Source organism: Bradyrhizobium sp. SZCCHNR1053 (assembly GCF_032381235.1).
Taxonomy (GTDB): Bacteria; Pseudomonadota; Alphaproteobacteria; order Rhizobiales; family Xanthobacteraceae; genus Bradyrhizobium.
Genome location: NZ_JAUHJM010000004.1, coordinates 57,672 through 115,342, shown reverse-complemented (window position 1 = coordinate 115,342; position 57,671 = coordinate 57,672). Strand labels below are relative to the sequence as shown.

At 65.6% G+C, this 57,671-nt stretch carries 51 protein-coding genes (2 of these 51 cut by a window edge); 17 read left to right on the top strand and 34 right to left on the bottom strand.

Annotated features, from left to right (window positions below; translation table 11 throughout):
• From QX051_RS12625 to QX051_RS12615, 3 genes are all read right to left on the bottom strand, one after another.
• Positions 1-559: the 5' portion of a LacI family DNA-binding transcriptional regulator gene (locus QX051_RS12625; RefSeq protein WP_315776341.1), read on the bottom strand. 470 nt of this gene lie to the left of the window's left edge; 559 of the gene's 1,029 nt are visible here — the first part of the coding sequence; its start codon is at positions 557-559; the stop codon falls past the left edge of the window.
• Between the two features lie 1,062 nt (positions 560-1,621).
• Positions 1,622-2,794 (bottom strand): 4-hydroxybenzoate 3-monooxygenase, encoded by a 1,173-nt coding sequence (gene pobA, locus QX051_RS12620; RefSeq protein WP_315741202.1) that lies wholly within the window; start codon positions 2,792-2,794, stop codon positions 1,622-1,624.
• A gap of 178 nt (positions 2,795-2,972) precedes the next feature.
• Positions 2,973-3,887: a helix-turn-helix domain-containing protein gene (locus tag QX051_RS12615; RefSeq protein ID WP_315773074.1), complete on the bottom strand. Its 915-nt coding sequence runs from the start codon at positions 3,885-3,887 to the stop codon at positions 2,973-2,975.
• A gap of 133 nt (positions 3,888-4,020) precedes the next feature.
• Between QX051_RS12615 and QX051_RS12610 the strand changes: the two genes are divergently transcribed.
• Entirely contained in the window at positions 4,021-5,184 is a 1,164-nt protein-coding gene (locus QX051_RS12610; protein WP_315776340.1) for a cytochrome P450, read from the top strand.
• A gap of 106 nt (positions 5,185-5,290) precedes the next feature.
• Here QX051_RS12610 and QX051_RS12605 read toward each other — a convergent pair whose 3' ends face one another.
• Complete coding sequence (locus tag QX051_RS12605; protein WP_315776339.1) at positions 5,291-6,409, bottom strand: NADH:flavin oxidoreductase; 1,119 nt, start codon at positions 6,407-6,409, stop codon at positions 5,291-5,293.
• 181 nt (positions 6,410-6,590) lie between these two features.
• On the opposite strand from QX051_RS12605, the gene QX051_RS12600 reads away from it, so the two are divergent.
• The gene (locus tag QX051_RS12600; RefSeq protein ID WP_315741221.1) at positions 6,591-6,914 is read left to right on the top strand and encodes a helix-turn-helix domain-containing protein; all 324 of its coding nucleotides are present in this window, start codon (positions 6,591-6,593) and stop codon (positions 6,912-6,914) included.
• Positions 6,915-6,934: 20 nt separating this feature from the next.
• On the opposite strand, the gene QX051_RS12595 is transcribed toward QX051_RS12600, so the two are convergent.
• Positions 6,935-8,419, bottom strand: coding sequence for an AMP nucleosidase (locus QX051_RS12595; RefSeq protein ID WP_315776338.1), 1,485 nt, complete (start codon positions 8,417-8,419; stop codon positions 6,935-6,937).
• A gap of 253 nt (positions 8,420-8,672) precedes the next feature.
• Between QX051_RS12595 and QX051_RS12590 the strand changes: the two genes are divergently transcribed.
• Genes QX051_RS12590 through QX051_RS12580 form a run of 3 tightly spaced genes read left to right on the top strand, consistent with a single transcriptional unit; the run spans position 8,673 to position 11,570 of the window.
• The gene (locus QX051_RS12590; protein WP_315776337.1) at positions 8,673-9,515 is read left to right on the top strand and encodes a shikimate dehydrogenase; all 843 of its coding nucleotides are present in this window, start codon (positions 8,673-8,675) and stop codon (positions 9,513-9,515) included.
• Between the two features lie 24 nt (positions 9,516-9,539).
• Complete coding sequence (locus QX051_RS12585; RefSeq protein WP_315776336.1) at positions 9,540-10,391, top strand: amidohydrolase family protein; 852 nt, start codon at positions 9,540-9,542, stop codon at positions 10,389-10,391.
• Positions 10,392-10,415: 24 nt separating this feature from the next.
• Positions 10,416-11,570 (top strand): ABC transporter substrate-binding protein, encoded by a 1,155-nt coding sequence (locus QX051_RS12580; RefSeq protein ID WP_315776335.1) that lies wholly within the window; start codon positions 10,416-10,418, stop codon positions 11,568-11,570.
• Between the two features lie 63 nt (positions 11,571-11,633).
• Here the strand turns inward: QX051_RS12580 and QX051_RS12575 are convergent, their stop codons facing one another.
• The 10 genes from QX051_RS12575 to QX051_RS12530 all read right to left on the bottom strand — a co-directional run bounded on the left by QX051_RS12575 (position 11,634) and on the right by QX051_RS12530 (position 20,899).
• Complete coding sequence (locus tag QX051_RS12575; RefSeq protein WP_315776334.1) at positions 11,634-12,605, bottom strand: Gfo/Idh/MocA family oxidoreductase; 972 nt, start codon at positions 12,603-12,605, stop codon at positions 11,634-11,636.
• Between the two features lies 1 nt (position 12,606).
• Positions 12,607-13,470: a class III extradiol dioxygenase subunit beta gene (locus QX051_RS12570; protein ID WP_315776333.1), complete on the bottom strand. Its 864-nt coding sequence runs from the start codon at positions 13,468-13,470 to the stop codon at positions 12,607-12,609.
• Positions 13,471-13,860, bottom strand: a complete 390-nt coding sequence (gene ligA, locus QX051_RS12565; protein WP_315773072.1) for a protocatechuate 4,5-dioxygenase subunit alpha — start codon at positions 13,858-13,860, stop codon at positions 13,471-13,473. It lies immediately after the preceding gene.
• Between the two features lie 12 nt (positions 13,861-13,872).
• The gene (locus tag QX051_RS12560; RefSeq protein WP_315776332.1) at positions 13,873-14,787 is read right to left on the bottom strand and encodes an amidohydrolase family protein; all 915 of its coding nucleotides are present in this window, start codon (positions 14,785-14,787) and stop codon (positions 13,873-13,875) included.
• Positions 14,788-14,795: 8 nt separating this feature from the next.
• Positions 14,796-15,734 (bottom strand): NAD(P)-dependent oxidoreductase, encoded by a 939-nt coding sequence (locus tag QX051_RS12555; RefSeq protein WP_315776331.1) that lies wholly within the window; start codon positions 15,732-15,734, stop codon positions 14,796-14,798.
• Positions 15,735-15,740: 6 nt separating this feature from the next.
• Entirely contained in the window at positions 15,741-16,436 is a 696-nt protein-coding gene (ligK, locus tag QX051_RS12550; protein WP_011925385.1) for a 4-carboxy-4-hydroxy-2-oxoadipate aldolase/oxaloacetate decarboxylase, read from the bottom strand.
• An 18-nt stretch (positions 16,437-16,454) separates the two neighbouring features.
• Positions 16,455-17,480 (bottom strand): amidohydrolase family protein, encoded by a 1,026-nt coding sequence (locus tag QX051_RS12545; protein WP_315776330.1) that lies wholly within the window; start codon positions 17,478-17,480, stop codon positions 16,455-16,457.
• A 42-nt stretch (positions 17,481-17,522) separates the two neighbouring features.
• Positions 17,523-18,899, bottom strand: a complete 1,377-nt coding sequence (locus QX051_RS12540; RefSeq protein ID WP_315776329.1) for an MFS transporter — start codon at positions 18,897-18,899, stop codon at positions 17,523-17,525.
• Positions 18,900-19,339: 440 nt separating this feature from the next.
• On the bottom strand, positions 19,340-20,239 hold the full coding sequence (locus QX051_RS12535; RefSeq protein ID WP_315776328.1) for a LysR substrate-binding domain-containing protein: 900 nt from the start codon (positions 20,237-20,239) through the stop codon (positions 19,340-19,342).
• A gap of 246 nt (positions 20,240-20,485) precedes the next feature.
• Positions 20,486-20,899 carry a TspO/MBR family protein gene (locus tag QX051_RS12530; RefSeq protein ID WP_315776539.1) on the bottom strand — a complete coding sequence of 138 codons (414 nt, stop codon included), beginning with the start codon at positions 20,897-20,899 and terminating at the stop codon, positions 20,486-20,488.
• Between the two features lie 262 nt (positions 20,900-21,161).
• Between QX051_RS12530 and QX051_RS12525 the strand changes: the two genes are divergently transcribed.
• Both QX051_RS12525 and QX051_RS12520 read left to right on the top strand, forming a co-directional pair.
• Positions 21,162-22,121 (top strand): MoxR family ATPase, encoded by a 960-nt coding sequence (locus QX051_RS12525; protein WP_315773062.1) that lies wholly within the window; start codon positions 21,162-21,164, stop codon positions 22,119-22,121.
• Between the two features lie 5 nt (positions 22,122-22,126).
• Positions 22,127-23,494: a vWA domain-containing protein gene (locus tag QX051_RS12520; protein ID WP_315773061.1), complete on the top strand. Its 1,368-nt coding sequence runs from the start codon at positions 22,127-22,129 to the stop codon at positions 23,492-23,494.
• A gap of 423 nt (positions 23,495-23,917) precedes the next feature.
• Here QX051_RS12520 and QX051_RS12515 read toward each other — a convergent pair whose 3' ends face one another.
• The 4 genes from QX051_RS12515 to QX051_RS12500 all read right to left on the bottom strand — a co-directional run bounded on the left by QX051_RS12515 (position 23,918) and on the right by QX051_RS12500 (position 27,815).
• Positions 23,918-24,193, bottom strand: a complete 276-nt coding sequence (locus QX051_RS12515; protein WP_315741183.1) for a hypothetical protein — start codon at positions 24,191-24,193, stop codon at positions 23,918-23,920.
• Between the two features lie 808 nt (positions 24,194-25,001).
• Positions 25,002-25,448, bottom strand: a complete 447-nt coding sequence (locus tag QX051_RS12510; protein ID WP_315741182.1) for a RidA family protein — start codon at positions 25,446-25,448, stop codon at positions 25,002-25,004.
• A gap of 21 nt (positions 25,449-25,469) precedes the next feature.
• Positions 25,470-27,155, bottom strand: a complete 1,686-nt coding sequence (locus QX051_RS12505; RefSeq protein WP_315776327.1) for a benzoate-CoA ligase family protein — start codon at positions 27,153-27,155, stop codon at positions 25,470-25,472.
• A 165-nt stretch (positions 27,156-27,320) separates the two neighbouring features.
• Positions 27,321-27,815 (bottom strand): MarR family transcriptional regulator, encoded by a 495-nt coding sequence (locus tag QX051_RS12500; protein ID WP_315741180.1) that lies wholly within the window; start codon positions 27,813-27,815, stop codon positions 27,321-27,323.
• Positions 27,816-28,120: 305 nt separating this feature from the next.
• On the opposite strand from QX051_RS12500, the gene QX051_RS12495 reads away from it, so the two are divergent.
• Together QX051_RS12495 and QX051_RS12490 are read left to right on the top strand one after the other, a co-directional pair.
• Positions 28,121-29,305: an ABC transporter substrate-binding protein gene (locus QX051_RS12495; protein ID WP_315776326.1), complete on the top strand. Its 1,185-nt coding sequence runs from the start codon at positions 28,121-28,123 to the stop codon at positions 29,303-29,305.
• Positions 29,306-29,326: 21 nt separating this feature from the next.
• Positions 29,327-29,785, top strand: coding sequence for a cupin domain-containing protein (locus tag QX051_RS12490; RefSeq protein WP_172111799.1), 459 nt, complete (start codon positions 29,327-29,329; stop codon positions 29,783-29,785).
• Between the two features lie 114 nt (positions 29,786-29,899).
• On the opposite strand, the gene QX051_RS12485 is transcribed toward QX051_RS12490, so the two are convergent.
• From QX051_RS12485 to QX051_RS12470, 4 genes are all read right to left on the bottom strand, one after another.
• A complete protein-coding gene (locus QX051_RS12485; protein ID WP_315757985.1) occupies positions 29,900-31,147 on the bottom strand; it encodes a flavin-dependent oxidoreductase in 1,248 nt (415 codons plus the stop codon).
• A gap of 54 nt (positions 31,148-31,201) precedes the next feature.
• Complete coding sequence (locus tag QX051_RS12480; protein WP_315776325.1) at positions 31,202-33,550, bottom strand: bifunctional salicylyl-CoA 5-hydroxylase/oxidoreductase; 2,349 nt, start codon at positions 33,548-33,550, stop codon at positions 31,202-31,204.
• Between the two features lie 87 nt (positions 33,551-33,637).
• Positions 33,638-34,474, bottom strand: coding sequence for an enoyl-CoA hydratase family protein (locus tag QX051_RS12475; protein WP_315776324.1), 837 nt, complete (start codon positions 34,472-34,474; stop codon positions 33,638-33,640).
• 42 nt (positions 34,475-34,516) lie between these two features.
• Complete coding sequence (locus QX051_RS12470) at positions 34,517-35,278, bottom strand: SDR family oxidoreductase (RefSeq protein WP_315776323.1); 762 nt, start codon at positions 35,276-35,278, stop codon at positions 34,517-34,519.
• Positions 35,279-35,446: 168 nt separating this feature from the next.
• Between QX051_RS12470 and QX051_RS12465 the strand changes: the two genes are divergently transcribed.
• The 5 genes from QX051_RS12465 to QX051_RS12445 are packed head-to-tail and all read left to right on the top strand — an operon-like array spanning position 35,447 to position 41,174.
• The gene (locus tag QX051_RS12465) at positions 35,447-36,274 is read left to right on the top strand and encodes an alpha/beta hydrolase (RefSeq protein ID WP_315776322.1); all 828 of its coding nucleotides are present in this window, start codon (positions 35,447-35,449) and stop codon (positions 36,272-36,274) included.
• Positions 36,274-37,560, top strand: a complete 1,287-nt coding sequence (locus QX051_RS12460) for an acyl-CoA dehydrogenase family protein (RefSeq protein WP_315776321.1) — start codon at positions 36,274-36,276, stop codon at positions 37,558-37,560. Before QX051_RS12465 ends, QX051_RS12460 begins: the two co-directional genes overlap by 1 nt.
• 2 nt (positions 37,561-37,562) lie before the next feature.
• Positions 37,563-39,077: a long-chain fatty acid--CoA ligase gene (locus tag QX051_RS12455; protein ID WP_315776320.1), complete on the top strand. Its 1,515-nt coding sequence runs from the start codon at positions 37,563-37,565 to the stop codon at positions 39,075-39,077.
• Between the two features lie 19 nt (positions 39,078-39,096).
• Positions 39,097-40,191 carry an NAD/NADP octopine/nopaline dehydrogenase family protein gene (locus tag QX051_RS12450; protein ID WP_315776319.1) on the top strand — a complete coding sequence of 365 codons (1,095 nt, stop codon included), beginning with the start codon at positions 39,097-39,099 and terminating at the stop codon, positions 40,189-40,191.
• Entirely contained in the window at positions 40,188-41,174 is a 987-nt protein-coding gene (locus QX051_RS12445; protein WP_315776318.1) for a 3-hydroxybutyryl-CoA dehydrogenase, read from the top strand. Before QX051_RS12450 ends, QX051_RS12445 begins: the two co-directional genes overlap by 4 nt.
• A 1,059-nt stretch (positions 41,175-42,233) precedes the next feature.
• On the opposite strand, the gene QX051_RS12440 is transcribed toward QX051_RS12445, so the two are convergent.
• The 6 genes from QX051_RS12440 to QX051_RS12415 form a co-directional block, all read right to left on the bottom strand.
• Entirely contained in the window at positions 42,234-43,280 is a 1,047-nt protein-coding gene (locus QX051_RS12440; protein ID WP_315776317.1) for a peptidase M29, read from the bottom strand.
• 31 nt (positions 43,281-43,311) lie between these two features.
• Positions 43,312-44,073: an ABC transporter permease gene (locus tag QX051_RS12435; RefSeq protein ID WP_315741106.1), complete on the bottom strand. Its 762-nt coding sequence runs from the start codon at positions 44,071-44,073 to the stop codon at positions 43,312-43,314.
• Positions 44,070-44,846, bottom strand: a complete 777-nt coding sequence (locus QX051_RS12430) for an ABC transporter permease (protein ID WP_315741105.1) — start codon at positions 44,844-44,846, stop codon at positions 44,070-44,072. The genes QX051_RS12435 and QX051_RS12430 overlap by 4 nt, the downstream gene beginning before the upstream one ends.
• Positions 44,843-45,688 (bottom strand): ABC transporter ATP-binding protein, encoded by an 846-nt coding sequence (locus tag QX051_RS12425; RefSeq protein WP_315741104.1) that lies wholly within the window; start codon positions 45,686-45,688, stop codon positions 44,843-44,845. Before QX051_RS12425 ends, QX051_RS12430 begins: the two co-directional genes overlap by 4 nt.
• A gap of 288 nt (positions 45,689-45,976) precedes the next feature.
• Entirely contained in the window at positions 45,977-47,683 is a 1,707-nt protein-coding gene (gene ilvD / locus QX051_RS12420; RefSeq protein WP_315776316.1) for a dihydroxy-acid dehydratase, read from the bottom strand.
• A gap of 24 nt (positions 47,684-47,707) precedes the next feature.
• The gene (locus QX051_RS12415) at positions 47,708-48,685 is read right to left on the bottom strand and encodes an ABC transporter substrate-binding protein (protein WP_315741102.1); all 978 of its coding nucleotides are present in this window, start codon (positions 48,683-48,685) and stop codon (positions 47,708-47,710) included.
• 291 nt (positions 48,686-48,976) lie between these two features.
• Between QX051_RS12415 and QX051_RS12410 the strand changes: the two genes are divergently transcribed.
• The gene (locus QX051_RS12410; protein WP_315741101.1) at positions 48,977-49,327 is read left to right on the top strand and encodes a RidA family protein; all 351 of its coding nucleotides are present in this window, start codon (positions 48,977-48,979) and stop codon (positions 49,325-49,327) included.
• A gap of 20 nt (positions 49,328-49,347) precedes the next feature.
• On the opposite strand, the gene QX051_RS12405 is transcribed toward QX051_RS12410, so the two are convergent.
• From QX051_RS12405 to QX051_RS12385, 5 genes are all read right to left on the bottom strand, one after another.
• On the bottom strand, positions 49,348-49,584 hold the full coding sequence (locus tag QX051_RS12405) for a hypothetical protein (protein ID WP_315741100.1): 237 nt from the start codon (positions 49,582-49,584) through the stop codon (positions 49,348-49,350).
• Positions 49,585-49,670: 86 nt separating this feature from the next.
• Entirely contained in the window at positions 49,671-51,047 is a 1,377-nt protein-coding gene (locus tag QX051_RS12400) for a sigma-54 dependent transcriptional regulator (RefSeq protein ID WP_315741099.1), read from the bottom strand.
• Between the two features lie 12 nt (positions 51,048-51,059).
• Positions 51,060-52,862, bottom strand: a complete 1,803-nt coding sequence (locus QX051_RS12395) for an ATP-binding protein (RefSeq protein ID WP_315776315.1) — start codon at positions 52,860-52,862, stop codon at positions 51,060-51,062.
• A gap of 155 nt (positions 52,863-53,017) precedes the next feature.
• Complete coding sequence (locus tag QX051_RS12390; RefSeq protein ID WP_315776314.1) at positions 53,018-54,340, bottom strand: NAD(P)/FAD-dependent oxidoreductase; 1,323 nt, start codon at positions 54,338-54,340, stop codon at positions 53,018-53,020.
• 301 nt (positions 54,341-54,641) lie between these two features.
• A complete protein-coding gene (locus QX051_RS12385; protein WP_315741096.1) occupies positions 54,642-55,970 on the bottom strand; it encodes a dicarboxylate/amino acid:cation symporter in 1,329 nt (442 codons plus the stop codon).
• A 660-nt stretch (positions 55,971-56,630) separates the two neighbouring features.
• Here QX051_RS12385 and QX051_RS12380 point away from each other — a divergent pair.
• Together QX051_RS12380 and QX051_RS12375 are read left to right on the top strand one after the other, a co-directional pair.
• Positions 56,631-57,278: a hypothetical protein gene (locus tag QX051_RS12380; RefSeq protein WP_315776313.1), complete on the top strand. Its 648-nt coding sequence runs from the start codon at positions 56,631-56,633 to the stop codon at positions 57,276-57,278.
• Positions 57,279-57,328: 50 nt separating this feature from the next.
• Positions 57,329-57,671: the 5' end (the start) of a hypothetical protein gene (locus tag QX051_RS12375; protein ID WP_315776312.1), read on the top strand. Its footprint extends 398 nt past the window's final position; 343 of the gene's 741 nt are visible here — the first part of the coding sequence; it begins with the start codon at positions 57,329-57,331; its stop codon lies beyond the right edge, outside the window.

The following is a 57,671-nucleotide window of genomic DNA, read 5'->3' as shown; positions in this document are numbered from 1 at the left end:
TGCCGCCGGCGAAGCGTCCGACCAGCGCACCCGCGGTGCGGCCAGCGGCGATGTTGTCGATGCCGACATAATGATGCCGCCGCGACGACGGCACGTCGGAGACCAGAGTCACGACCTTGGCGCCGGACTCGACGAGATCATTGATCGCGGCGCGCACGCTCGGATGGTCGAGCGCCACCACCGCCGCACCGTCTACGCGACCGACCAGATCTTCGAGCTTGCCGGCCAGCACAGCCGGATCGAACACGTCCGTCGTGACGACATCGACCGAGAGCCGGCGCGCGGCCATCCAGCTCGCCAGCTCGCCGAGATGCGCCTGAATCTGCTGCATGAAGGGATTGGCACCGGACGGCATCACGAAGGCAAAACGCCGCGAGCGGGCACGGGCGAGTTCGGAGGCCGCCGCATGCGGCTGGAACGCACTGCGCGCCATCGCATCCTTGACGCGTCGCACCGTGTCCGGGCGCACGCCCGGCCGGTTGTGCAGCACGCGGTCGACGGTGGCGAGGCTCACGCCCGCCTGCCGCGCAATATCCCGCAATGTCAGCGGCGCGTTCATGATCCTCCCCTTTGGGTTGAGGACCATAGCGCGGTTTTTGAGGTGCGCAACTCATTTTTCAGGGCGCGCGGGGAGGCCGACAGACTTTAGCAGTTGGCGCTAATCCAACAGCGCGCCCCGATCATCTGTCCGCCGATCTCGAGCTGAGCGAAGTTGCACCAGCGAAACACGGCGTCATCCTCCAAGCGGCCGCGGAGCGGTGACGGGGCTGACGGTCGCGTGTTCGATCAACATGCTGCATCCTGCTCATGGGGCTCGCGGGCAGCCGACGTTCCTGCGCGCATTGAACGCGATCTGCCCGGCCTCCTTCGAAAATTTTCCGCTTTCCAGAAAATTTCTCTTTCGCTTTATCGGAAGATGTGCTTATCTCCCGCCATCCCGCCTCAACGAGAGGGGCGTTGCGCGCGATCGTCACGACACGCGAGGCGGGGATGCGGTGGCCGCGAGAGTTCGAGAGCAGGCTCGCGAGAGCATGCGGACGAGCGATCTCTTGCGGACGTGAAGTCGCAGCGTCCTGACACCCCGATGCTGGTGTTACGTTCGCGACGGCGCTCGAGGCGCCGCGCGGATCATGGTGGCCAGAAAGCCCGGCGCACCAGGGAGACTGCGTATAAGCGTGAGACTGCCGCGCAGGGAATGCCGGAGTGTTCGGCTGCACCTGTGGTACCTGCCGCCTGCATTTTTTTCGCAGGCGGGCCATGGGTGAGGCCTTCACCCGGCATTCCCTGCGCCCTCTCGATTTTGGGAGGGCCGAGTTGATCGCAGACCTCGGGCATCATGTGCCGCGAGACCGCGTTGCCACGTCCTGCCTGCGCTGTTTGAGACGTGAATCCGATCTATCCCAACCGTCGTCCCGGGCAAGCCGTGAGGCGCGAAGCGCGTCACGGCGCCGACCCGGGACCCACACTCCGCGGCAGTCATGATGGGCACAAAGCCAATCGCCAGCCTGCCTCAAACCGCTCCCTGGGGGTATGGGTCCCGGCGTTCGCCGGGACGACAGCGAGGCGACTGATGCGTGGTGCCATCAAGCAGCGCAGGCGAAACGCGTCGCGTTGACCTCGCTCAGAACGGCAGTCCGACATAGTTCTCCGCCAGCGACCGCTGCGCGGCCTCCGACGAGAACAGATAAGCGAGCTCGGTGTCCTGCAGTCTGTCGTCGTAGGACAACCGGTCGGGGAAACGATGCAAGAGCGTCGTCATCCACCAGGAGAAGCGCTGCGCCTTCCAGATCCGCGCCAGCGCCCGCTGCGAATAGCCGTCGATGCCGCGGTCGTCGCCCTTTTTGTAGTGATCGAGCAGCGCATGATAGAGATAGTAGATGTCGGACGCAGCCGAGTTCAGCCCGCGCGCACCGGTCGGCGGCACGATGTGGGCGGCGTCGCCGGCGAGGAACAGCCGGCCGTAGCGCATCGGCTCGGCGACGAAGCTGCGCAGCGGCGCGATGCTCTTCTCGATCGAGGGCCCCGTGATCAGCTTGGCCGCGATCTCCGCCGGCAGCCGGCGCTTCAGCTCCTCCCAGAACGCATCGTCGCTCCAGTCCTCGACCTTGTCGGTGAGCGGCACCTGGACATAGTAGCGGCTCAGCACCTGCGAGCGCAGCGAGCACAGCGCGAAGCCCCGCTCGTGCTTGGCATAGATCAATTCCGGCGACACGGGCTTGGTGCGCGACAGCACGCCGAGCCAGCCGAACGGATACACCCGCTCGTATTCCGTCAGCTTGTCGTGCGGGATCGATTTGCGGCTGACGCCGTGGAAGCCGTCGGCGCCGATGATGTAGTCGCAGTCGATGCGGACGACCTCCTCGTCCTGACGGTAGGTGACGTAAGGCTTGTCGGAGGCGATGTCGTGCGGCGTCACGTCGGTCGCGTTGTGCACGACCTTGCCGCCGAGCTTGTCGCGGGCCTCGTAGAGATCTCGCGTCAGCTCGGTCTGGCCGTAGACCATCACCGAGTTGCCGCCGGAATATTTGTGCAGGTCGACGCGGTCGAGCTTGCCGTCATGGGCGATGTAGAAGCCGTGATGAATCTCGCCCTCGCGGTCCATGCGCTCGCCGCACTGCGCCTCGCGCATCAGCTCGGCAAAGCCGTGCTCGAGCACGCCAGCGCGGATGCGCGACAGCACGTAGTCGCGGCTGGATTTCTCCAGGATGATCGTATCGATGCCCTGCAGGTGCAGGAGCTGCGACAGCATCAGGCCCGACGGGCCTCCGCCGATGATGCAGACTTGGACTTTCATGGGCGTGTTCTCCCGGATTCGCAGACGCAGGCTTGTTGGGTATGCTTTTCAATCGCTGATTTTAGCAAGGAATGTGCTGGGATCACTTGGATGGACGCGGCATTCTCTTGCACTTTTCCGACACCATGCCGCGATGCAAAACGAATGCGAAGGTGGTATCGGGCGGCGCCGATCACCCTTACGGCGGCGCCGCGCCGTCCCCCACCCCCATCGCACGGCGATAGTCGCGCGGGCTCGCCCCGGTGTGCCGCTTGAAGAAGCGGCAGAAATAGGCCGGGTCCTTGAAACCGAGCTCGAACGCCAGCTTCGACACCGGCGCTGCAATATAGGTGAGCCGCCGGCACGCCTCGCGCGCCAGCCGCGCATGCACGATGTCGAGCGCGGACTGGCCGGTCTCAGCCCGCGTCAACCGATTGAGCCGCTCCGGCGTCATGCCGAGCTCGTCGGCGTAGCGCGCCACCGACCAGTGATCGCGGTGATGCGCCTCGACCAGCACGATGAAGCGGGTGAACAGCGCGGCATGCCCGCTGCCGCGCCGCGCGCCTTGCGACTGCCGCGCGCTCTGCTGCGCCAGCCGCCACACGATCGAGCGACCGAGCCAATGCGGCACCGGTGAGGCCGCGGAATCGGCCGCGGCGAACTCGTCGGCGAGGTCGACGAACAGCGCGGCGATGCGCCGCGTCGCGACCGCCTGCGCATCGAGATGCAGGATCTGCGCGGTTGCGAACAGGTCGCGCAGCGCCTCGCCGGTCGCCGGCACATCGCCCTCCACCACCGCCCGCGGATTGAACGTCAGCACATAGCCGTCGGTGTCGCGCGAGAAGCGGAAGGCATGGACCACGCCGGGCGGAATGATCACGGCGACCGGGCCGGTACAGCGCTCGCGGCTTTCGTCCAAGGCGATCTCGGCTGGACCGGCAGCGACCCAGAGGATCTGGTGCAGGCCCTGGTGCGTATGCGCCTCGATCTCCCAGCGATAGAGCTTGCTGCGCACCTGGATCGGCTCGACATGCAGCATGTCCGGCTGCGCGGCCGACGCTTCGCCGTAGAGCGCGAACGCGGGGATCGACGGCTTGGTGCGAAAGCGGGGCATGAGCGAGAGCTAACCCTGAATGTCGGAAAAGTACAAGTCTTGGCCGGCTTTCGTGTCTCACGCCGCGGCCACGGCTCGGCTAGATCAGTGAAAAGAACAACAACGACCACACTCAATGGAGAGGAGGCCCAACATGTTCGCGTTCGACCCGTATTCGCCTGCGGTCGATGCCGACCCGTTCCCATTCTACAAGACGCTGCGCGACGAGCACCCATGCTTCTGGAGCCCGCAGGCCCAGGTGTGGATTCTGTCGCGCTATGCCGATGTGGCGGCGGCCGGAACGAACTGGCAGACCTATTCGTCGGCCAAGGGCAACCTGATGACCGAGCTGCCGAACCGTGCCGGCGCGACGCTCGGCACCACCGACCCGCCGCGCCACGACCGGCTGCGCGGCCTCGTCCAGCATGCCTTCATGAAGCGCAATCTGGAGAGCCTGTCAGGCCCGATCCGCGACATCGCGCGCGACTGCGCCGAGGCACTGCGCGGCCAGGACCGGTTCGACTTCATCGAGGCGTTCTCCTCGAAATTCACCGTGCGCGTGCTGTTCGCCGCGCTCGGCCTGCCGCTCGGCGACGAGCAGACTGTGCGCGACAAGGCGGTGCTGATGGTGCAGAGCGATCCGGTGAGCCGCGCCAAGGGACCGCAGCACATCGCAGCCTACAACTGGATGCAGGACTATGCGGCCGGCATCATCGCGGAGCGCCGCGCGCGGCCGCAGAACGACTTGATCTCGCATTTCAGCATGGCCGAGATCGACGGCGACAAGCTCGACGAGCGCGAGGTGCTGCTGACGACGACAACGCTGATCATGGCCGGCATCGAGTCGCTCGGCGGTTTCATGACGATGCTGGCTTACAATCTCGCCGATCACGCCGAGGCGCGCCGGGCCGTCGTCGCCAATCCCGACCTGATGGCGGACGCCGTGGAAGAGTCGCTGCGCTTCAACACCTCGGCGCAGCGCTTCCGCCGCTGCCTGCAGAAGGACGTCACCTTGCACGGCCAGACCATGCGCGAGGGCGATTTCGTCTGCCTCGCCTACGGCTCCGCCAACCGCGACGAGCGGCAGTTTCCCAATCCGGATGTTTATGACATCAGGCGCAAGCCACGCGGCCATCTCGGCTTCGGCGGCGGCGTGCACGCCTGTCTGGGGTCGGCGATCGCGCGCATGGCGATCAGGATCGCGTTCGACGAGCTGCACAAGGTCGTGCCGGACTATCGCCGCACCCAGGAGCAACTGCCCTGGATGCCGTCCTCGACCTTCCGCAGCCCGATGTATCTCGAGCTGACGGTGCATTAGTCAGTCGCAAGGACGTGATGGCAGGCTCGAGCTCGCGCCTCGCTGACGGTACGACCCCCTCGCCCCGCTTGCGCCGGGCGAGGGGCACCAACGGGTCGACAAGAGCTCAAACCAGCGCGCCGAGATCCGCCGCGCTGAAGCCCTTCAGGCCCGCCTTGTCGCCGGCCTTGATCTTGGCGACCCATTCGGCATCGCTGATCAGCGCGCGGCCGACCGCGATGAGGTCGAACTCCTCCTTGGCCATGCGCTCCAGCAACGCATCGAGATCGGCCGTCGTCGACGGCTTGCCGGCAAACGCCGAGAAGAATTCATCGGACAGGCCGACCGAGCCGACGCTGATGGTCGCAGCCCCCGTGATCTTCTTGGCCCAGCCGGCAAAGTTCAGGCCCTTCTCGCCGTCCACGTCCGGGAATTCCGGCTCCCAGAAACGGCGCTGCGAACAGTGCAGGATGTCGACGCCGGCAGCGACCAGCGGCTGCAGCCAGTCGGCCATCAACGCCGGCGTCTCGGCGAGCCGCGCCGCGTAGTCCTGCTGCTTCCACTGGCTGACGCGCAGGATGATCGGGAAATCGGGACCCACCGCCTTGCGGATCGCGGCGACGACCTCGCCAGCGAAGCGCGAGCGCTCCTTGATGGTGGCGCCACCATAGCGGTCCTCGCGCTTGTTGGTGCCGGACCAGAAGAATTCATCGATCAGATAGCCGTGCGCACCGTGGATCTCGACGGTATCGAAGCCGACCCGCTTGGCATCGGCCGCGGCTTGCGCGAATGCGGCGACGGTGTCGGCAATGTCGTTCTCGCTCATCGCGTTGCCGCGCGGCTTGCCCGGCGCAACCAGCCCGGACGGGCTCTCGACCGGCGCATCGGGCTCCCAGCGGCTCATGCCCTTGGTCGAGCCTGTGTGCCAGATCTGTGGCGCGATGCGGCCGCCGGCGGCGTGCACGGCCGTGGCGACGCTCTGCCAGCCGGCCAGCGCGGCATCGCCGTGGAAGAAGGGAATATTGGGCTCGTTGCGCGAGGCCGGGCGGTTGACGACCGTGCCCTCGGTGAGGATCAGCCCCACGCCACCTTCGGCGCGGCGGCGGTAATAAGCGGCGTTGGCCTCGCCGGGAATGCCGTTCGGCGCCGCATTGCGGGTCATCGGCGCCATGACGATGCGGTTCTTCAGCTCCAGCGTCTTCAGGCGGAAGGGGCGAAACAGCACGCTGGTATCGAGGTCGGACATTCAGGGGGCTCCATTGCGTTCGGAACCGCTCCAGTATACTTCGTAAACCTGAAGTCAATCAGGCACCCAAAGTCGCTCAGGTATATCCGAGGAAACCGCTGTCGTGACCGCCACGTCGACATCAGAGACCGCCCCGCTCCGCTGCAAGCCGCAGCACTTCTCGTCGGAATGCCCGAGCCGGGTGCTGATCGACCAGATCGCCGACAAATGGTCGATGATGGTGCTGGCGGTGCTCGACTCCGGACCGCTGCGCTTCAACGCGATCAAAAAGCAGCTCGAGGGCGTCACCCAGAAGGCGCTGACGCAATGCCTGCGCCGGCTGGAGCGGAACGGCCTCGTCGCCCGCGAGGTGATCGCGGACTCGCCGGTCGCGGTCCAATACGAGATCACGCCGCTCGGCCGTACCCTGCAGCCACCGTTCCGCGCGCTCTACGCCTGGACCATCGCCAAGATGCCGGAGGTCGAGCAGGCGCGTCAGGCGTTCGACGGGCGCCGGGGCCGCTGATCCCAGACGGCCACGGGCCGCTATTGAAATGCGACTTCGGCGAAGCTGCGCAGCTTGCGCGAATGCAGCCGCTCCGACTCCTGGTGCTTCAGGAGCTCCAGCGCCTTCAGCCCGATCTGGAGATGCTGGCCGACGCGCTGCCGGTAGAAGTCGCCCGCCATGCCGGCGAGCTTGATCTCGCCATGCAGCGGCTTGTCGGACACGCAGAGCAACGTGCCGTAAGGCACGCGGAAGCGATAGCCATTGGCCGCGATCGTTGCCGACTCCATGTCGAGCGCGATGGCGCGCGATTGCGACAGCCGCCGGATCACCGCCGGACCGCTGATCTCCCAGTTGCGATTGTCGACGCTGGCGACGGTGCCGGTGCGCATCAGCCGCTTCAGCTCGAAACCGGAAAAGCCGGTGACCGCCTCGACGGCCTCTTCCAGTGCGACCTGCACCTCCGCAAGCGCCGGGATCGGCACCCAGGGTGGCAGCTCCTGGTCCAGCACATGATCCTCTCGGACATAGCCGTGCGCCAGCACATAGTCGCCGAGCCGCTGCGTGTTGCGAAGACCCGCACAATGGCCGACCATCAGCCACGCATGCGGCCGCAGCACCGCGATGTGGTCGGTGACGTTGCGTGCGTTCGAGGGCCCGGTGCCGATGTTGATCAGGGTAATGCCCTGGTGCCCGGGCTCGACCAGGTGAAAGGCCGGCATCTGCGGCGTGCGCGCCGGCGCCGCGCCCGTGGTGCCGCCGCCAAGCCGCGCATTGCGCGTCATGACATTGCCCGGCTCGACGAACGTCTCGGCGGCGCCCTGCCCCGCCGCGAGCTGCTGACGGCCCCAATCCGCGAAGGCATCGATGTAGAACTGGTAGTTCGTGAAGATCACGAAGTTCTGGAAGTGGTCGGGATCGGTCCCGGTGTAGTGATAGAGACGGCGCAGCGAGTAGTCGACGCGCGCGGCGCGAAACAGCGACAGCGGCTCCGGCATGCCCGGCGTCAGCTCGAGAGTGCCGTCGGCGATCGCATCGTCCATGGTCGACAGATCCGGCACGTCGAACACGTCGCGCAAGGAGCGCGTCACCAGCGGGCTCTCGTGATGCGGCAGCGCCGTCTCGATGTTGATGTCGCGCCGATAGGCGAAATGGACCGGGATCGGCTCAGCCGACTCGCCGATCTCGACCGGTACGCCGTGGTTTTCGATCAGCAGGCGGATCTGCTGGGTCAGGTACGAGCGGAACAGGTCCGGCCGCGTGACGCTGGTCTCGTGCACGCCAGGACCCGCAACGAAGCCGTAGGCGAGACGCGAGTCGAGCCGGGCGTGACTTGCGGTGGTCAGCCGCACGAAGGGATAGGTGGCGCGGATCCGTGTCGCCGGCACGACGCCATTGGCATAGGCCTCGAAATGGCCGCGCAGGAAAGCGGTATTGCGCTCGTAGATCTCCTCGAGCCGGGCCACCGCGGCGGCGGCGTCGGTGAAGGTTTCTGTTGCCACGGGTGGCGGAGATTGGACAGTCAATGGCGATCCTTTGGGTCCGGCGGACGGTCGTCGAGGCAGACTTGCGCAATCATAGAAATCACCCCTGGCTTTGCCCAGGGGGCGGGTCACGCGATGACGCCCATGAACTGGACATTGAGCCACGATGCGCTGCATTGCGACAAGGATTTGTGGTCGAATGTTTCAATTGCCTGTGCGCGTCATTGCTCATAAGACGGTTTCACATTGGCCGGGACAGGCCGAGGTCTGAAGGGTGGGAGATCATAGCGCAACCATGTTGCACGCGAACGGATTCGGATTGGCCGGCGTCATCGGCATGCCCGTTGCTCACTCCCGCTCCCCCACGATCCACAATTTCTGGCTCAACGCGCACGGCCTGCGCGGCGCCTATGTGCCGCTCGCGGTTCAGCCGGAGCGGCTGAAGGATGCGCTCGCAGGACTGGTGGCGCTCGGATTCCGCGGCTGCAACGTGACCATGCCGCACAAGCAGACGGCGATGCCGCTGCTCGATCGGGTGAACGAAACCGCACGCCGCATCGGCGCCGTCAACACCATTGTCGTCGAATCCGACGGCACGCTGAGCGGCTTCAACAATGACGGCAACGGCTTTGTCCAGAGCCTGCGCGACGCCAGGCCGGACTGGCGCGCCGACGAAGGTCCTATTCTCTTGCTCGGCGCCGGCGGCGCTGCGCGCGCGGTGGTGGTGGCGCTGCTGGAGAACGGCGCCCGCGACATCCGCATCAGCAACCGCACCGCCGAGAAGGCACAGGCCATTGCGGCCGAGTTCGGGTCGGCGATCAGCACGGTGGCGTGGGAGGACCGCTCGGCGGCGGTGGCCGACGTCGCGCTGCTGATCAACAGCACCGATCGCGGCATGATCGGTAAGCCGGCGCTGGAGATCGATCTGGGGCGGCTCTCAGCCAAGACGCTCGTGGCAGACCTGATCTACACGCCGCTGGAGACGCCCTTCCTCGCGGACGCTCGCGTCCGCGGCTGCACGACGGTGAACGGCCTTGGCCTGCTGCTCAACCAGGCCCGCCTCGCCTTCCAGGCGTGGTTCGGAGTGCTGCCGGACGTGACGCCCGCGCTGATCAAGGCCATTCAAGCGACGTTCTGAACGTCGGTCAGAGAGGGCTCGACCATGGCACTTCCGGCAGGCCCCAGGATCGATTGCCACATCCACGCCATCGATCCCGCGCGCTTCCCCTACGCGCCGGATACGCCCTATCGTCCGACCGGCCAGGAAATTGCGCCCGCCGCGCATCTCATTCGCGTGCTCGACGTCTTCGACGTCCGGCACGCGCTGATCGTCGCGACCAATTCCGGCTATGGCTCCGACAGCCGCATCCTGCTCGACACACTCAGGCTCGGAGATGGCAGGTTCAAGGGCGTCGCGGTCGTCGAGAAGGACGTCGACATCGGGGAACTGGAGCAGTTGAAGGCCGCAGGCGTCATCGGCGTCGCCTTCAACGTGCCGTTTCATGGCACCGACTATTACCGTGACGCCGCGCCGCTGCTGGACAAGCTGACCGACCTCGATCTGTTTCTGCAGGTCCAGGTCGAGCAGGATCAACTGCTCGACTTGCTGCCGCTCATTGAAAGGTCAAAAGTCCGTCTCGTGTTCGATCACTGCGGCCGGCCTGCCGTCGAACACGGGCTGCAGCGCGCCGCCTTCCAGGCGCTGCTCGCACTCGGCCGCGAGCGTGATGCCTATGTGAAGCTATCCGGCTACTACAAGTTCGCGCGGCAGCCCTATCCCTACGCCGATACGTGGCCGTTCATCGCCGCGCTCGTCGATGCCTTCACGCTCGATCGTTGCGTCTGGGGCTCGGACTGGCCTTTCCTGCGTGCGCCTGAACGGCTCGACTACGGGCCGCTGCTGGCCGGCATCACCGCAATCTTTCCAGATCCCAACGACCAGCATCGGCTGCTATGGCGAACGCCATCGCGGCTGCTGGGCTTTGCAGAGATACCGATGAGTTCGTCACCATAAGCAAAAAACAAGGGGGAGGATATCGTGAGACATCTGGGACGACTGAGCGGCGTTGCGCTGGCCGCTTCGCTGTGGGGCTTCCATGCGCATGCCGAGAACACTGTCTACATTCCGGACGTCGTCGAGCTGTCGGGCCCAGGCGCGGTGTCGGGGACGAACTGGCGCGATGGCGTCGCGCTTGCGGTCGACGAAATCAATGCCGCTGGCGGCATTCTCGGCCGCAAGATCACGACCGAGCATCTCGACACCCAGAGCAATCCCGGCGTCTCCCGCGCCCAGGTTCAGAAGGTGCTCGACCGCGAGCCTTACGTCGTGCTCGGTCCGATCTACTCCGGCTCGGTCAAGGTCAACATGGCGCTGACCCAGCAGGCGGAGGTGCCGCAAATCGTCGGCGCCGAGGCCGCCGATATCACCACGCAAGGCAATCCCTGGATCTTCCGCACCGCCTTCGGCCAGCAGTTCAGCATGCCGAAGATCGCCAACTATCTGCACGACCAGCTGAAGGTGAAATCGGTCGCCGTGGTCTGGGTGAATAACGATTTCGGCAAAGGCGGCCGCGACAGCTTTGTCAAGGAGATGAAGACCCGCGGCATCGAGGTGGTGTCGGACATTTCGACCGAGCAGGGCCAGGTCGATTTCGGCTCGGACGTGATCAAGCTGAAGAACGTCAAGGCCGACGCGATCTTCGTCTACACCAACGAGGAAGAAAGCGCGCGTTTCCTGATCGAGGCCAAACGTCAGGGATTGTCGGTGCCGCTGTTCGGAGAGACGACGCTGCTCAGCCAGAAGGTCGTGGAGCTCGCAGGCCCCGCCGCCAACGGCGTGCGCGGCCATGTCGGCCTGAGCGCGGATGCGCCGGTCCCAGCCATCCAGGCCTTTGCGAAGAAGTTTAACGAGCGCTACCGCTACTGGCCCGACCATAACGGCATCAAGGGCTATACTGCCGTCTATCTCGTCAAATACGTCACCGAGATGATCGGCAAGTTCGACGGCCACGCTTTCGGCGCCACCATGAAGGGATTGACGCTGACGCCGGACAAGGCACCGGGCATGCTGATGGAGGCAAGCTGGGACCAGAACGGCGACATCGACCGTGAGAGCTTCCTGGCCGAGATCGTCGACGGCAAGCAGAAGATTGTCGCGACGCTGCCGAAGCTGAAGCCGTCCAAGGCGCCATAAGCGGCCGCGGGGCCGCGCCTGGGAAGTCCCCTCCCCGCGCCTACCACGCGAGGAGGGATAGTGTCAGCCCTTGGCGAGCTGCTCGTCGAGATCGTGCAGCACCTGGTAGCAGGGCAGCACCTGGGCCACGGAGGCGTTGGGCTCGCGGCCCTCGCGAATGGCGGCGAAGAACTCGCGGTCCTGCAGCTCGATGCCATTCATGGAGACGTCGACCTTGGAGACGTCGATCTTCTCTTCCTTGCCGTTCACCAGATCGTCGTAGCGGGCGATATAGGTGCCGGTGTCGCCGATGTAGCGGAAGAAAGTTCCGAGCGGGCCGTCATTATTGAACGACAGCGACAAGGTGCAGATCGCGCCATTGGCGGCCTTGAGCTGGATCGACATGTCCATGGCAATGCCGAGGTTGGGATGAATCGGTCCCTGCACAGCATTGGCCTTCACGATCGGCGAGCCCGCCTGATAGGCGAACAGGTCGACCGTGTGCGCGGCGTGGTGCCACAAGAGGTGATCGGTCCAGCTGCGCGGCTGGCCGAGCGCGTTCATGTTGGTGCGGCGGAAGAAGTAGGTCTGCACATCCATCTGCTGGATGTGGAATTCGCCGGCCTTGATCTTCTTGTGCACGAACTGGTGGCTGGGATTGAAGCGGCGGGTGTGGCCGCACATCGCGACCAGCCCAGTCTCCTTCTGCAGCTCGACGACCTGCTGCGCATCCTTGAGCGAGTCGGCGAGCGGGATCTCGACCTGAACATGCTTGCCGGCCTTGAGGCAGTCGATCGCCTGCGCCGCATGCATCTGGGTCGGCGTGCAGAGAATGACGGCGTCAACCTCCGGCAGCTTCAGGCTGTCGGCGAGTTCGGTCGAGACGTGCTTGATGCCGTATTTGTCGGCGACTTCCTTGGTCTGGTCGAAGCGGCGCCCGACCAGCGACACCACCTCGACACCGTCGATGTTCTTGATGCCGTCGAGATGCTTGATGCCGAAGGCGCCGGCGCCGGCGAGCGCGACCTTGATGGTCTTAGAACCGTCTTTGGCCATATCAGTTGTTCTCCAGGATCAGATGGCCGACGGCGGTGTTGCTGGCCGGCACATGGTAGAAGCGGTGACGCACGGTCGGCGCGTTGCCCTTCTTGGCTTCGTTGACGTCGCTCATGGCGCCGCGCGCGATCAGCCACATCACGAGCTCGATACCCTCGCTGCCGGCCTCGCGGACGTAGTCGATATGCGGCACCTTGGACAGGCCTTCCGGATCGTTGATGAGCTTGTCCAGGAACATGTTGTCCCATTCGCGATTGATCAGGCCGGCGCGCGGGCCCTGCAGCTGGTGGCTCATGCCGCCGGTGCCCCAGATCTGCACGTTGAGCGGCTCGTCATAGCTCTCGATCGCCTTGCGGATTGCCTTGCCGAGCATGAAGCAGCGGCGGCCGGACGGCACCGGATATTGCACGACGTTGACGGCGAACGGGATCACCGGGCACGGCCAGGCATCGACCTGACCGAAGATCAGACTGAGCGGCACGGTGAGGCCGTGGTCGACGTCCATCTTGTTGACGATCGTGAGATCGAAATCGTCCTGGATCACCGACTGCGCGATGTGCGCTGCGAGCCGCGGGTGGCCGATCACCTTCGGCACGGGACGCGGTCCCCAGCCCTCGTCGGCCGGCTGATATTCGGCCGCGGTGCCGATCGCGAAGGTCGGGATCATCTCCAGGCTGAAGGCGGTGGCGTGGTCGTTGAAGACCAGAAACACGACGTCGGGCTTCTGCTCCTTCTCCCACTGCTTGGCGAAGTCGTAGCCGGCGAACACCGGCTTCCAATAATCCTCGCCGGTCTTGCCGAGGTCGAGCGCTGCGCCGATCGCCGGGACGTGCGAGGTGAAGACGCTTGCGGAGATATGGGCCATTTACTTCTTCTCCCCGGTGTAGCGGTTGCCCTCGACCGAGCGGCCGCCCTTGATCATCATGTCGCGATATTGATCTTCGGTCATGCCGGTCATGCTGCCGGCCATCTGCTGAAAGCTCTTGCCGTCGGTCGCGCCGATCTTGGCGAGGAAGTAGATGTTGCCGCCGAGCGAAATGCAGCGGTTGAGGTCGCGGTCGAGCACGGCCTGCTTCTGCTCCTCGGTCATCGGCCATTCGTCGAGATAGGCGCGCTCATTGGCCTTGAAGCGGGCGCGGTTCTCCGCCTTCATCAGCGACATGCAGAACTGGTTGAGGTGATAACCCATCCGCGACATGTCCGCGTCGAAGATGGTCGTGCCGGGAACGTCGGTATAGGGTTTGTCGAGCGACATCGCTTCTCTCCTTCAGGATTCGTCCGGCCAGTAAAGCCGCATCGGATTGTCGACCAGGAGCTTGTGCTGCAGCTCCGGCGTGACAGCGATATGCGGAATGAAATCGACCAGGAGGCCGTCGTCGGGCATGTGGTCCTTCAGGTTCGGATGCGGCCAGTCGGTGCCCCACAGCACGCGGTCCGGGAAGGTCTCGACGATGCGCCTGGCGAACGGCACCACGTCGCGATAAGCGTTCTGCTCGCCGTTCAGCGCCGGCGGTCCCTTGACCGAGAGACGCTCCGGGCAGCTCACCTTGGACCAGACGTTGCCGTGCTCGCGCATGAACTTCACGAACAGCTCGAACTCGGGACCATCGACCGGCTTGGTCACATCGGGACGACCCATGTGGTCGACGACGACGGTGGTCGGCAGCGAGGTGAAGAAGTCCCACAGCTCCGGCAGGTCGACGGCTTCGAAGTAGATCACGACGTGCCAGCCGAGCTTGTTGATGCGGTTGGCGATCTCGATGAGCTCATCCTTGGGCGTGAAGTCGACCAGGCGCTTGACGAAGTTGAAGCGGACGCCGCGCACGCCGGCGTCGTGCATCGCCTGCAGCTCGGCGTCGCTGACGCTGCGCTTCACCGTGGCGACGCCGCGGGCCTTGCCGTTGGAATGCACGAGCGCATCGACCATGGCGCGGTTGTCGGCGCCGTGGCAGGTCGCCTGCACCACGACGTTGCGCGCGAAGCCGAGATGGTCGCGCAGCGCATAGAGCTGCTGCTTGGAGGCGTCGCAGGGCGTATATTTGCGCTCGGGCGCATAGGGGAATTCGGCCCCGGGGCCGAACACGTGGCAATGCGCATCGACGCTGCCGGCCGGCACCTTGAAGCGCGGCTTCGACGGACCGTCGTACCAGTCGAGCCATCCCGGGGTCTTCTGGAACTCCATGAGGTTCCCTACTCCTTGGACTTGATCTTGTTGAGAATGCGATCGGCCTCGGTCCGCCAGTCCGGGCTGCGCGCGAAGTCCTTGGCTCCGCGGGTGCCGAACAGGCCGCCATCGGCGAGATCGGCGACCCAGGCCTGGCGCTCGGCCGTGCCTTCCGCCGACCACGGCGTCAGGCCGATGTCGCGCACGGTCTCGGCGACCTCCCTGACCTCCTCGGCGCGGCGGCGGCCATGCTCGATCACGCGCTGAAAGAAATAGGCGCCCTGCTTCTCCCAGTCGATGCCGGGGAACGTCTCCTGCAGCGAAGCCAGCACCGCATCCTCGACGCCGTAGGCGCGCGCGGTGGTGAAGCTCTCGATCACCATCGCCTCGAGGCCCTTGATCATGATGCTGCGGCACATCTTGGTGGCCGAGGCGACACCAAGTTTGTCGCTGGCGAACTTCGCGGCGAAGCCGAGATCGTTGAGCAGCGGCGCCAGCTCGCGCGCGCCGGAGCCGCCGAGCAGCAGCGGCACCTTGATGCGATAGGGCGGCACCGAGGTCATGACCGCGCCTTCGACATAGCGTCCGCCGGCGCCGTCGATCAGCGCGGCGGCGCGCTGCTTGGCGCCGGGCGAGGCCGAGTTGAAGTCGAGGAACCAGGCGCCTGGCTTGATCGTGGCAGCACAGGCCTGCGCCACCGCCACGTCCTGGCTCGCGGTGACCGCGGAGACGATGAAGTCGGCCTGCGCTGCCAATTCGGCATGCGAGGCTGCGAGCGTCACGCCGATTTCAGCGGCGTGACTGCGCATCGCGTCGCCCCTAGCGTCAGCCAGCTTCACGTCGAAGGCGCAGACGCGCACGCCGTCCTTGCGCAGATCCTCGGCGAGGATCTTGCCGACCTCGCCGTAGCCGATCAGCCCGACATGCCATCGGTTAGAAGGACTTGGGTTGGACGCCACAGTCATCGTCGCTCAATCGATATATTTGAGCCCGGCCTTCGCCAAGGGCTCGCGCATCTTGTACATGTCGAGACCGAGCACGCCGGACGCCAGCTTCTCGCGCTTGTCGGCCTCATTGGCCTCGCGCGCGGCGGCGGCGTCCGCGGCCTGATGCGCGACCGCGGCCGGCACGACGACGATGCCGTCGACGTCGGCGACGATCACGTCGCCCGGATTGACCGCCGCACCGGCGCAGACGATCGGGATGTTGACCGAGCCCAGCGTGGCTTTCACCGTTCCCCGTGCGGAAATTGCGCGCGAGAACACCGGAAACTGCATCTCGGTCAGATCAGCGACGTCGCGCACGCCGCCGTCGATCACGAGGCCCTGGGCACCGCGGGCGCGGAAGCTGGTGGCCAGGAGATCGCCGAAAAAGCCGTCGGTGTTCTCGACCGTACAGGCCGCGACGACGACGTCGCCGGGCTGGATCTGCTCGGCCGCGACATGCAGCATCCAGTTGTCGCCGGGCTGCAGCAGCACGGTGACGGCCGTGCCGCACATCTTCGCGGTCGGATAGATCGGACGCATGTAGCACTGCATCAGGCCGACCCGGCCCATCGCCTCGTGGATGGTGGCGACGCCGAATTTCGACAGCTTCTCCACCGCGGCCTTGTCGGCGCGGGTGATCTTCGTCTTGACGATGCCGAGATTGTTCATGGGGGTGCTCATCGCTCGTCTGCCCTTAAATCACTTGCCCTTGGCCTTCAACGCGGCGTCGAGACGCGGGAATACGCGCCGCGCATTGCCTTCGTAGATCTGGTGGCGCTGCTCGGGCGTCAGCTTGGCGGCCTCGATGTAGCGCTTGGTGTCGTCGTAATAGAAGCCCGTCTCCGGATCGATGCCGCGGACGGCGCCGATCATCTCCGACGCGAACAGGATGTTGTCGATCGGAATCACGCCGGTCAGCAGGTCGATGCCCGGCTGATGATAGACGCAGGTGTCGAAGAAGATGTTGTTGAGCAGGTGATCCTTCAACAGCGGCTTCTTCAGCTCCTGGGCGAGGCCGCGGAACCGGCCCCAGTGATAGGGTACCGCGCCGCCGCCATGCGGGATCAGGAACTTCAGGGTCGGGAAGTCCTTGAACAGGTCAGACGTGAGGCACTGCATGAACGCCGTGGTGTCGGCGTTGAGGTAGTGCGCGCCGGTGGTGTGGAAGCAGGCGTTGCAGCTGGTCGAGACGTGGATCATCGCGGGGATGTCGAGCTCGACCATCTTCTCATAGATCGGATACCAGTGCCGGTCCGACAGCGGCGGCGAGGTCCAGTGGCCCCCGGACGGGTCCGGGTTCAAATTGATGCCGACGAAGCCGTACTCCTTGATGCATTTCTCCAACTCGGGAATGCAGGTCTTGGGGTCGACGCCGGGTGACTGCGGCAGCATCGCGACGCCGATGAAATGGTCCGGGAACAGCTTGCTGACGCGGTAGCACAGCTCGTTGCAGATCGCGGCCCAGGTCGAGGACACCTGGAAGTCGCCGATGTGGTGGGCCATGAAGCTCGCGCGCGGCGAGAACACGGTGAGGTCGCTGCCGCGCTCCTTCATCTTCTTGAGCTGGTTGCTCTCGATGCTCTCGCGCAGCTCGTCATCGCTGATCGAAAGCTCGGAGGCCTTCGGCATCACCGAGGGATCCTTGATGCCCGCGATTTGCCGGTTGCGCCACTCTTCGAGCGCCTTCGGGGCCGTCGTGTAATGGCCGTGCACGTCGATGATCACGTCAGTCTCTCCCTCAAGCTTCTCTGTCTTCCGGGGCGCCGCTCAATGCGCAATCACAGGGCTGCCGACACCCTTGCCGCTGGCGCGGCCGCCGGGTCCCACGGCCTGCTTTACCACAAGGGCGAGCGCCGCGATCAAGCCGGGAACTGCGATCACGGTGAAAATCTCGCTGAAGGTCAGGTGGCGCGCGGTCAGCTCGGCGACCAAGAAGGAGCCGGCAATACCGCCGAAGCGGCCGATGCCCATCATCCAGGCCACGCCGGTGGCCCGGCCCTGGGTCGGATAGAAGGAGGCGGCCAGCGCCGGCAGCGACGACTGCGCCGTGTTCATGACGACGCCGGCGACGAACACGATCACCACCAGCAAGCCCAAATTGCCGACCGCCTGGCCGATCAGGAAGATCGTGACCGCGGTCAGGGCATAGCCGACGGCGACGATGCGGTTGGCGTTGAAGCGGTCCATCAGCACGCCGAAGAACACCGCGCCGACGCCGCCGAGCGGGAACAGCGCCGAGATCAGGGTCGCGGTCTGCGGGTTGAGCCCGACATCCTTGAACAGGACCGGCATCCAGTTGATCAGCGAGTAGAAGATCACGAGCCCCATGAAATAGGTGACCCACAGCATCACCGAGCCGATGCGCAGCACCGGCGACAGCACCATGCCGATGCCGGTCGCGTTGACGCGGCGGGTGGTCTCCGCATGTTCCGGCTCCAGCATCACGAACTGCCCGACATCGGAAGCCGCGGCCGAGATCCTGCACATCACCTTGCGCACGCGCTCGACGCTCGCGCCGCGCGACAGCAGGTAGTGCACGGACTCCGGCAGGATCACGATCAGCAGCACGGTCAGCACCAGCGGCGTCACGCCGCCGAGCACCAGCACGCTGCGCCAGCCCCATTGCGGGATCATCCAGGCGGCCAGGAAGCCGCCGCAGGCCGCGCCCAGCGGGAAGCCGCAGAACATCAAATTGGTCATGGTGGCGCGCAGCCGGCCCGGGCAATACTCGCTGAGCAGGGTCACGGCGTTCGGCATGGCGGCGCCGAGGCCGATGCCGGTGATGCAGCGGAGCACGGTGAGCTCGGTCAGGTTGGTCGCGAAGGCCGAGGCGAGACAGGCAACGCCGAAGATCAGCACCGAGCCGACCAGCACCAGCTTGCGGCCGAGACGGTCGGCCACGGGACCGGCAAACAGCGCGCCGCCGGCAAGGCCGAACAGGGCCGCGCTCAGCACCGGCCCCAGCGCCGACTTCTCGATGCCCCACTCCTTGAGCAGCGACGGCGCGATGAAGCCGATCGCCGCGGTGTCGAAGCCGTCGAGCAGCACGATGACGAAGCCGAGCGCGAAGATCAGCCATTGGAAGGCGGAGAACTTGTGATCGTCGAGAAAGGCCTGGACGTCGACGCGGCCGGTCGTTTGCATCGTTTCTGCTTTCCTTGGGGGCTGTTCTTGCTCGTTCGCCGAGGTCCGCAAGGAGCGCGCGTCCGTGCGCGATCAGCCCTGCGCCTGCGGCGGCTTGACGAGATATGTGACCGGGCGCGACAGGGCGCGCCAGCGCCGGGCTGCGTCTATCAGCTATTCCAAAACGGCATAAGATATCAGGTGAGCCATGCTGATTTTAGAATGGGTCTCAACGGGTCTGGGCTGCGGACTGCGCATCACGTAGACGCCCCGGGCTCCACCCGCCCCTGGGAGGGTCGGCTGACTTGAGCGCAGCGCAAGTGAGCCGGGGTGGGGTGATCTCTCCAGATGCTCCGGCGCCCGTGGCTTCACCCCACCCCCGCTCGCCCGCTTCGCAGGCGACCGACCCACCCCCTCCAGGGGAGGGTCGGCACCGGTAGAGCGGATACAGAGTGCTTCAGTTACCGCGGCAGCTTCCTGATCAGCGCCGTCGCCAGCTTCATCGTGTGCTGCGCCAGCGGCGTCGGGCGCTTGTGCGCCGAGGTGACGAGGCACAGCACGCTGGTCGGCGCCGGCTCGGTCAGTGGACGGATCGCGAGCTCGCTCGCGCGCCCGGACGTGGCGACGCCGCTCGGGGTCAGCACGGCGTGGCCGTAGCCGGCGCAGACGAGGTCGATGATCGAGGGCACGCTCGACACTTCCCAGGCGATGTCGAGCTTGATCCCGGCGAGCGCGGCTTGCGTCTCCAGCAGACGCCGCATCGCATGCACCCGCTCCGGCATGATCAGCTGATAGCGCGACAGCTCGGCCATCGGCAGCGGCGCGGTGACGCGGCGCTTGCCCTTCGGCGCGTGGCTCACCAGCGCCAAGGGCTCCTGCAGCACCGGCGTAATTTCGATGCCGGCCTGGGCCTCGGGATTGTAGACCATGCCGACATCGATACGCCCCGTGGTCACCCACTCCACCACATGCGTCGACAGGCCTTCGACCACGGCGAGCCGCGCCGCCGGAAACTCCTTGCGGAAGCGGTCGATCAGCGGCAGCGTCAATTGCCGCGCGATGCTCGGCGGCAGGCCGATGGTGACGCGGCCGACCGGCGCATCGCGGCTGGCGCCGAGATCCTCGCGCGCATGCGCCACCAATTGCAGCACGCCGACGCTGTGATCGAGCAGCCGCTTGCCGGCTTCCGTCAGCGCCACCCCACGGCCGTTGCGCGCGAACAGCTGCTGCTTCAATTCGGATTCCAGCGCCCGCACCTGCCGCGACAGCGCCGGCTGCGCCACGTCGAGCACGCTTGCCGCCTTGCTGAACGAGCCGAGCTCGGCGACCTGCACGAAATATTCGAGCTGCTTGAGGTTCATAGCTGGAGGCCTCGAATATCATGCCTCAGTATGCACAGCCGGCTGCCCCACCCTCCGCTGTCGTCCCGGCGAAAGCAGGGACCCATAACCACCGGGGCCCTCTGTCGAGAAAGAAAGATGACGCAGAGCCGTTTCCAACAATCGGCCGTCCGCGGTATGGGTCCCGGCGTTCGCCGGGACGACAGCGGAATTCGAGGCTGCGCCGCGGACAAAAAGTTACAGCTTCGCCCCATCAGCCGCCTCATCTCAGTTCAGCACGTTCACCGAAAAATTCAGCGCGGACGCAAACGCGACCCAGCAGGCATAGGGCACGAACAGCAGCGCCGCGATCCGGTCGTCGCGCCATTGCATCACGATGAAGGTCACGATCAAGACGAACATGCTGACGATGATCGCGAACGCCACCCACATCAGATGCGCGGTGAAGAACACCGGCGACCACGCGAAGTTCAGGACCAATTGGCCCCACCACACCTGCATCACCGCACCGCTGCCGACGCGCTCATAGGTCCGCCAGCCGGCGATCGCGACCAGGATGTAGAGCACGGTCCAGGCGATCGGAAACAGCCAGCCCGGCGGGGTGAACCAGGGCTTGTTGAGCGAGCCGTACCAGGCGCCGGGCAGGTTCGAGGCGCCGATGATCCAGCCGCCTCCGACCACGAGAACCAAGAGGACGAGGAGATGCAGGATGGATCGGTTCATATTCCGCTCGGCGTGATTTTCGGGGTCCGTCGATCCGGGACAGGCAGCCATGCTGCCCTGCCGACGCGCCCGCACTGGACAAGGATGGGCCGGGCGCGTAGCCAGGACATAACACAAAGCCAGCAAATGTCAGGGGTTTCGCCTGACGGGCATCGCAGGGACCGGACCGCCGATCACGTCAGCTCCAGGTCCGACTGCCCAAGGAAACGGAGTTCGATCAGTGGCTGATTCCCCGGCCCCCTCTTCAGCCATCGCCTCGATCGCGGCCGTCGAAGCCGGCCTCGCCGCCCAGGGCTATATCGCCAGCCGCCAGATCGCCACCGCCGTCTACCTGTCGCAGGCGATCGACAAGCCGATCCTGGTCGAGGGCCCGGCCGGCGTCGGCAAGACCGAGCTCGCCAAGGCCATCGCCGCTTGGCGCGGCCTCAAGATGATCCGGCTGCAATGCTACGAGGGGCTCGACGAGGCCAAGGCGCTGTATGAGTGGAAATACGCCAAGCAGCTGCTCTACACCCAGATCCTGAAGGACAAGCTCGGCGAGGTGCTCGGCGGCGCGCAGACGCTGCACGCGGCGCTCGCCCAGCTGCATGATTTCGGCGACGTGTTCTTCTCCAAGGAATTCGTCGAACCCCGGCCGCTGTTGCAGGCCCTGCTCGAGCCTGATGGCTGCGTGCTCCTGATCGACGAGATCGACAAGTCCGACGCCGAGTTCGAGTCGCTGCTGCTGGAGATCCTGTCGGACTTCCAGGTCACGATCCCCGAGCTCGGCAGCATCGCCGCCGCCAAGCCGCCGACCGTGATCCTGACCTCCAACTCCGAGCGCAATCTCGGCGACGCCCTGAAGCGGCGCTGCCTGCATCTGCACATCGGCTTCCCGGAGCAGAAGCTGGAGGAGCGCATCGTCGAGAGCCGCATCCCCGGCATCTCGCAAACCCTGCGGCGGCAGCTCGTGGCTTTCATCCATGACATCCGCACGCTCGACCTGAAGAAGCAGCCGTCGGTCAGCGAGACCATCGACTGGGCCCGCGTGCTGGTGCTGCTGCAGGCCGCCGAGCTCGGCCATGAGGTGGTCAAGGACACGCTCAACGTGCTCTTGAAATACGAGTCCGACATCGAGGTGGCGCTGCCGCAGGTGACGACCTTCGTCGCCAAGGCGCAGCGCCAGAACATCTTCGGATAGGGCCCATGCAGGAGAACCTGCATCGCTTCTTTCGCGCCGCTCGCGGCGCCGGCGTGCATGTCTCGCCGGCCGAGAGCATCGACGCGATGCGGGCAGTGGCGCGCGTGGGCCTGTCCGATCGCACCGTGCTGCGCGACAGCCTGCTGCTGACCTTGGCCAAGAGCGAGGACGAGAAGAAGGCGCTCGGCGCCTGCTTCGACCTGTTCTTCGCCCATGTCGATCCGGCACAGGCAGAGACGAACGAGGGATCAGAGGAGGCGGCGCAGACCGAAGCCCAGCCAGCGCCGACGTTGGGGCAGCAGACCGGCAAAGCGAATACCGAGCTCGGCCCCCTTGCCCAGATGCTGCTCGCGCAGAGCACGGCCGAGATCTCGGCTGCGATCGCCAACGCCTCCAGCGCCGTCGGCCTTTCCGAGATCCGCTACTTCACCCAGCGCGGCCTGTTCTCCAGCCGCATGCTGGAGACGATGGGCATCCAGCGACTGCGCGACGATCTGGACGCACTGACCGAAAGCAATCCCGCGCTGGCCGAACGGCTGCAGGCCGGGCTCGATGGCCTGCGCGACACCGTGCGTGATGCCGTCGCGCAGGCGCTCGCACTGTACGGCCGCGAGGAAACCGAGAATTTGCGCCACGAGATCCTGCGCAACGCGCAGCTATCGCGCATTGAGCCGCGCCAGGTCGCGGCGATGCGGGCGCTGATCCGGCAGATCGCCCGCCGCCTGCGCGAGCGCTACAGCAAGCCGCGCAAGCGCCAGCGCCGCGGCCATCTCGACGTCCGCCGCACGCTTCGCCGTAACGCCGCCTGGGGCAGTGTGCCCTTCCTCACCGCGTGGAAGCGGCGGCATCGCGACCGCCCGAAGATCGTGGCGCTGTGCGACGTCTCCGGCTCGGTCGCGCGCGTCTCCGACTTCTTCCTGCTGCTGATCCACAGCCTGCACGACGTCGTCAGCGACGTCCGCTCGTTCGCGTTTTCCGGCCATCTGATCGAGGTCAGCGAGATCCTGGAGCAGAAATCCGCCGAGGAGGCGATGGCCGAGATCATGGACAAGGTCGGCTTCGGCTCGTCGGACTACGGCAGCTCGCTGGTCGATTTCGAGAAGCAGTTCATGGCCTCGGTCACGCCGCAGACCACCGTGATCGTGCTCGGCGACGCCCGCAGCAACAAGCTCGATCCACGCGCCGACATCCTGAAAGCCATCTCGGAGCGCGCCAAGCGCGTGGTCTGGCTCAACCCCGAAGGGCGCGTGACCTGGGGCTGGGGCGATTCCGAGATGCCGCGCTACCAGACCTTCTGCAACGTGGTACGTCCCTGCGCGACGGCTCAGCAGCTGGAGCGCGCGGTGAGCGACATCGTCTCGGCGTATCAGTAGCCCCCGCTCTCACCCCGTCATTGCGAGCGCAGCGAAGCTGCGCGCCTCCCAATGACAACATGATGGAGCAGCGCGTCGGGGCCTTGGATATCTCTCCCATTCGGGCCCAAGGAAAGTCCCGCGGTTGGGTCCCGGCGTTCGCCGGGACGACAGCGGTGGTTGTCGCTCGACTGGGGCCGTCCTACGCAGCTGTGCGCCCCACTCACAACCGTCGTCCCGGCGAACGCCGGGACCCATAACCACCGGCCGGAACGTGAGGCACAACTGGTTCTGACACCTGATGACACCGGTCCCGAGTCCACGGGGCGCGCCGACTAAAATCTATCAGCACAAGATGGTCAGCACGGCTGCTATCACACAGCATCGACAAACAGGCAATCGCGCAGGCACGCCTTTGCCCACGCTATTCAGCGGATCGCTGATCTACCGTCCCCCGGCCGCCCGCTTCAGCAACGCCGCGCGCTGCTGATCGGTGAAGCTCACGCCGGACTTCTTCTCCACCACTTTCACCGCCCATGATCGCATCGGATCATCATCCACCCGCGCCGGCTCGCGCAGGATGGCGACGCCGATTTCCAGCATCTTGGCGTCGGCCTGATGTTCTATGCCGCCGCCACCAGCACTTGCCAACGCCAATGCACCGGCCGCAGCCCCGATGGCGGCAGCCAGCGCCGTCGTCACGAAGAATTTCCAGTCCAAATCTGCCCCCTGCTCTCACCCGCCACTGCGCTGCCACGCTCGAACAGGTTTTTGTCTGCGGCATGGCGATCCGGAGTCCGTCGTTCGGCGACATTCTCATCTGACGACCACATTTGTTCGTTCCACGAATGGCTCCGCACGAGATCCGTGACCTGCTATGTGACTGCCCGTCGCGTTACCATGTCGCAGCGTCACAGCCTTGTGTCGTCGGGCAAATCAGGACGATGGTTGCGCCCATCCTGCCTCGGCGAAGAGGGACGTACGCGTCGTCACGATACGTGGGGCAGGCTGCGATGGACGTGGTTGCATCATGCGCATCTCGCGCAGACGAGTGATGTGGCGGCGTACGGTGAAGTCGTGATGTCCTGATACCCCGATGCTGGTATCACGTGCGTGACAATGCCCCAGCGCATTGCGCGCGCCATGGTGGCCAACAAGCCCGGTGCACCAGGGAGACCACGTATAAGCCGTCAGACCATCGCGCAGGGAAGGCCGGAATGTTCGGCCCACCTGTGGTTCCTGCCCCGTGCACATTTTTCGCACGGGGGCCGCGGGTGTGGTGGACACCCGGCCTTCCCTGCGCCCTCGATTTCAGGAGGGCGAACGAGACCAGCACAGCTCGGGCGCATCTGCGCCGCGAGAGGGCAATGTCGCACGCTGAGGTGAGGTCGAAACCGCGTCGCGGATTTTGCTTCAATTATCTCCGAGCCGAGACCGATGGAAGGAACGCATGCGCACGGCGGAGCCCGGCTTCGCAGCACTTTACGGAAATCTCCATGGTCTCGCGCCTCTCGCTCGAACGTCGCCCTCAGCGCGGCACCACCGCGGTCGCCTCGATCTCGACGCGCGCGGCCTTCTCGACCAACCGCACCACCTGCACCAGCGCCATCGCCGGATAGTGGCTGCCGAAGATCTCGCGATAGATCCTGCCGAGATCCTTCAGGTTGGCGAGATACTCGTCCATGTCGACGACGTACCAGGTCAGCCGCACCAGATGCTCCGGTCCGGCGTTGCCCTCGGCCAGGATGGCGGCAATGTTCTGCAGCGCCTGCCGCACCTGCGCCACGAAGCCCTCGGCCAGCGTCTCGTTCGCGTCCCAGCCGATGACGCCGCCGGTCACGACGATCCGTCCGTCCGCGCTGATGCCGTTGGCATAGCCCTTCGGCATCGGCCAGCCGCTCGGCTGCAGGACGCGCAGGCCTTCGCCCTCCTCCTGCTTCACCACGGCGAGCGTGGGCGCTTTGGTCGTGCTCACGAACGTCTCTCCCTGTCTCTGCTACGCGCCCGTGCCCGACGATGGCGCAGCGGCGGCCTGTGCGATCGCGCGCAGGGCGAACCGCTTCAGCTTGCCGGTCTCGGTCTTGGGCAGCTGCGTCACGAACGCGATCGCGCGCGGATATTTGTAGGGCGCGATCTCGCGTTTGACATGCTCCTGCAGCTCGGCCACCAGCGCCGGGGTGCCCTCGGCGCCGGGCGCCAGCACGACATAGGCCTTGACGACCATGCCGCGGGCCTCGTCGGGCGCACCGACCACGCCGCATTCGGCGACCGCGGGATGCGTCAGCAGCGCGGCCTCGACGTCGGTGCCGGCGATGTTGTAGCCGGACGACACGATCATATCGTCCGACCGCGACTGGTACCAGAAGTAGCCGTCCTCATCCATGACATAGGTGTCGCCGGTGACGTTCCAGCCGTTCTGGACGTATTTGCGCTGACGCTCGTCGGCGAGATAGCGGCAGCCGGTGGGACCGCGCACCGCGAGCCGCCCCATGGTCCCCGGCGGCACGTCGCGGCCTTCATCGTCGATGATCTTGGCCTCGTAGCCCGGCACCGGTTTGCCGGTGGCGCCGGGCCGGATCTCGTCCTCGACGGCGCTGATGAAGATGTGCAGCATCTCGGTCGAGCCGATGCCATCCATCAACTTCAGCCCGGTCGCCTTGAGCCAGGCATCGAAGGTCGGCTTGGGCAGCGTCTCGCCAGCGGAAACGCATTTGCGCAACGAGGAGATGTCACGGCCTTCGAGCTTGCCGAGCATGGCGCGATACGCCGTCGGGGCGGTGAAGCAGACGGTCGCCTTGTAGCGCTCGATGGCCGACAACAGATCGTCCGGCGTCGTCTTCTCCAGCACGACATAGGAGGCGCCGATATGCATCGGAAACAGCACGCCACCGAAGCCGAAGGTGAAGGCGAGCGGCGCCGTGCCGATGAAGCGGTCGCCCTGATTGGCGCGCAGCACGTTGCGGGCGTAGCCATCGCAGACCGCCAGCATGTCGCGGTGGAAATGCATCGTGCCCTTCGGGTCCCCGGTGGTACCCGAGGTGAACGCGATCAGGCAGAGATCGTCGGAGGCCGTATCGACCGCGGTGAAGTCCGGGCTGGCATCCGCGATCAGCGCTTCCAGCGCGTCGGGCCGGCCGTTGCCCCAGTACAGGACCTGCTTCAGCGCCGGCGCGACCGCGCGCGTCTTTTCCATCTCGTCGGCGAGCTTGCCGTCGCACAGCGCCAGCGCGATCTGCGCCTTCTGGATCGGATAGGACAGCTCTTTGGCGCGCAGCAGCGGCATGGTGGCGACCACGATGCCGCCGGCCTTGATGACGGCCAGATAGGTGGCAACCATCATCGGATTGTTCGCGGAGCGGAGCAGCACGCGGCCGCCGGGCACCAGGCCGAGCTTGCTGACGAGCACGTTGGCGATCTTGTTCACCAGGGCCTGCAGCTCGGAATAGGTGTAGCTGACCTCGGTGCTGATGATGCAGGGCGCATCGCCCCGCCCTTCCTCGACCCAGCGGTCGACGAAATGCGTCACACAGTTCAGCCGTGGCGGATAGTGGAATTCGGGCCGGCTGAACACGAAGTCGGGCCACAGCTCGCGCGGCGGCAGATTGTCCTGAGCGAAGGTGTCGACATGGGCGCTATGCGCCTTTGCGCTGTCCGGAAGTTGAGCTTTGGCGGCGGTGGCCATCACAGGCTCCTGTCTGAAAGGAAAGACGCCCGGTACGTTTCAGTCCTAAACATTTTAGACTTAAAACATCTGGACGCAAGAGCCGAAGATTGTGCACTGCCAGCAAATTGTTTGAGCGTTTGCCGCGCGCAGCAGCGCCGCCTGCGACGTCCTGTCAGGCTCGCGTCAATCCTGCCGGCGCTGCACGGCTTTCTGCGCCGATCCCTTGGTCTTGGCGAGCAGCCGCATCAGCTCACGCACGTCCTTCTCCGTGAGATCGCCGAAGATGTCCGCGATCCAGGTCTCGTGCTCGGCCGCCATCTTGCGGAATTCGGCGCGGCCGAGCTTGGTCAGGCGGATCACCTGAACCCGACGATCGGTCTCCGAAGTGCGGCGATCGAGATGGCCGGATTCGACCAGGCGCTCGACCAGCCCGGTCACGTTTCCATTCGAAACCATCATGCGCTTGGAGACATCGGACAGGGTCATGCCATCAGGCGCCTTGTCGAGCTGCGCCATCAGGTCGAAACGCGGCAGGGTCACGTCGAAGCGCTCGCGCAGCCGGCTGCGGATCTCGCCCTCGATCAGGGTCGTGCAGGTGAGCAGGCGCAGCCACAGCCGCAGCTCCTCGGCATGGTCCTCGGGCAGCTCGACGGCCTTGGTCTCGGAATCAAGCGTCATGACGGAATCACTTGGGCACGTTCAGCCTCGTCCAGCGAGGCTCGCGAGTTTGACCTTCAGGACCTTCCGGGAGCAAGGAAAAACGTACCGTCCCCTGTGGCAGAGGAGGAAGGACGGTAATTCCTTTAACCTTCAAGCAATTGGCGCGCTGCTTGCATGCAGCCGAAACCGCCGTTCACCGCAGGCAGCTCGCTTGCGGGCAAGGGCGTCATCGGACTAGGCTTGAGACCAAGCTGCGGTCTGACGCATCATCTGGTCAGGTGCAAAAAACATAAACCTGAATTTCCGCATCCGGGGGAGTTGTCATGAAAGTGAGTTCGAAGCTGGTCGGTCTCGGCGCTGGACTTGGCGTTGTCGCGTGCCTGCTGGCGCAGCCGACGCTGGCCGCCGACAAGATCAAGATCGGCGTCATCGTCACCCTTTCGGGGCCGGCCGCCGCGCTCGGCGGGCAGGTCCGCGACGGCTTCAATCTCGCGATCAAGGACCTCGGCGGCAAGATGGGCGGCAAGGACGTCGAGGTGGTCGTCGCCGACGACGAGCTGAAGCCGGACGCCGCGATCACCAAGGCCAAGGGCCTGCTCGAGCGCGACAAGGTCGACTTCGTCGTCGGCCCGATCTTCTCCAACATGCTGCAGGCGATCCACCGCCCGATCACGGAGAACAAGACCTTCCTGATCAGCCCGAATGCCGGTCCGTCGAGCTACGCTGGCAAGGAGTGCAGCCCGTATTTCTATGTGACGTCGTACCAGAACGACCAGGTGCACGCGGTTCTCGGCAAGGTCGCACAGGACCGCGGCTACAAGAAGATGTATCTGCTGGTGCCGAACTATCAGGCCGGGCGCGATAGCGTCGCCGGCTTCAAGCTCGACTACAAGGGCGAGATCGTCGAAGAGTCCTACGTTCCGCTCAACACGCTCGACTTCCAGCCCGAGCTGTCCAAGATCTCCTCGCAAAAGCCGGACGCCGTGTTCACCTTCATGCCGGGCGGCATGGGCGTGAACCTCGTCAAGCAATTCAAGCAGGCGGGCCTTGCCGACAGCGTCCCGGTGCTCTCCGCCTTCACCGTCGACGAGTCCACGCTCCCTGCGCAGCAGGATGCCGCGGTCGGAATGTTCGGCGGCGCCAACTGGGCACCGAATTTCGACAATCCGCAGAGCAAGAAGTTCGTCGCCGGTTACGAGGCCGCCTACAACAGCGTGCCCGGCACCTACGCCATGCAGGCCTATGACGCCGCGCTGCTGATCGACAGCGCCGTGAAGGCGGTCGGCGGCGACCTCAGCAACAAGGATGCCGTGGCCGCGGCGCTGAAGAAGGCCGATTTCGCCTCGCTGCGCGGCAACTTCAAGTTCAACACCAACGGCTACCCGATCCAGGACTTCTATCTGACCAAGGTCGCCAAGCGCCCGGACGGCAAGTTCCAGACAGAGATCGTGCAGAAGGTGTTCGAGAACTACGCCGACCGCTACGCCAAGGACTGCGTGGCCAAGTAAAAGCAGGGAGCGAAAACCAACATGAGCCATCCGGAAATCGCGGGCATCACCCGGGCCAATGAGGGCATCCAGGGCATCTCCTGGAACATCCTCGGCCAGGTCTACGTGCCGAAGAACCGCACCGAGCACAGCTTCTCCTGGCACGCGACGTTCCCGGTCGGCACCTTCGTGCCGCCGCACATCCACCCCGACCAGGACGAGTACCTCTATATCCTCGAAGGACGGCTCGACTTCTTCCTCGACGGCGCCGAGGAGTATGCGACCGCCGGCGACACGGTGCGACTGCCGATGGGCAAGCCGCACGGCATCTTCAACAAGTCGCAGCAGACCGCCAAGACGCTGTTCTGGGTGTCGCCGACGCGGCGGCTCTACGAGCTGTTCTGGGCGATCCACAACATGCGCGAGCAGAATCCGGACGACGTGGTCAAGCTCGCCGCCGAGCACAACATCCACTTCCTGCCCCCGCCTCCGGGGGCGTGAGCCGGATCTGGCGCTTGTTTTCGAACTGTCGCGCAGAACGCAGCGCGCTCCCTCTCCCCGTCCTCGCGGGGAGAGGGCTGGAGGGGCAGCCGTTCGGGCAGCCTCAGATAGTTGCTACGACGCCTGCCGCGTGACCATCCGCGCGGCAAAGCCGGCCCGGCTGGCATAGCCGCGCACGATGCCCTCGCGGGCCTCGTAGTTCAGGATGGTGTTGATGTCGGTGAAGCCCTGCGGCGCAAGCTGCTCGACGGCATCGATGACGCCCTCGGGACCGCCGCGGCGGTTCGAGGCGACGATCTCGGCGGTCATCGGCAGCCGCTTCTGCTCATAGGCCATCAGCGCCTGGCGCGGATGCTCGGAGCGGGCCAAGGCATCGGCGAGCGCGCGGGCATCGAGAATGGCCTGCGAGGCGCCGTTGGAGCCGACCGGGTACATCGGATGCGCGGCATCGCCCAACAAGGTGACGCGGCCGCTCGACCAGTACGGCAGCGGATCGCGGTCGCAGCAGGGATATTCCCAGAACTCCGGCGTCGCCCGCACCATGGCGGCGAAGTCGACCTGGGGAATGGAGAAGCCGTTGACATGCGGCATCAGCTCGTCCGTCTTGCCGAGCCGCGACCAGTCCTCACGCCGCGGCGGCGCGGTGTTGGCATCGCCGATGCGCACCAGCACGGCCCAGTTGGTGAGGCGGGTCGCGGGGCTCGAGCCCTCGGCGATCGGATAGATCACCGCCTTGGCGTTCAGGCCGCCGGCGATGATCATCGACCGCCCGGTCAAAAACACCGGCCAGTCGGTGGCGCCGCGCCACAGCATCAGGCCGTTCCAGCACGGCGCGCCCTCGTTGGGGAACAGCGTCTGCCGGACCTTGGAATGGATGCCGTCGGCGCCGATCAGCACGTCGCCACGGACGGTGTGGACATGAGACCCGGTGCGATCGAAGAAATAGGCGGTGACCCCGCCCTCGTCCTGGGTGAAGGCGCCGAGCCGGCAGCCGGTGTGGACCTTCTCCGGCCCGAGGCGCTCCACCACGGCCTGGTGGATCACGCTCTGCAGCCGGCCGCGATGAATCGAGAATTGCGGCACGTCATGGCCGGCGTCGAGCCCACGCGCTTCGTGCCAGACCTCCTGGCCGCGCCGAGTCAGGTAGAACAGCTCGGAGGTGCGGATGGCGACCTGGTCGAGCCGGTCGAGCAGTCCGAGTTGGGCGAGCTCGCGGATCGCATGCGGCAGGGTGTTGATGCCGACGCCGAGCTCGCGGATCGCATCCGCCTGCTCGAACAGCTCACAGTCGATGCCGCGCGCCCGCAGCATCAGCGCCGTGGTCAATCCACCGATACCGCCGCCAACGATGATCGCCTTCATCGCGCCCTACTCCACTCGCTCAGGACGTACCTGGCCGCAGCGTGGCACAGCGGCTTACTCCGCCGCAAGCGGCTTCGCAGCCTCGGCCTTCAGCTCCGCCCGCGTTTTCGGCTTAGCCTTAATCTTCAGCTCCTCGAAATCCTGCCGCTCCCGCACGCTGTTGCGGAAGATCTGCTCTTTGCCCGGCAGATATTGCGGCGGACAGAACATGTCGGCGCCATACCAGGCCGCGGCCTTCATGGTGAAGGCGGGGTCGACCAGATGCGGGCGGCCGAGCGCGACGAGATCGGCGCGGCCGGCGGCAAGGATCGTGTTGACCTGATCGGCCGAGGTGATGTTGCCGACGCACATGGTGGCGACGCGGGCCTCGTTGCGGACCTGATCGGAGAATGGCGTCTGGAACATGCGGCCGTAGATCGGCTTGGCCTCGCGCACCGTCTGACCGGTCGAGACGTCGACGAGATCGACGCCCGCCTCGCCGAAGGCGCGGGCGATCAGCACCGCGTCGTCACCAGCGACGCCGCCCTCGGCCCAGTCGGTGGCGGAGATGCGCACCGACATCGGCTTGTGCGCCGGCCACGCCGCGCGCATCGCGGCAAACACTTCCAGCGGGAAGCGCAGCCGGTTCTCCAGCGCGCCGCCATACGCGTCGGTCCGCTTGTTGGTCAACGGCGAGATGAAGCTCGCCAGCAGATAGCCGTGGGCGCAGTGCAGCTCGAGCATGTCGAAGCCGCAGCGCTCGCCACGCTCGGCCGCGGCGACGAAATCGGCCTTGATCGCGTCCATCGCCGCGCGGTCGAGCTCGCGTGGCACCTGGCTGTCAGGGAAGTACGGCAGCGGCGACGCCGACACGATGTCCCAGCCGCCCTGCTCCAATGGCCGGTCCATGCCGTCCCACATCAGCTTGGTCGCGCCCTTGCGTCCGGCATGGCCAAGTTGCAGCGCGAACTTGGCTTGCGAGTTGGCGTGAACGAAATCGACGATGCGCTTCCAGGCGGCCTCCTGCGCGTCGTTCCACAGACCGGCGCAGCCGGGCGTGATGCGGGCCTCGCGGCTGACGCAGGTCATCTCGGTGAACAGCAGACCGGCGCCGCCGATCGCGCGCGAGCCATAGTGCACGAGATGGAAATCGCCGGGCACACCCTCCGCCGCCGAGTACATGCACATCGGCGACAGCACCGCGCGATTTGCGATCGTCATCTCGCGCAGCTTGAGCGGCTGGAACATCGGCGCGACCGGCTTCTCGACGTCGACGTCGAAGCCCTTCGCGCGAACCTGCCGCGCGAACGCCTTGTCGACCTCGGCCACGAAATCCGGCGCGCGCAAGGTGAGATTGTCGTAGGTGATCGCCTTCGAGCGCGTCATCACGCCGAACGCGAACTGCACCGGATCGAAATCCCAGAAGCGGTCGACGTGCTCGAACCAGACCAGCGACACGTCGGCGGCATGCTGCGTCTTCTCGACCTCCTCGCGGCGGCCATGCTCATAAAGATCCAGTGCGGCCGGAATACTGGGCGCGCGCTGCATGGCGTCAGCCAACGCGATCGCGTCTTCCATCGCGAGCTTGGTGCCCGAGCCGATCGAGAAATGCGCGGTCGACTTGGCGTCGCCGAGCAGCACCATGTTGTCCTTGACCCAGCGCCTGTTGCGGATCATCGGGAAGTTGCGCCACATCGAGCGGTTGATCAGCAGCGGATGATCACCGAGGAACCAGCCGAAGATCTCCTTCATGCGGTCGGCGGATTGCCGCTCATCGAGCCCGGTCAGGCCGGCCCGCTCGAAGGTCTCTGGATCGGTCTCGAAGATCCAGGTCGAATGGCCCGTCTCGTACTGATAGGCGTGCGCGATGAACGGGCCCCACTCCGTCTCCTGGAAGATGAAGGTGAAGGCGTCGAGCGGCTTGGTCGATCCCATCCACGCGAACTTGTTGGCGCGCAGATCGACCTCGGGCTGGAAGTGATCGACGTATTTCTGGCGGAAGCGGCTGTTGATGCCGTCAGACAGGATCAGGAGATCCGCATCAGCGAATTGCGACTCGTCCTCGAGGTCGACCTCGAACTGCAGGGTCACGCCCAGCTCGCGCGCACGCTCCTGCAGGATTCGCAGCAGCGTGCGGCGCGAGCAGCCGCAGAAACCATTGCCGCCGACCCGGTGGACCGTGCCGCGGAAATGCACGGCAATATCATCCCAGTAGGCGAATTCCTGGGTGATCCGCTGGTAGCTCGGCAGGTCATGCTTCTCGAAATTGTCGAGCGTGGCATCGGAGAACACCACGCCGAATCCGAACGTGTCGTCGGCGCGGTTGCGCTCGTAGACCGCGATGTCGGCGCTGGGCCGCTGCTTCTTGAGCAATATCGCCGCATAGAGACCGGCAGGTCCGCCGCCGATGATCGCGATCTTCATGAGCGCCTCCACTGGAGAGCCGAGCCAATGAAAATTATTTTAACCCTAAAATATATCCTGGCAAGCCCCTTCGGTTCCCTCCGCTTGTCAATTGCCCTGGAAGACCGGCTTCGACTTGGCCGCGAAGGCCTCGAAGGCGCGGTTGAAATCCTCCGTCGTCATGCACAAGGCCTGGGCAACTGCCTCGGCTTCGATCGCCTCCTCGACCGACATCGCCCATTCCATCGCCAGCATGCGCTTGGTCATCGTGTTGGCGAAAGTCGGGCCGTTCGCGATCTCGGTTGCCAACACCACGGCCTGCGCCAGCACGTCGGCGGGTGCGACGATGCGGCTGAAGAAGCCCCAGCGCTCGCCCTCGTCGGCACTCATGAAGCGGCCGGTGTAGAGCAGTTCGGACGCGCGGGACTGACCGATGATGCGCGGCAGGATCGCGCAGGCCCCCATGTCGCAACCGGCAAGGCCGACCTTGTTGAACAGGAACGCGACCTTGGCACCGGTTGCAGCCAGCCTGATATCGGAGGCCATCGCAACGATCGCGCCAGCGCCTGCACAGATTCCTTCGACCGCCGCGACGATCGGCTGCGGACAGGCCCGCATCGCCTTGACGAGATCGCCGGTCATCCGGGTGAAGGCGGTCAGACCCTTGGTGTCCATCTTCACCAGCGGACCGATGATCTCGAACACGTCGCCGCCGGACGAGAAATTGCCGCCTGCACCGGCCACGATGATCGCCTTGACGTCGTCGTCGAACGCGCAGGCCCGAAAGAAGTCGGTCAGTTCGCGATAACTCTCGAAGGTCAGCGGGTTCTTGCGCTCGGGCCGGTTCAACGTCACGATCGCGACGCGATCCTTGACCGCGAGCAGGAAATGGCTGGGCTTGTAGTCCGCCAACGGCACGGTGACGGGATTGGCGTGTCTCGACATGTCAGCTTCCTTCCTTCAAATCTTATCGTTGGGCGTTACGGTCTACACCTCGCCGCCGGCCACAGCGATCGCCTGTCCCGTGATCGCACCGGCACCGCTGCCGCACAGCCACAGCACGGTATCAGCAACTTCCTGCGGCATGATGAGCCGCCCCTGCGGATTATGCTTGGCAAGCTCGGCGATCGCCTGCTCCCGGCTGCGGCCGGTCTTCTTCATGATGTTGTCCACGCTGTCGGCGACGAGATCCGTATCGGTGAAGCCTGGGCAGACTGCGTTGACTGTCACGCGCGTCGCAGCCAGCTCCAGCGCGAGCGAGCGCGTCAGGCCGACGACAGCATGCTTCGCTGCGGTGTAGGCGCTGACGTAAGGATAGCCCTTGAGCCCTGCCGTGGACGCGACCGCAACGATGCGGCCATAGGACTTTGCCCTCATCGCCGGCAGCACTGCCTGCACGGCATGCACGACACCCATGAAATTGATGTCGATCATGCGACGGAACAGCGCGGCATCCGATTTCAGGAACGGGGCGGACTCGGCACTTCCGGCATTGGCAATCAGGATGTCGATCGGCTGGCGCGCAACAGCGGCGGCAACGGCCGCGTTCAGCGCGGCCTGATCGGCAACATCGGCAATGGCGGCGTAATCGGCGCAGCCGGCTGCGATCGCCTCATCGAGCGTTGCGCCGTTGCGCCCGACGATCGTCACGGTTGCGCCGGCAAGCTTCAGGGCTTGCGCGATCTCGCGGCCGATGCCGCGTCCGCCGCCCGTCACCATCGCGTGCGCAGCTGCAGGCAATCCCGACACGCGCGCCTCCTCATCTCTTGCAATACGATCGCGGCTTCGAAGTTATTTTAAACTTCAAATTTTTGCAACAACACGCCCGAAGCGCCTTGACACCCCGGTTGCCGCGACTAGCGTTCAAGGGCCTGGAGCAAGCAGCGTAGCGGTATCAGGCATATCTCGGAGGACTGCGTGCCTGCGTCGCAAATCACCACCACGAAGGACGGCCGCTTCGGCTACGAGGCATCGGGGGCGCCCGAGCGGCAGACCGTGGTGTTCCTGCACGGCATCGGCGGCGCGGCACGCGCCTGGCGCGGTCAGCTCGACTATTTCGGCGAGCGCCGCCATGCGCTGGCCTGGGACATGCCAGGCTATGGCCAATCCGCCCGGCTCGAGACGGCCAGCATCACCACGCTCGCCGCTGCGCTTCAAGATTTCCTGAGCCAGATCGGCGCCAAGCAGCCGATCCTCGTTGGTCATTCCATCGGCGGAATGATCGTACAGGAATGGTTGACGACGCATCCGCAGGCCGCGTCGGCCGTGGTGTTGGCTCAGACCAGCCCGGCCTTCGGCAAGGTCGACGGCGACTGGCAGAAGTCGTTCATCGAGGCGCGTCTCGGACCGCTCGATCGGGGCGCGACGATGGCGTCGCTGGCGCCGGACCTGGTCAAGGAGTTGGTCGGCGACGATCCCGATCCGCATGGCCTTGAAATTGCAACCTCCTGCATGGCCGGCGTACCCGAGGCAAGCTATCGCGCCAGCATGCTGGCCCTGCTCGGTTTCGACCGGCGACAAGCCTTGAAGGACATCAAGGTGCCGACGCTGGTGCTCTCGGGCTCGAAGGATCGCAACGCGCCGGCGCCGATGATGGAGAAGATGGCGAAGTTCATTCCCTCGTCGGACTACGTCGAACTTCAGGGCGCCGGCCATCTCGTCAATCTCGAACGGCCCGGCGAGTTCAACGCCGCACTCGATACGTTCCTGACGACACATGCAACACCAGCGACAGCGGAGAGATGATGACGATCCCGGTCCAGAAGACGGCGATGGCCTCCGGTGAAGCCCTCGATGCGCCGATGTTCGATCCGGCCGCATATCGGCTCACGGCCGAGCAGGCCGACATCATTACACGGGCCCGGGAACTCGGGCAGAGCGTGCTGGCGGGCCGCGCCGCGACCTGGGATCGCGAGGCGAGCTTTCCGACTGAGAACTACAAGGACCTGCATCGCGCGGGCCTGCTCGGCATCTCCGTTCCCAAGGCTCTCGGCGGCCTCGGCGCGGGCTACCAGACCTATGCACTCACCGCCGCCGAGATCGGTCGCTATTGCGGCGCCACGGCGCTGACCTGGAACATGCACGTTTGCTCGACCTTATGGTCCGGACCGCTCGCCGACGATCTCGACATGGACGAGGACGTCCGCGCCGAGCACGAGCGGCGGCGCGCGATCCACTACAAGCGCATCGTCGACGACGGCGCGATCTATTCGCAGCCCTTCTCGGAGGGTGGCGCGGCGGCAGCGGGCGGCGTCGCGTTCGGTACCGAGGCCAAGCCGGTCAAGGGCGGCTGGCTGGTCAACGGCAAGAAGATCTTCGCCTCGCTCGCCGGACACGCGGACTATTATGGTGTGCTATGCACCGAGGTCAGCGAGGGCGAGAAGGCGTCCCGCCGCAACACGCTCTATCTCGCGGTGCCGGCGAAAACGGAGGGCGTCTCTGTCGTCGGCGACTGGGATCCGCTGGGCATGCGCGGCACGGTGTCACGCACGCTGCTTTTCAAGGATGTCTTCGTCGAGGAGGACGCCGCCTTGATGCCGCGCGGCGTCTATTTCCAGGCGGCGATGCGCTGGCCGCACATGTTCATGACGTTGTCGCCGACCTATATGGGGCTTGCGCAGGCTGCGTATGACTTCACCGTCAGATATCTGCGCGGCGAGGTGCCGGGCATGCCGCCGGTCAAGCGGCGGATGTACCCGACCAAGCAGATCGCGGTCGCGCAGATGCAGATCAAGCTGGAGCAGATCAAGGGAATCTGGTTCCAGGCCGTCACCGAGGCGCGAGCCAATCCGAGCAAGGAGCAGGTGCTGCGCGCCTATGCGGCGCAGTACTCGGTGATGGAGGGCGCCAATGATCTGGCGGCGCTCGCCATCCGCACCTGCGGCGGACAATCGATGCTGAAGACGCTGCCGCTGGAGCGCATCTATCGCGACAGCCGCTGCGGCTCCCTGATGCTGCCCTGGACCGCGGAATTGTGCCTCGACCGCATCGGCCGCGAGGCACTGTACGAGCCCGGCGAGACGGACGACTGAGCGTGGACCTCTGCAGCCTGATCGAGCGCAACGCGGCGTTCACGCCGGACAAGCCGGCGATCCACTTCGAAGGCAGGACGCTGAGCTATGCCGATTTCAGCGAGCGCATAGCGCGGACAGCGCGGGCGCTGAAATCCGAGTTCAGCGTCGGACGCGGCGACCGCGTCGCGATTTTGAGCCTCAACCGGCCGGACTATCTGGTCTTGCTCTATGCCTGTGCGCGACTCGGCGCGATCCTGGTGCCGCTGAACTGGCGGCTGGCGGTGGCCGAGCAGGTCTTCATTCTCTCGGATGCTGCCGCCAAGGTGCTGGTGCTGGAGCAGGCCTTTGCGCCGGTGCTGCCGGCGCTCGCCGAGAGCCATCCGGAGACCATGCCGGTCGGCATCGACTTTGCGCCGTCGAGCGGATTGCAGATCGACGATCTGCTGGGCCGCGGTCACGGCGATGATCGCAACCCGCACATCGACCTCTCCTGCCCGCTGCTGATCGTCTACACCTCGGGCACCACGGGCCGGCCGAAGGGCGCGGTGCTGCGCCAGGAGGCGTTGCTGTGGAACGGGGTGATGAGCCAGCACATGCATGGCCTCACCTCCGACGATCACGTGCTGACGGTGCTGCCGCTGTTCCACGTCGGCGGCCTCAACATCCAGACTACGCCGGCGCTGCATCACGGCGCCACCGTTACGCTGCACGCCCGCTTCACGCCGGATTCGACACTGGCGGCGATCGTCAACGAACGGCCGACGTTGACCGTGCTGGTGCCGGCAACCATTCAGGCCGTCACCGAGCATCCCGATTGGAACGCGACGGACCTGTCCTCGCTCAGGGCTGTTGCGACCGGATCGAGCATCGTGCCGCCGGCGCTGATCGAACGCATCACCGCGCGCGGCGTGCCGGTGCTGCAGGTCTATGGCTCGACCGAGACCTGCCCGATCGCGGTCTACACACGGCTCGGCGGCGACCTCTCGCGCGCAGGCTCGACCGGCCTGCCCGGGCTGTGCTGCGAAGCCAAGATCATCGACAAGGACGGCGACGAGCTTCCGGCGGGCAAAGCGGGCGAGATCGCCGTGCGCGGGCCCAATCTGTTCTTCGAATATTGGGGCAACGCCAAAGCCACGCAGCAGGCGATCCATGACGGCTGGTACCGCACCGGCGACATCGCCCAGCGCGATGCCGAGGGGTACTTCTTCGTGCTCGAGCGCAAGAACAACATGATCATCTCCGGCGGCGAAAACGTCTACCCAGCCGAGATCGAGCGCGTGCTCGGCGAGCATCCCGACGTCGTCGAATGCGGCGTGATCGGCCGGCCCGATCCGCGCTGGGACGAGGTGCCGGTAGCGTTCGTCGTCAAGCGCCAGGGCTGCGCGCTCGATGCGGACACCTTGCGCGCGCATCTGCAGGCGCAGCTCGCGCGCTTCAAGGTGCCGCGCGACATCGTGTTCGTCGACGACCTGCCGCGCACTGCGCTCGGCAAGGTGCAGCACCATCTGCTGCGCCAGATCGATGGCCCCAAATGATCGGCATGGAGACGCGCTCTTGAAAATTGCAGTGCTCGGCGGCGGCAACGGCTCCTTTGCGGCGGCAGGCGATTTCGCGCTCGGAGGTCACGAGGTCCGGCTGTGGCGCCGCGATGTGGACGCTGTCGCGCAGCATCGCGCGGCGGGCTCGACGATCATCGTCAAGGACGTCAATGGCCGTCATGAGGCCAGGCTGGCGCTGGTCACGACGGATATCGGCGAGGCCGTCTATGGCGCCGAGCTGATCCTCTGCCCGGCACCGGCCTTCGCGCAGGCAGCCATCGCGCACCAACTTGCGCCGCATCTCGTCGACGGTCAGGTCGTATTCCTGCCGCCGGCGACCTTCGGCACCATGATCTTCGCGGCGGCCGCGCGTGATGCCGGCAATGAAGCCAACGTCAGCTACGCCGAGACCGGCACCCTGCCCTGGCTGACGCGCAAGCATGGGCCGTTCGAGGTCGCGATCACCATTCGGGCCAAGCGGCTCCCGGTCGGCGTGTTTCCTTCGAAGACGGCCGAGCATGCGCTGGCTGTGATCGGCCGCGCCTTCCCCGACGTGATCGAGCCCTGTGGTGACGCGCTGTCGGGCGCGCTGATGAATGCCGGCTGCATCATCCACCCGCCGCTGATCGTGATGAATGCAGGTCCGATCGAGCATTTCGAGCGCTGGGACATCCACAAGGAGGGCACGCAACCTTCGATCCGCCGCGTCACCGATGCGCTCGATGCGGAGCGGATTGCGGTGCGCGAAGCGCTCGGCTACGGCGCGCCGCATTTTCCGCTGGCGCATCACTACGCCAAGGAGGGCGAGATCTGGATGTACGGCCGCGGCTCGCACGACCGGCTCACCGATTCCGGCGATTGGCGCGAGCAGCTCGTGCTGACGCAGCACCGCTACATGCGCGAGGATCTCAGGCTCGGCCTGTCGTTCCTGATCTCGGCCGCCGAGCTGAGCGGCACGCCGACGCCGCTCGCCCGCGCCTTCCTGGCCATCGGCGCTGCGATCTGCGGCGAGGATTTCATGGCAACGGGACGCACGCTCGCCCGCCTCGGCCTTGGTGGTCTCGACCGGACCGCGCTGCAGGCGCTGCTGCGTGATGGATTTGCTCAATGAGCGCGCGCGGTCATATCGCCTGCCTCGGCGCCGGCCGCATGGGCCGCGGCATCGCCGTCGCCTTCGCCTATGCCGGCCATCCCGTGACGATGATCGACGTCAAGTCGCGCAGGCCGGAGGAGTTCGCCAGGCTGGAGCGCGACGCGCTCGGCGAGGTCGGCGCGACGTTCGCGACCTTGGCGCGGCTCGGGATGCTGCAAGCCGCCGATGCCGAAAAGCTGATGGGCAAAATCACCGTCGCGCCGGCCAGCGCGAGCGGCGATGTGCTGGCGCAGACGACGCTGGTGTTCGAAGGCGTGCCGGAGATCGTGGACCTCAAGCGCGAGGTGCTCGGGGCAGCGTCGCGCGCGGTCGCGCCCGACGTGATCATCGCCTCGACGACCTCGACGATCCTGGTCAACGATCTCTCCGGTGCGGTGGAGCGCCCTGAGCGCTTCCTGAATGCGCACTGGCTCAACCCGGCCTATCTGATCCCGCTGGTCGAGATCTCGCCGGGCCAGGCGACGGATCCCGATGTCACGGCGCGGCTGAAGGCGCTGCTCGAAGGCATCGGCAAGGTGCCGGTGGTCTGCGCGGCCACGCCGGGCTTCATCGTGCCGCGCATCCAGGCGCTCGCCATGAATGAGGCGGCGCGCATGGTCGGCGAAGGGGTCGCCAGCGCCGAGGAGATCGACAAGGCGATCCGCTACGGCTTCGGCTTCCGCTACGCCGTGCTCGGCCTGCTCGAATTCATCGACTGGGGCGGCGGCGACATCCTCTACTACGCCAGCCGCTATCTCGAGGGCGCGCTCCACAGCGACCGCTATCGCGCGCCCGAGGTGATCGAGCGCAACATGGCGGAGGGCCGCATCGGCCTGCGCACCGGCGCCGGATTCCTCGATTATTCCGGTATGGATGTCGCAGCCTATCGCGAGCAGCGGCTCGGCGCGCTGGTCGACATGCTGCGGCATTTCAAGCTCGCCCGGCCGCCGGTTGTGGATTGAGCACGCAGCGAGGCTGATCGTCGCGTGGCGCATAGCCGTAGGGTGGGCAAAGGCGCGCAGGCGACACTGCGCGCCTCATGCTGCGCTCCATCGCGCGCCGTGCCCACCATGTCGCTCCGCATGCCTGGATGCACGGTGGGCACGCAACCGCCCTGCGGGCGGCTGCTTTGCCCACCCTACAGCGGTGTCGCTGCCGGCCCTTTGCGGGTATCAACTGCAACTGCATCAACAAACTCCGCCGTCGTCCCGGCGAGCGCCGGGACCCATAACCCCAGGGAGGAGTTTGGGGACGCGCGTCGATCATCTCGCAAAACAATGACTGCCGCGGAGTATGGATCCCGGGTCGGCGCCGCGACGCGCTTTGCGCGTCACGGCTTGCCCAGGACGACAATGGTGGGTGGATCGGAACACGGGTCAAACAGCGGGCGGCATGACGTCTCGTTCTCGCGGCGCATTTGCGCCCGAGCGTTGCGATCAGTTCGTCCCTCTTCAAATGCAGAGGGCGCAGGGAAGGCCAGGCGTCGGCTGACGCCTGCGGCCCGCCTGCGAAAAAGAATGCAGGCGGCAGGTACCACAGGTGCAGCCGGAAACACCCGGCCTTCCCTGCGCGACGGTCTTCACGCTTATACGCAGTCTCCCTGGTGCGCCGGGCTTGTTGGCCACCATGGCAACAATGCGCTTTAGGCGCATTGCGCTGGACACCAGCTTCGGGGTGTCAGGACGCTGCGACTTCACGTCCGCAATCGATCGTTCGTCCGCGCCCTCATGAGAGGACGCTGCGATCTCTCGCGGCCATCGCTCCCCGCCTCGCGTGTCGTGACGATCGCGCGCAACGCCCCTCCGCAGTGAGGCGGGATGGCGAGAGAGAACCATGAATTCCGAAAAATAGCAAGTAAATTATTTTTTTCGGAATACGCCCCGGGCATCTTCCGTTGCTCATCGCGGACGCTTCGCCATTTAGGGCGATCTACCCACCACGGTGACGGTGCGCTCCCCTCCCCGCAAGGGAGAGGGGAGTACACTGCCCGCTGGGCGCGTGCTCGCGAGCCACAACGAGAACTATCCGAACACGTCCTGCAGCACGCCCTCCTTGATCACGGCCACACCGTCCAGCTCGATCGTGGTGCCCATCATCGGCAGGTCGAAATGGCCAGCCGTGTAGCGGCCGGCGAATTCGTTGGCGCCGGTGGAGAACAGGAAATTGCCGGGGACGGCGCGCAACTCGGTGCCGTTGGTGTCGCGCTGGTCGTACATGGTCAGCGCCTCGTAGCGCGCGCCGGGGTTCATGCCCCAGCCGACATGCGACACCGCATAGGCCTCGCGGTCGCCCCAGGAGGCGAGATAGGAACGCATCATCGCGGCATCGGCGCCCTCGCCGTCCAGCCCGGTGACGTAGTCGTCGCAGAGGGTCATCGTCACCGGTGAGGTGAGATAGCGCTTGAAGGTGAGGTTGATGTCGCCGGGCGCCATCACGATGGTGCCGTTGACCGATTTGCTCCTGGGGAAGCTGACGACGATGCCGCCCGGCCAATGCGCCAGCGTGCCGGGACGGTCGGTCCAGCCCCAGACGCCGACAGTCGAGGCGCCCTCCATGATCACGTCGAGATCGGTGCCGGCCCTCGAGGTCACGCGCATCCGCTTGGTGCCGCGCAGCATCTTGGCGGCGGCGCGCACGCGCTTCTCCAGCGCAGAGTCAGGCACCATGCGCTCGAGCGCCTCGGGATGCTCGTTGGAGATCACGAGAATGCGCGCGCCGGCTTTCAGGATCTCCGGCGTCTCCACCGCATGCATCAAGCCTTCGATGGTGCAGTCGACGACGAAGCCGGCCTGCTGCAGCGCTGAGACCACCGGCCCGAGCTTGCCGATCGCCTCCGACGCACCGGTCGAGCGCACCGGCACCGGATGGCGGTTGCGCGGGGTCGGCACCACGACATGGAACGGACGCGCCCCCATCCGCAACAGCGCCAGCTCGGCGATGTGGACGTTCAGCGCCCGGGACTGCGTCTCCGACAGGATCGCGGCGGTGTCACCCGCCTTGACGGCACAGCGCTCGAAGATCTCGCAGAATGCGTCGATCCATTTCGCCTCGATGCGATCCGCCAGCATGGTCGTTCTCCCGATTGTCGTTGTGTTGTTATCAGACTGAGGGAAAGCCGCGCAGCAGATACGCGCGCAGGCCTTGCAGCAGGGCGTTGAGAATGAGACCCAGCAGCGAGATCGTGATCAGCGGCACGAACATGTCGACAGCCTGGAAGGTGCGCGCGGCGGTCACCAGCACGTGACCGAGCCCGTCGGTCGAGGTGATCATCTCGGCCAGGAACACGACGATGCAAGAGATCACGAGGCCGATGCGGCAGCCGGTCAGGATCGACGGCATCGCGGCCGGCAGCACCACCTTCCACAGCACGTCGCGCGGCGGCGTGCCGGCCGCGAGCGCCGACCAGATCAGCTTCTGCTCGACGGTCGTCGCGCCGTAGTAGGTCGACAGCAGGATCGGAAACAGCGCGTCCGCCGCCACCAGCATGATCTTGGATTCGTGGCCGAAGCCGAGCAGCAGCAGGAACGCCGGATAGAGCGCGACCTTCGGCAGCGGCGCCAGCACGCGCACGATCGGCTTGACGGCGGCGTTGACAGGCGGGCTCACCGCGGCGGCAATTCCAAGGGAAACACCGAGCACCACGGCGATCGCAAAGCCGGCGAACAGCCGGAACAGCGTTGCCGCGATGTCCTGCTGAAACGTGACACTGGTGAGCTGCTGGCCCATCCGCAAAAACACCTGCCCCGGCGGCGGCAGCAGGGTCGGCGGCGCATAGCCGAACGACACCAGCCCCTGCCACAGCAGCAGGACCAGCACGATCGGCGCGGCGCCAAGGAGGATGTCGTTGGAGGTGCGCGTCATGAGAAGCTCAGCGGCATGTCGAACTGCGGCTCGGACCAGCGCACCAGCCAGCGCCTGACGACCTCGAACGCCGCATCGAGGCAGATGCCCATGGCGCCGATGATGATGATCATCGCGAACACCGTGTCGTACTGGCCCATGTCGAGCGCGTTGAACAGGATGTTGCCGGCGCCGGATTGCCGCGCGATCATCTCGCTCGTCACCATCGTGATCAGCGCCAGCACGATTCCAGTGCGGCAACCGGTGAGGATCTCCGGAAGCGCCGCGGGCAGGACAATGCGCAGCAGGCGCTCGCCGGCCGAGAGTCCCATCGCCGCGCCCGACCACAACATCTTCTCCTCGACCGCCTTGGCGCCCTCGAAGCTGTGGTAGATCACCGGAAGGCTGACGCCGAGGAAGATCACCAGCGTCTTGGAGATGTCTCCGACGCCGAGCCACAGCATGATGATCGGCATCAGCGCCGCCTTCGGCACCGGGTAGATCAGCATCAGCAGCGGATTGAAGAAGGCGGCTGTCGACCGGCTGCGCCCCATCAGGAGCCCGAGCGGAATCGAGAACGCAAGCGCCAGCGCGAAGCCGATCGCCATCCGCCGCAGCGAGGCCAGGATGTTGATCAGGGATTCCTTGTCGGTGAGGATCGGCGGGATCGCACGCAGCGATTCCAGCGCGGTCGGAAAGCTGTCGTTCTTCAGTCCGAGCGAGGCGAGCTGCCACGCCAGCAGCAGACCGCAGCAAGCCAGCACCGGCGCGAGCGGCTTCAGCAGGCCATTCATGACGGCAGCTCGTTGTCACCGGAATCGTCGAACATGCGCTCGATGTCGACGATGTATTTCTGGTAGCGCGGATCCAGCAGCAGCTCCTCGCGGCGTCGGGGCCGCGGCAGGTCGATGTCGATCACCTCGCGGATGCGGCCAGGCGAGCGCGACATCATCACGACCTTGTCGGACAGGAACACGGCTTCCTCGACCGAGTGGGTCACGAACAGGACCGTCTTGCGGTCGCGCTCCCAGATGTCGAGCAGGTCGTTCTGCAGCCGCGTGCGCGTATGCGCGTCGAGCGCGCCGAATGGCTCGTCCATCAGCAGCACCTCCGGACCATAGGCCAGCGTACGCGCCAGCGCGACGCGCTGCTTCATGCCGCCGGACAGCTCCTTGGGATAGAACTTCTCGAAGCCGGTGAGTCCGACCATGGCGAGCAAAGTCCGCGCGAGCGCCTCGGCCTTCGCCGGCTTCTTGCCCTGCTGCAGCGGACCATACATGACGTTGCCGAGCACGCTCTTCCAGGGAAACAGCGCGAACTCCTGGAACACCGGGCCGCGATCGGTGCCGGGACCGGTGATCGGCTTGCCCTTCATCTTCGCCGTGCCTTTGGTGGGGCTGACGAAGCCACCGACGATGTAGAGCAAGGTCGACTTGCCGCAGCCGGAGGGCCCGAGGATGGAGACGAAGGCGCCCTCGCCGACCGAAAGCGAAATGTCCGACAGCGCGGTGTGGTCGCGGCGCGACGACGTCTTGAACACCTGCGACACGTGATCGATCTCGATGATCGGCGTGGCCGCGCGGCGGCCGAGCGGAGCGCCCGCGAGCTGGCCGGGTCGGATCGGGGTCACGCCCATGTCGGCTTCTCTTTCCGATGCAGCACGCTTAGAGGCTCCGTGATATCAGGCATGAAGACTGCCGCAGACGATCGTTTTAAACCACATCCACCGTCATTCCGGGGCAAGGCCGAAAGGCCTTGAACCCGGAATCTCGAGATTGCCTTGCGTCATGCTCAACAAGCTCGAGATTCCGGGTTCAATCATCGAAGCGCAGCCGCTTCGCGTCTGCGCCTCGACGATTGCCCCGGAATGACGGGGACCTGGAAAGATTAGCAAGAACTCTGCCAATCGTCCCACGCGCGCCGCTCATTGCTGCTCCTGATCGAACCAGGGCCATTCGGCCGGTCCCTCATGCGTGACGGCGCCGAGCGGCGCCTGCCCGACCAATTTCGCATACTTCGCCAGCGCTCCCGCGCGGTGCCGCGGCGGCCGCTGCGTCCAGTGCTTGCGGCGCGAAGCCAGCTCAACGTCATCAAGCAGCACATCGAGCGTGCGCGCCTTCGCATCGATGCGGATCGGATCGCCGTCTTGCACCATCGCCAGCGGACCGCCGACGAAGGCTTCCGGCGAGACATAGCCGATGCACATGCCGCGGGTGGCGCCGGAGAAGCGGCCGTCGGTGATCAGCGCGACCTTCTCGCCCATGCCCTGGCCATAGATCAGCGCGGTGACGCCGAGCATCTCGCGCATCCCCGGACCGCCGACCGGACCCTCGTTGCGGATGATCAGCACCTCGCCCGCCTGATAGTTGCGTGCGCGGACCGCAGCGACGCAGGCCTCCTCGTCCTCGAACACCCGCGCGCGGCCCTCGAACACCAGGTTCTTGAGGCCGGCAATCTTGATGACGGCGCCGTCGGGCGCGAGGTTACCCTTGAGGACAGCCACGCCGCCATCCGCCATGATCGGCTTGGCCGGGCTGAAGACGATCTCGCCGTCCGGCGGGTTGGCCGAGCCGTATTCATCAGCCAGCGTGCGGCCCGTGACAGTGATGCAGGAGCCGTCGATGTGGCCGCTCTCGATCAGCGCGCGGATCACCACGGCGGCGCCGCCGATATCGTAGACGTCCTTCGCCGTGTACTTGCCGCCCGGCCTGAGATTGCCGATCAGCGGCGTGCGCGCGAACACCTCACCGACATCGTCGAGGGTGAAGCGGATGCCGGCCTCATTGGCGATCGCCGGCAGATGCAGCGCGGCGTTGGTGGAGCCGCCGGTAGCCGCGACGATGGCCGCCCCGTTCTCCAGCGCCTTCCGGGTCACGATGTCGCGCGGCAGCGGGCCGCCACGCGCGAGCATCTGCATGATCATGCGTCCGGCCTGCCGCGCGACGTGCGCGCGCTCGGCATAGACGCCGGGGATCATCGAGACGTTGGGCATCGACAGGCCCATCGCCTCCGACAGCATGCCCATGGTGTTGGCGGTGAACTGCCCGGCGCAGGCGCCGATCGTCGGCAGGCAGGACCGCTCGATGCCCTCGAGCGTGTCGGCATCGATCTCGCCGGTCATGTAGCTGCCGACCGCTTCATACGAGTCGAGCACCGTGAGCGTCCTGCCCCGGTACTTGCCGGGCAGCGCGCTGCCGCCATAGATGAAGATCGACGGAACGTTGCAGCGGACCATGCCCATCATGACGCCGGGCAGGGTCTTGTCGCAGCCGCCGAAGCCGATCAGCGCGTCATAGGCCAGGCCATGGACCACGGCCTCGATGGAGTCGGCAATCAGCTCGCGCGAGAACAGAGAGAACTTCATCCCCTCATGGTTCATGCTGATGCCGTCGGAGACCGAGACGGTGGCGAATTCCCGCGGCGTGCCGCCGGCTTCGGAGACGCCCGTCTTCGCCGCATCGACCTGGAAATCGTGCGTCATGTTGCAGGGCGTCTGCTCGCCCTTCTGGCTAACGACGCCGATCATCGGCTTGGCGATGTCGGCATCGTCCAGCCCCATCGCGCGCATGAAGGCCCGGTGCGGAGCGCGATCGAGCCCTTCCACCGTCACACGCGATCGCAGCTTCCTCATCGACAAGGCTCCGCGTGAAGCCGCCTACTGGATCGGCGCGACGATCGTGGGATGCTTGAACTGGGCGACGTCGAGCTTCGGCAGCATGCCGGTCTCGGCGTAGATGTCGAGCATCTTCTGGATCGCCGGGAAGTTCGGCGCGGCCACCGGATCGCGGCCGAAATCATTGTCCTTCAGCAGATAGGTGTCGATCACGGCGACCGGCGCCTTCATGACCTCCGACACCACCTTCAAGGTCTCGTCGCGATTGGCGAGCGCCTTCTTCATGCCGGCGGTGATGTCGCGGACATAGGCCTTCACCAGCTCCGGGTTCTTGTCGACGAAATCGGCGCGACAGGCCTCGAGGATGTGGACGATGTTCGGCATCGCCTCGGACAGCGAGAACAGCTTGCGGGTGCCGCCCTTGGCCTCGGCGCGCGCGGCAAAGGGTTGATTCATGTTGACGGCGTCGACACGGCCCTGGCGCAGCGCATCTTCCGACACCGCGAAGCCGACTTCGACAAGCTTGATGTCCTTGGCCGGATCGAGCCCGGCCTGCTTCAGCAACATGTTGAACGGCCCTTGCGTGCCGCCGCCGATCACGGAAATGCCGACCGTCTTGCCCTTGAGATCGGCGATGGTCTTGATCGGGGAATCGTCCTTGACCGCCCAGTAGACCGAGAAGCCGCCCGGCTTCTCATAGACGTGCTGGGCGACGATGTAGGCCTTGAGGCCGCCGCCGACGACGCCGTTCGCCAGTGACAGCGGCGCCTGCGTGGCGCAGTCGAGCGCGCCGGCGGCGAGCGCCTGCGTCATCGGTGCCGTTCCCTGGAACTGGGTCCATTCGATGTTGTAGGTCTTGCCGAGATCCGGAAATTCGGTCGGCCGCTTCATCATCCAGTATTTGGATTCTTCCGCCGGGATGGTCCAGCCGACGCGGATCGTCTGCTGTGCGAATGTCGGCCCCGCGCTCGTCACCAAAGCCATCGCCGCGAGTGCCGCCAGCATCAACCGTTTCCGCATCACGCCCCTCCGCCCTTTCAAAAAGGAACCTCGCGGAGAATGTTTCATGTCTCAAATATCTGTGCAAGCGCGGAAAACGCCCCGCCTTTGCCTGCCCCATGGGCAAGCCCGCTTTGCAGCGCGACAAGGCCGGGTCATCGTGAAACGCCCCGCGGTCCGTGTGCCGCGGCGCGGTCGACAACGCAAGGTCGCACGCTCCAGGGTGGCGATTGTGGCCGTTCAGCCGACTGGCGTCGCCGCGTCGCACGCGCTAGGGAGAAGCCCCGAATTGACCTTTTGAGGAGTTCTTCGATGTCGATCCAGCGTTTCGAAATTGGCCCGCGCATGAGCCAGGTCGTCGTTCACGGCAATACCGTCTATCTCGCGGGAGTCGTCGCGCAGAAGACGGCCGGTGAAAGCGTCACCAAGCAGACCGAGGAGATTCTCTCGATCATCGACGGCCACCTCGCCAAGGCCGGCACCGACAAGTCGAAGCTGTTGTCCGCGACGATCTACCTCACCGACATCAAGACCTTCGGCGAAATGAACGCCGTGTGGGATGGCTGGGTCTCGGCCGGCAATACCCCGGCGCGCGCCACGGTCGAAGCCAAGCTGGCTGCGCCGCAATACACCGTCGAGATCATGGTGATCGCGGCGAAATAGGCGCGCTGGGTCGCCGCGCACTAGTCAGTGTCGCGGCGACCAGTATTGCGATTGAGCGGACCACGCCGCTCGCGCATGAGCCCTTCCGGAAGCACCGGCTCGGTGCCGGGCAACGGCTCGGCCCGCACGTCGGCGCCCCACTGCTCCTGCTGGCGGGGCGTCGTTTTGTCCTTGACCTGGTGCGACTGCGGCAGACCGTCCTTGCTGACGGGGTCGTAGGCGCCGGAGCGCAGGTCGCGGGTGTCTCTGCCTGTCATGATCTTTCAACAAGCGGTGTCCAGCATTCGTTCCTGATCGCCGGCATGGAACAGATGCCCTCCTGCCGCCGCAGGACCAGCCACGGTCAGGACTGCGGCCGCAGCGGCGCGCCCTCGCGGACGCCGTCGACCTTCACGGCCAGCCGTTTGATCTTGTCGTAAAGCGTCTGCTTCGGAATGCTCAGCAGCGCCGCAGTCGCCGGCACGTCGCCGAGCTTGCGGCGCAACGCATCCTCGATGATCGAGCGCTCGATGTTCTCCAGCTGCCGTGGCAGCGACAGCTCCGAGGCCGCGGCGCCCGAGCGGTCGAGGACCTTGCGGTCGAGCACACCGAGCACGAAGCGGTCGGCGACGTTGCGCAGCTCGCGCACGTTGCCCGGCCATGAGTAGCCGAGCAGCAGCGACATGGTCTGCTCGTTCACGATCGGCGCGTCGCGCTCGAACCGCTTGGCAGCCTCGAGGGTGAAGTGCTCGAACAGGATCGGGATGTCCTCGCGGCGTTCGCGCAACGGAGGCAGCTCGATGAACGCGACGCCGAGACGATAATACAGATCGGCGCGGAACAGCTTCTGCTCGCTGAGCTCGAACAGATTGGCCTTGCTGGCCGCCACCACGCGGCAATCCACCGCCACAGGCTTGTTGGAGCCGACGCGCTCGACCGAGCGGTCCTGCAACGCCCGCAGCAGCTTCACCTGCACGCTGAGCGGCATGCTCTCGATTTCGTCGAGGAACAGCGTGCCGCCATGGGCATATTCGATCTTGCCGATCCGCTGCTTGGTCGCGCCGGTGAAGGCGCCGGCCTCGTGGCCGAACAATTCGCTCTCGACCAGCGACTCCGGCAGGCCGCCGCAATTCACCGCGACATAGTTGCCGCCGCGCCGGGCGCTGTGAGCGTGCAGGCAGCGGGCGACGACGTCCTTGCCGGTGCCGGTCTCGCCATAGATCGTCACGTCGACATTGGTCGAGGCCAGGGTCGAGACCAGGCGGCGCACCTCCTGGATCTGCGGCGAGCGCCCGAGCAGGCTCGCCTCGATGCCCTGGCGGTCGGCGAGCGCCGAGCGCAGCGCGCGGACTTCGAGCGTCAGGCGGCGCTTGTCGAGCGCGCGGCGAACGACGGAGACGAGTTGCTCCGACGAGCACGGCTTCTCGATGAAGTCATAGGCGCCGTTGCGCATCGCTTCCACGGCCATCGAGATATCGCCGTGTCCGGTGACCAGGATGACCGGCAGGTCCGGATCGAGCCGGTGCAGCTCGGACAGCCACTCGGTGCCGCTCTTGCCGCGCAGCCGCACGTCGGAGACCACCACGAACGGCATATCGGCGCGAACGGTCGTGCCTGCGGCTTCGGCGGAGGCGAACGGCGTGACCGAGAGCCCGGCGAGCTGCAGCGCCTGGACGGCGCCGATGCGGACATCCTCGTCGTCCTCGACATAGATCACGCCGACCGGTTGCTCAGGAGTCATGCGGGAACCTCTTCAATCGGCAAGCGGCAGCAGCACAATGAACTCGGCGCCGGACGGCTCGAGATTCCGCGCCCGCAGCTCGCCGCCGAACGACCGCGCGATGTGATTGGCGATCACGAGCCCAAGTCCGAGACCCTTGCCGGCCGGCTTGGTCGTCACGAAGGGCTCGAAGAGGCGCGGCAGGACATCGGCGGCGATCGCCGGGCCGCTGTTGGCGATGGTGATGCGGCACTGCCCCTCCTCACGCACGGCGCGGATGTGGATGGACTTCCGCGCGGCGCCCTCGACGGCATCGAGCGCGTTGGCGATGATGTTGCAGAGCAGTTGCTCGAGCCGGATCTGATCGGCCCTGACATGAAGCTCGGGCGCGAGATCGATGGTCACGTCGACATTGCCGTCCTTCACCCGCGCGCCGAGGATCTTGAGCGTCTCGGACAGCGCCTGCTCGACCGAGACGGCGTCGAGCGGCGCGTTCGATTTGTAGGCGAACACGCGCAGCTGGCCGGTCAGGCGCGCCAGACGGCGGACCAACTCGCCGATGCGGATGAGATTGCCGCGGGCCTCGCCGATCATGCCGCGATCGACGAATTGCACGGCGTTGTCGGAGGCGGTCTGCAGCGCCGCCAGCGGCTGGTTGATCTCGTGCACCATGCCGGCCGACATCTGGCCGAGCACGGCGAGCTTGCCGGCATGGACGAGTTCGTCCTGCGCGGCGCGCAATTCGGCGGTGCGCTCCTGCACCCGCATTTCCAGCCTGTCATTGGCGGCCTGCAGCGCGGCCTGGCTCGCCAGCCGCTGCCGGATCTCGCGGCGTCGCTGCGCCAGCAGGCCGAACGCCAGCAGCGCCACGATGCTGGCGAGACCCGAGAGCGTGCCGATGATCAAGGCCGTTCGCCGGATCGGCGCCTCGTCGTCGAGCAGCAGCAGCTGCCATTGCCGCCCGTTGAGCGGACGCTCGTCGACGCTGTAGACCGCGCCGCGCTCGGTCGCGACCTGGCCGCCGCGATCGGTCCTCTCCATGAAGCTCCAGCCGAGCGGCGCGAGGCTGGAGCTGCCATAGGGCTTGGACGTCGCGATCTCCTCGAGCGCGTCGACCGAGAGCGGCGTCAGCGGGCGGAAGCGCCATTCCTCGCGCGAGGCGAGAATGGTGACGCCGCGGGCGTCGACCAGCAGCATGTCGGCACCGCGGTTGCGCCATTCGCGCTCGAAGGCATCGAGATTGACCTTGACGACGGCGACACCGATCGTCCGTCCCTCTTGCTTGACGGCATAGGACAGGTAATAGCCGGCGCGCGCGCTGGTGATGCCGATGCCGAAGAACACGCCGCGACCGGTCGCCAGCGCCTGGCGCATATAGGGGCGGTAGGACAGGTTGCTACCGACCGGCGTCCCCGGCTGATCGAAGTCGGCGGCGGCGATCGCATCACCGGCGACGGTGAGGACATAGAGGTTGTCGGCGCCGGCCAGCAGATTGATCGACTTCAGATGCAGGCTGACGCTCTGCTGCAGCGCGCGATCGTCCGGCGTGCCGAGCAGCCGGAAGACATCGGGCGAGGTCTCCAGCAGCGAGGGCAGATATTCGAAGCGCGAGAGGTAGCCGTCGAGCTGCGCGGCCTCGACCGCCAGCCGCTGCTGGGCCGCGGCGTGCCGCTGATCGAGCCCGCGGGAAAAGGCAATGGCATAGCCGAGCCATGCCGCGACGCCGACCAGCGCAGCCGCCATCACTCCGCGAGCGACCCAGCCCACGCGCCTGCGGACCACCGCGGTGACGTCGGGATGTCCCTCGAGGCCGATCCGGAATGGAAGGTCCGTCATTCCCTTTTCCAGGCCCATCACGTTCCAGGCCCATCACTTCCCAGGCCCGTGTACCGGGCCGCGGCTGCCGTATCCGTAATTGTGCTGCAAGTCTAAGGTCTTGCCGGGCAATAGGCGACAACAAAATCGGCCGGGCCGACGCCAAGGCGCCCTCGTCAGTGCAGCTTGACGTGCGGCTCGGTGCGGCGGGTGATCAGGCGCGCCAGCGTGTCCAGCGACACCTTCGCGAGCCCGTGCAGCGCGTATTCGTGCATCTTGTAGAGCGACAGATACATCATCCGCGCGAACAGGCCTTCGAACACCAGATTGCCGCCGACCAGCGCGCCCATCATCGAGCCGACCGTGCTGAACTCGCCGAGTGACACCAGCGAGCCGAAATCGTGATAGCGGTAGTCCGCCAGCGGCTCGCCTCTGACGAAGCGCGGAATCTGCTTGTAGAGATGCGACGCCTGCTGATGCGCCGCCTGCGCCCGCGGCGGCACGTTGCCGCGCTCGTCCCAGGAGCAGGCCGAACAGTCGCCGATCGCGAAGACGCGTTCGTCGCGCGTGGTCTGCAGGGTCTGCCTGACCACGAGCTGGTTGATGCGGTTGGTCTCCAGGCCCGCAATGTCCTTCAGGAAGTCGGGCGCCTTGACGCCCGCGGCCCAGACGATCAACTCGGCCGGGATGACACGGCCGTCGACAAGGCTGACCTTGTCGGCGCCGACCTCGGCGACCTTGGCGCCAACCAGGACCTCGACGCCGAGCTTTGCGAGCAGCTTCTCGGTCTCGCGCGAGACCCGCTCAGGCAATGCCGGCAACACCCGGCCCGCGGCCTCGATCAGCGTGATCCTGATGTCCTTCTCGGCGTCGACCTGGTCGAGACCATAAGCCACCACCTCCCGCGTCGTCCGATGCAGCTCCGCGGCCAACTCGACCCCCGTGGCCCCCGCCCCGATGATCGCGACCTTGAGCTGATGCGCGGCGATCGGCGACGACTGCGAATGGACGCGGATGCAGGCGTTGACCATGCGCTCGTGGAAGCGCCTGGCGTCGCGCTGCGACTCCAGCTTGATGGCGTGATCGACCACGCCCGGCGTGCCGAAATCGTTGTTCTGGCTGCCGATGGAAATGACGAGCACGTCATAGAGGATGGTCCGCTGCGGCGTGACCTCGCGCCCCTCGGCGTCGAGGTAGGGCGCCACCAGCACCTCGCGCTTGTCGCGATCGAGCCCGATCATGTCGCCGATGCGGTAGTGGAAGCCGTGCCAATAGGCCTGGGCGAGATAGTCGACCTCGTGCGCGGAGATGTCCATGCTGCCGGCCGCGATCTCGTGCAGCTTCGGCTTCCAGACATGGGTGCGGTTGCGCTCGACCAGCGTGACGTCGAGCTTGCCCTTGCGGCCGTATCTGTCTCCGAGACGGGTCGCGAGCTCCAAGCCGCCGGCGCCACCGCCGACGATCACGATGCGAGGAACACCAGACTGCGCAACGGCCATCATCCAATCTCCCCGAGGGTGACCGCGGCGCGACGGAATGACTGCGATGTCACTCCGGCTGCGTCATCACTTCGGCACCGCCGCCCCAGCCAGCGCGACCATGTTCACGATACGCCGTATCGTCGCGATGGTCAGACCATGCCGGCCTTGCGGCACCAGGCAGGATGCCTCCACGGTAAACCCCTGCCTGCCGCCACCTTAGCAGATTATCCGAGATGTTGGCGGCATCGCGATTGGGCAGGGCCGCGGCCGGCGCTACCGACGCTGGAATGCGACAGCAGCGCCCACCGCGACCGCAGGCCTATCCCGTCGTGACTGCGACTTCGACATCGGCCGGATCGATATCGCGATCGAGCGCGATGCGCAGCTTGTCGCGATCGAGCTCGCCTTCCCACCACGCCACGATCACGCAGGCGACGCCGTTGCCGCACAGATTGGTCAGTGCGCGGCACTCGCTCATGAACTTGTCGATGCCGAGCACGATCGCCATGCCCGGAACGAGCTCCGGCCGCACGGCCGCAAGCGTTCCGGCCAGGGTGATGAAGCCGGCGCCGGTGATGCCCGAGGCGCCCTTCGAGGTCAGCATCGCGACCAGCAGGATCGTGATCTGCTCGCCGAAGGAGAGGTGAACGTTCATCGCCTGCGCGATGAACAGCGTCGCCAGCGTCATGTAGATGTTGGTGCCGTCGAGATTGAACGAGTAGCCGGTCGGAACCACCAGGCCGACGACCGGCTTGGAACAGCCGAGCCGCTCCAGCTTCTCCATCATCTGCGGCAGCGCGCTCTCGGATGACGAGGTGCCGAGCACGATCAGCAGCTCGTCCTTGATGTATTTGAGGAACTTGAAGATCGAGAATCCGGCGATGCGGGCGATGATGCCGAGCACGATCACGACGAAAGCGAGTGACGTGAGATAGAAGGTCGCGATCAGGCCGGCGAGGTTGCCGAGCGCCTGCGGCCCGTAGCGACCGATGGTGAAGGCCATGGCGCCGAAGGCACCGATCGGAGCGGCCTTCACCACGAGGGCGATGACGCCGAAGATCGCGTGCGCGGCGTCGTCGATGAAGGCGCGCATCGTGTGGCCGCGCTCACCGAGCGTCATCAGGGCGATGCCGAACAGGATCGAGAACAGCAGCACCTGCAGGATATCGCCCTGCGCGAACGCTCCGACCACCGTGTCCGGGATGATGTGAAGCACGAAGTCGACCGACTTCATCTCGCTCGCCTGCTTGGCGTAGTTGGCGACGGCGGCGGTGCCGGCGTTGCTCTGGCCCTGGAACCCTGCCCCCGGCTGAATGAAATTGCCGACGATGAGCCCGAGCGCAAGCGCGAAGGTCGAGACGATCTCGAAATAGATCAGCGCCTTGACGGCAACGCGCCCGACCTTCTTGACCTCGGAGACGTGCGCGATGCCCGACACGACGGTGCAGAAGATGACCGGCGCGATCACCATCTTGATCAGCTTGACGAAGCCGTCGCCCAGCGCCTTGATCCATTCGTTCTTGCCGAGCTCGGGCCAGAGCCAGCCGACGATGACACCGAGCACGATCGCGAACAGGACCTGCACATAGAGGACCCGGTAGAACGGCTTCTGCGGTGGTGCCGCGGCCGCTGTGGTGGTTGCAGACATCGTATCTTCTCTCCCTGATCTTACTCGGTCTATCTCTCTGGTCTGCCTATGACCCGCTTCCGCGCCGGCTCCATTGCATGCCGGAGCAACGTCATGCGTCCGGACGCGGGCCGGGCCGGGGGGCGGACCCGCGAAGCTGCGCAGGCGGAATCGCCTGTCGCCGGATCTCAGGTGAGGGATGGGCTGTGGGCTGGCATCCGGACGTCCCTCGCATCTGTTGTTCTGGAGCTGGCGCTCGTTTGGCGGCTCATTAAGCAGCAATCGTGCCAGCGGAGCGGCGCAGCATGGGGCGCCTGCATGTCCTTCAGTTTGCTACGATTTGTGAACCATCACGCGGCGGGCGGTCAAGGCACAGCGCGCGGTTTGTCTGGACTTCCGGAATTTTGCCATCGCAGGCACCCGAAACATCGGACGTACCGGCGACATTGTCCCACGGGCGATATCCAGCCCTGCCTGTCGGGCGCTCGACCTGGCTGGGGCGGGAGGGACCTAAGCTAGAAGCACGAACCTTCTAAGTTATTGAACTATATTAGATTCTTAGAACATCAGTGTCTAGTGGCACATTCACGTGGAGCAGCTGTGGAAAGCCGTATTCACGCCTATTGAGCCTATACTTGACCCATCCCATCTTACTGTCGGCATTGGTTGGAGGAATCGATTTTGGGGAAGAAGCGAGAAGTCAAAGGGCTTAAGCCTTGGATCGAGACCTTTTCTCCCAGACCTCGTCCGAACGTATCCCTTTTGGACGTAGAGGGCATCATCAACAAAACCATCAATGGAAGCAAGAAGCTGAAGGTTCGGCAAGGCACTGACCTTGCGATGCTTGCCTACGAACTTCACCGCTGCAGGTTCTATTACTACACCTGGGACCATTTTAAGAAGCGCGCAGCCAAAGCCGAAAAGGTCGCGGAGGAGCAAAAGGCTGCCATCATGGCCGTAATCAATTTGCCCGACGAGATCGTCACGATGGAGCTAAAGCAGCTCCTTCGGGGCGCTATCTCCAACGCCGACAAGAAGACCAAGGAGCAAGATTTTTCCAACCCCGGTAGCGCCATGGAATGGATCGTTGGCAAATATCTTAGTGCCATCTTTGAGCGAACTTTTGAACGCGAGGCCGGCTTTTCGCACCACGGCACGACGCGAGAGGCAACCGGCCCGTTCGTCCGCTTTGTCGTCGCAACGATGGCTGCCACCGGGCTGCGCTACAAGGCCGCGAGTGTCAAAACCGCGCTAGACCGCATCGCTGAAATCGAAGAGATTCTGCATGGGTCACGACCGAACCATCGCGTGACCCACGTGACCGGCTAGGTCGCTCCAGCCATGTTCGCTCTGTCGCAAATCGATAGACAAGGGCTTTCATGGCAAACGCAGATGACAATTCGGAACGGCATGAACTGACGCCGGCCGGCGTTCACATCGGCCATAATTCCGCGAATGCGGAAAATGACCCGGCCGAGACAATTCTCGAACTGGAGCGCATCGCCGACCAAGCGGTCAAGCGCTGCGTGCAGGTGACAATCTCCTGCGCCAGCCAGTCCGCGATCGCCAACTCCACGGGGATCGTCGCGACCTACGCTTGGCTGCTCGCCATCATCAAGACGATGGGCCTGGCGGAGTTCTACCTCCGGCATGGTATCGAGATCCACGGGAACACGAAAAATCCGTTTCAGGGTGCGGTTGCATATCTCCTCCGCCACCAGG

Coding starts and splice junctions, on each gene's coding strand:
- QX051_RS12440 (WP_315776317.1), bottom strand. CDS start 43,280: ATGCTGGCGGATCGCATCGAGGCGAAATGGATCGACGCATTCTGCGAG.
- QX051_RS12585 (WP_315776336.1), top strand. CDS start 9,540: ATGGCACTTCCGGCAGGCCCCAGGATCGATTGCCACATCCACGCCATC.
- QX051_RS12390 (WP_315776314.1), bottom strand. CDS start 54,340: ATGGCCGTTGCGCAGTCTGGTGTTCCTCGCATCGTGATCGTCGGCGGT.
- QX051_RS12615 (WP_315773074.1), bottom strand. CDS start 3,887: ATGCCCCGCTTTCGCACCAAGCCGTCGATCCCCGCGTTCGCGCTCTAC.
- QX051_RS12605 (WP_315776339.1), bottom strand. CDS start 6,409: ATGTCCGACCTCGATACCAGCGTGCTGTTTCGCCCCTTCCGCCTGAAG.
- QX051_RS12475 (WP_315776324.1), bottom strand. CDS start 34,474: ATGTCGAGACACGCCAATCCCGTCACCGTGCCGTTGGCGGACTACAAG.
- QX051_RS12405 (WP_315741100.1), bottom strand. CDS start 49,584: ATGACAGGCAGAGACACCCGCGACCTGCGCTCCGGCGCCTACGACCCC.
- QX051_RS12445 (WP_315776318.1), top strand. CDS start 40,188: ATGAGCGCGCGCGGTCATATCGCCTGCCTCGGCGCCGGCCGCATGGGC.
- ligK (WP_011925385.1), bottom strand. CDS start 16,436: ATGAGCACCCCCATGAACAATCTCGGCATCGTCAAGACGAAGATCACC.
- QX051_RS12500 (WP_315741180.1), bottom strand. CDS start 27,815: ATGACGCTTGATTCCGAGACCAAGGCCGTCGAGCTGCCCGAGGACCAT.
- QX051_RS12555 (WP_315776331.1), bottom strand. CDS start 15,734: ATGACTGTGGCGTCCAACCCAAGTCCTTCTAACCGATGGCATGTCGGG.
- QX051_RS12575 (WP_315776334.1), bottom strand. CDS start 12,605: ATGGCCAAAGACGGTTCTAAGACCATCAAGGTCGCGCTCGCCGGCGCC.
- QX051_RS12385 (WP_315741096.1), bottom strand. CDS start 55,970: ATGTCTGCAACCACCACAGCGGCCGCGGCACCACCGCAGAAGCCGTTC.
- QX051_RS12400 (WP_315741099.1), bottom strand. CDS start 51,047: ATGACTCCTGAGCAACCGGTCGGCGTGATCTATGTCGAGGACGACGAG.
- QX051_RS12535 (WP_315776328.1), bottom strand. CDS start 20,239: ATGAACCTCAAGCAGCTCGAATATTTCGTGCAGGTCGCCGAGCTCGGC.
- QX051_RS12480 (WP_315776325.1), bottom strand. CDS start 33,550: ATGAAGATCGCGATCATCGGCGGCGGACCTGCCGGTCTCTATGCGGCG.
- QX051_RS12430 (WP_315741105.1), bottom strand. CDS start 44,846: ATGAATGGCCTGCTGAAGCCGCTCGCGCCGGTGCTGGCTTGCTGCGGT.
- QX051_RS12425 (WP_315741104.1), bottom strand. CDS start 45,688: ATGGGCGTGACCCCGATCCGACCCGGCCAGCTCGCGGGCGCTCCGCTC.
- QX051_RS12415 (WP_315741102.1), bottom strand. CDS start 48,685: ATGCGGAAACGGTTGATGCTGGCGGCACTCGCGGCGATGGCTTTGGTG.
- QX051_RS12435 (WP_315741106.1), bottom strand. CDS start 44,073: ATGACGCGCACCTCCAACGACATCCTCCTTGGCGCCGCGCCGATCGTG.
- QX051_RS12395 (WP_315776315.1), bottom strand. CDS start 52,862: ATGACGGACCTTCCATTCCGGATCGGCCTCGAGGGACATCCCGACGTC.
- QX051_RS12540 (WP_315776329.1), bottom strand. CDS start 18,899: ATGCAAACGACCGGCCGCGTCGACGTCCAGGCCTTTCTCGACGATCAC.
- ilvD (WP_315776316.1), bottom strand. CDS start 47,683: ATGAGGAAGCTGCGATCGCGTGTGACGGTGGAAGGGCTCGATCGCGCT.
- QX051_RS12410 (WP_315741101.1), top strand. CDS start 48,977: ATGTCGATCCAGCGTTTCGAAATTGGCCCGCGCATGAGCCAGGTCGTC.
- QX051_RS12490 (WP_172111799.1), top strand. CDS start 29,327: ATGAGCCATCCGGAAATCGCGGGCATCACCCGGGCCAATGAGGGCATC.
- pobA (WP_315741202.1), bottom strand. CDS start 2,794: ATGAAAGTCCAAGTCTGCATCATCGGCGGAGGCCCGTCGGGCCTGATG.
- QX051_RS12570 (WP_315776333.1), bottom strand. CDS start 13,470: ATGGCCCATATCTCCGCAAGCGTCTTCACCTCGCACGTCCCGGCGATC.
- QX051_RS12560 (WP_315776332.1), bottom strand. CDS start 14,787: ATGGAGTTCCAGAAGACCCCGGGATGGCTCGACTGGTACGACGGTCCG.
- QX051_RS12590 (WP_315776337.1), top strand. CDS start 8,673: ATGTTGCACGCGAACGGATTCGGATTGGCCGGCGTCATCGGCATGCCC.
- QX051_RS12520 (WP_315773061.1), top strand. CDS start 22,127: ATGCAGGAGAACCTGCATCGCTTCTTTCGCGCCGCTCGCGGCGCCGGC.
- QX051_RS12460 (WP_315776321.1), top strand. CDS start 36,274: ATGACGATCCCGGTCCAGAAGACGGCGATGGCCTCCGGTGAAGCCCTC.
- ligA (WP_315773072.1), bottom strand. CDS start 13,860: ATGTCGCTCGACAAACCCTATACCGACGTTCCCGGCACGACCATCTTC.
- QX051_RS12485 (WP_315757985.1), bottom strand. CDS start 31,147: ATGAAGGCGATCATCGTTGGCGGCGGTATCGGTGGATTGACCACGGCG.
- QX051_RS12495 (WP_315776326.1), top strand. CDS start 28,121: ATGAAAGTGAGTTCGAAGCTGGTCGGTCTCGGCGCTGGACTTGGCGTT.
- QX051_RS12505 (WP_315776327.1), bottom strand. CDS start 27,155: ATGGCCACCGCCGCCAAAGCTCAACTTCCGGACAGCGCAAAGGCGCAT.
- QX051_RS12610 (WP_315776340.1), top strand. CDS start 4,021: ATGTTCGCGTTCGACCCGTATTCGCCTGCGGTCGATGCCGACCCGTTC.